The following is a 51,820-nucleotide window of genomic DNA, read 5'->3' as shown; positions in this document are numbered from 1 at the left end:
TCGAAGGCAGTTCGTTTCCCAACTGGAATGGCACGCAACAGAAGCGCTTCGTCGCGGTTGCGGGAGATCAACTGACGCTGACTGTTCGTCCTCCTGCGGGAGACGTAGTCGACGTGATCTGGAAAAGAGCGAAGTGATCCGACAAGTGGGCAATCGGGCCGTAGACATGCGGCGACGCCCCCGGTCCACCCGTCCCGCGGCTAGTGCAGAACTTTAAGCCGCAGGCGCCGGATCTTCCTTCACGCCCCGTGCCACGATCCGGAGAGCCCCGTCCGGAAGTGGCCAAGAATGTCCGCTCGAAGTTCGGAGGGGACCCCGCCGTCCTTCAGATCGGCACCACCGACTTTCCTGAACGAATGGAAAGTCTTTTTCTCTTCAGCAGCGTTGGCGACAGCCACATTTTGAACTTTGATCCAGTCGCCATAAAAGACGTCGCCCAACGGCGTGCGATCACTTGCGGCGCGGAGCTCCGGGAACAGCAGTTTATGTCCGAGCGATTTGATTTCCGCCCTGTAGCGAAGAAGCCCGAGACGGACCACTTCGCCGATCAGGGGTATTCTTCGCGTGGACTGCGGATTCTTGAGCGTCCGGTGTTCGTTTGGACGAACGAAAATGAGGGGATCCCACTCTCCTCCAACACATCATCGACATCGAGGCCGCAGAGTTCCTCGCGACGTGCCAACGTGTATCTCGCAAGATAAGGCACGATAGATAGAGCGTCGTGATAGATCACCTCGCCCGGGACCATCCGCTTCTTGAGGCTTTCGCATCCCGTCCACGGCGGCTGTCGAAAGATCGAGGTCAGGTCTTCTGGAGAGAAAGGATTCCGTTCGTCGCGGGCGCGACCCTTCTTCTTCGACAGCAGCTTCGAAACGCCGGAGAACTCTGGAATCTTGTGCCCGCAAGCCTCGATGTAGACTAACACCTCCTGAAGCTGCGTAAGATGTCGATTGACCGTACCCGACTCGCGCCCGACCTCGTGTGCAGGCAATTTCTTGGCGCGTTCCAGCCATTCGGAAAGCGGCGTGGCGCGGTCACGCTGGCCCTTGCCGTAGCTTCGCGGAAGAGCGAGCAGAAGCGAGCGATACTCGGCAATGCGGCCCTGGGCGAGGGCTCGAACATGGTCCTCGCCGATCATTTCGACGAACGTCGCGACAAGTGAACGGACCTGCCGCTGGGTTTTTTCGTTCCCCGCGTGTGCGCGACATCGGATGTGCTGCGCCTTGGCATGGGGAGAAGAAGCCGAAGAGGGTCCAGACCGCGCTGGAGAAGCGCTCATCAAACGCTGCTCGAATTGGTCCTCGCCGTCGGAATACATCCGCGAGGTCCGCTCGAGATCGCTAGGCAATCCGAATTCAGGCTCGACCCGCTCGAGACAATCGGGTCAGATATGAAATTTCCTGGACCAAGGCTGACGGGCTTGGGCGCAGGACAAATTGGCGGCAAGCTCGGTTCGGTTTTCGCATCAAACCTCACGCAGATGGCGACCAGTTCATGATCCTCCGACACTGATGCACTTTGGCACGTTCGCGGTCGGTCTGCCGTATCTTTTCCGGCGTGCCGTTGATGTCCACGGTGGATGGTGTATGGTTCCGTCCCAGGACGCGGATGCAACTCTGGCCGGTGCGAACCCATAAAGCATCGCGACCGCGGGTGGTCGATCGCCAACCGACCATGCAAAAGTGAATTTCTGAAGTTTTGCTTCGGCGTCGGTGACAAGCACTGAAGATCCGATTTGCGTTGTGGATTGGGTCAGGCGACATGCCTTGGGTCGATGAGATTTCCGAGCCGAAGGAGCTCAGGCGCTGTATCCGCGATCTCGTCGCGCTTTCGACGCTGCCGACAATCTGGAAAGACTACAATTCGCGGCAGATTGCCGACAGCGCGGCGGCCGCCTTGCTTTCGATGCTCAATGCCGACGTCATTTACGTGACTGTGCCCGGGCTGCGCGACGAACCGGTGGCCGACGTGATGCGCACGAGCCAAGCGGTATCCATCGGATCGTCTGGTCACATTGAACGCATCCTCCGCGGTGCGTCGCGCGGAAGGCGCGACCAGATATCCGCGATCGACAACCCACTCGGGAAGGGAACGTTACGAATCGTGGCGGCGCCGATGGGCTTTGGCGGCGACGCCGGGATCGTCGCAGGTTCCGTCAATCCGCAATTTCCAAGCGAGACGGACCGGCTCCTTCTCGGAATTGCGGCGAACCACGCAACGCTCGCTATCCAACGCTGGCACGCTGAGGCGGAGCAACGACGTCTGGCGAGCGTGATTGAGCGGTCGTCCGAGTTCGTTGGTTTCGCCCATCTGGACGGCACGCCGCAATATCTCAACAAGGCGGCCTTCGAACTCCTCGGGCTTTCAGGCATTGAGGACGTGCAGGGGCTTAGCATCTTCGATTTCATGGCTCCCGATGAGCGGACTCGGGCGCACCGCGAGGCGCTTCCAATGGTGATGGGAACCGGACGCTGGCTTGGCGAGCTGAACCTTCGCCACTTCAAAACTGGAGAAATCGTTCCCTTCCTGGTCGATTGGTTCCGCATCGACGACCCGCGCACGGGCCGTCCTGCGAACATGGCGACCGTCAGCCGCGATCTGAGGCCTCAGAAAAAGCTCGAGGGTGATCTTCGACGCCTCAACGAGTCGTTAGGGCAGCGAGTGACGGAACGGACATCGGAATTGGCGGAAGCGCTCGAGCAACTGACGCTCGAAGCTGAAGAGCGCACGCGCGCGGATGTCCGCGCGCAGAAGCTACAAGCGGAGCTCCATCATGCATCGCGGCTCAGCGCAGCGGGTCAGATGGCGGGTGCGTTGGCACATGAATTGAACCAGCCGCTGACAGCGTTCACCAATTTGCTCAACGCTGGACGCCGGATGATGGCAAACGGCGCGCCGTACAGGGTCGACACTATACGCGATGTCCTTAGCGAAGCCGGCGAGCAGGCGCTCCGCGCCGGCGAGATTATTCGGCGGCTGCGAGAGTTCGTTACGCGCGGCGAGACGGAAATGCGAATCGAAAGCCTGCCTGATCTGATCCGTGAAGCCAGTGAGCTTGCCTCGGCGGGAACCGGACCGAGCCGTGTGAAGGTCCGGCTGAGCTTCGATCCACGCGCCGATGCGGTGTTTGTAAACCGAATTCAACTGCAGCAGGTCATGCTCAATCTGATACGCAATGCGCACGACGCCATGGCGCAGAGCGAGTGGCCCGAGTTGGAGGTGGTCACGGCGCGCCTTGATGACAAGTCGATAGAGATCGCTGTAGCAGATCGTGGCCCGGGCCTACCGGACAATATTGTCGAACACCTCTTCGAGCCATTCCACACCACAAAAATCGATGGCATGGGACTGGGGCTCTCGATCTGCCGCTCGATCGTCGAGGCCCATCGCGGAAAGCTGGGCTATGAGCCCAATAGCGGCGGCGGAGTAATCTTTCGTGTGACGCTGCCCGTCTCGCTGGAACGATGAGTGCATCGATGGCCGCCGAACGGTTGATTTACGTTATTGACGACGACCCGGCGATCCGCCGATCGTTGGAGCGGCTGCTGGATGCGGTCGGTTTCCAGGTGGTGTCATATGCAACACCAAAATCGTTCCTCGACGTCGCGGGCAGCTTGGTCAGGGGCTGCGTCCTGCTAGATCTCCGCATGCCGCAGATGGATGGCTTCGAGGTTCATGCCCGCCTTCGGCTGATAAACCCGGACTTGCCGGTCATCGTGGTGACGGCTCAAGGCGACGTGCAGACCGCGGTCCGAGCAATGAAGGCGGGAGCTGTGGACTTCATTGAAAAGCCCTACAGCGACGATGCCTTGTTAGCGGCGATTGAGTCCGCGCTGAAGACTAGCGCGGCGACAGGCCGAGCCGATGATATTGCTGCGGCGGCGGCGTTGATCAATACGCTCAGTCCGCGCGAGCGCCAGGTGCTTGAGGCGCTCGTGGCCGGGCAGCCAAACAAGGTCATTGCCTTCGGTCTTGGTATCAGTGTGCGCACGGTCGAGGTTCACCGCTCACGTATGATGGACCGATTGGGCGTACATCAGTTCGCCGAGGCTGTCCGGCTTTGGGTCCTCGCGAAGTTTGCTGAGCCGACGTGAGCGGATATGCGAAACTAATGATGGCCATCAAGTCCGCGCGACAATCTGCCTCGCCGGTCACCAAACTCGGACGATGCATAGCTGCGCATTTAGGCCGGCGCCCTTAGACCGGGCGAAGAAAGCCACTCCGCGATATGGGAGGCTGTCTCGTTCTGCCTAGCTTTGCGAAGCAGTGCCTCGCGCTCGGCGCACAGTGGAAGCGCATTCGCGGCCTCGCGCAGATCGTGCGCCTCTTGGGTGAGGCGTTGTTCCAGTGGCTGGGAGTGCTGCACACGTCGGCGCCGTTTACGCATGAAGCTGCTCCATTGCTACGAGTGGCACGGTGGAACACGCTACCGATCAAAGCCGATTTTAACGGAGGTCACGCGCGCGGCCACCATGACGACCGTCAACTTTCGCTCCGGAAACCAGCGGGAGGGATTGGTGAGTGTCGTGCGCTTGATGCTGAAGCATTGTCGCGTCGTGGTGACGATGCGTGGCGACAAGAAGCGACGCAGTGTAGCGGACATTGTCGGCCAGACCAGTCATGCCCGGAAGAGGCGCTTGCGGTGGCTGGAGGCGGATCCGACAACTGAGACGGACCCGGCGAGGGGAACCGGGCCCTGACATTCACCGCAACAGCGCCTCCCTCTCTGGCCGCTCGGCAAATGCTGGTTATAAAAACAGCATTCTGGGAACAGTGTTCCTAGGCTGCCACACCGAAGTGGGGCCTTAGCGCTTCTCTATGACAACGTTTCCTTTCACAACATAAATTGTGCGTTCGCCGTCCGACACCTCCCAGGCCATCCGGTCCCCCTGTACTGCTCGCGCTCAGGGCCGTTCTTTTGACCGGCTCAAAATTTCGGTTGCTGGGTGTGACCAACCAAATACTATTGCCTGGCGCAAATGGGCCCCCCAAGGCTTTGCGTCCAATGCCGCCGGCCCTTCCACCAATCCCTTAAGACCCCAGGGCCGGCGGCTAGGACGATGACCTGGTCGCGGACATTCGACGAGCCGATCCCGCTGCCAGATGGCCGCAACCTTGTGACACTGCGCGACGACCGACGAATAGATCGCTGCGCTGCCGAAACGCGATCACGATCGGCCGGAATGGCAGGCTGCCTAGAAGCCCTGCTTCTGGTCGTCGACTAAAGCGGCCCGACCATGTTCGCGCGTATCGGAATCATGCGCGAGCTGAACCACGGAAACCCTCTCCAGAAATCGAGGCCGGTGGACGAGCCGTCCACAGCATCAAAAGCTGACGGTAGGTCAGCTCAGTAAGGTCAGGGCCAACTCCGGCAGTCGCTCTATTCGATAACTTTGTGGGCGCGCGTCGTGAGGAAGGTCCGGATCGAACTGCTGGGCCGGTTACGCGCATCGGCTAGAAAGTGATGTGGCGAGCTGCCTTGACCGACGTCGGCTTGGAACCCGAAATGCTTCATCACGGCCAGTTGATCGCGTGATTGACGCGGATGATCAAACGCGATGGAGTTCCCCGAAATTGCGCCAAGAGCTGCCGGCCTGGGCCTTCGTCCAGGTTGCCTCGTCCAAAAAGGCGGCCTGCGAGTGGTTCTTATGGCGCGCCGTATTATGCGCGTCGCCACTCACAACGGCCTTCGCCCCTACAAAGATCGCAGAAGAAGGAGTCCAGCATTCAATTTGGCGCCCTCGATAGCCAGCGCGACTCAAATCCGCATGATCTTTTCGTTCCCGGGCATGCGCCTCGACATCGTCGCGGTCCCGACGCGAGTTACAACAACCACTTTCCACGAACGTCTGGCTAGACAGCCTTTGTGAGCGCCCCATCGATGATGAGGTTCGTGCCCGAGATGCGGCTCGCGACCGGGCTCGCGAGGAAGACGACGCCGGCAGCAACTTCCTGCGCCGTACCCATGCGTCCTGTCGGGTTGAGCGACATCGCCGTCTTATAGAGATCAGGCATGCCGCGCTCGATATTCTGCCAGATGCCGCCTTCGAAATAGGTGTTGCCCGGCGACACGGCGTTGACGCGGATGCCCTTGGCGATCAGCTGATTGCTGAGACCCTTGGCATAGTGGATCAGGGCCGCCTTGAAGGCGCCGTACGAGCCGGCGGCGAAATCGACCTCGAAACCCGATACGCTCGAGACGATGATGATCGAAGCCGATTTCGACTTTTCCAGATAAGGCACCGCGGCCGCGACCGAATTAACGGTATGCATCATGTCGGTGCGGAATGACTTCTCCCAGGTCTCTGGCGTGTCGCCGACCGCCAGCGCGCTGACGTTGCAGACCATGGTATCAATGCCGCCGAGCTCGGCCGCGGCTCCGTCAATCCAGCCCTTCAACGCGACCGGATCGGCGACATCGATCGCCTTGCCCCACGATTTGACGCCTCCCGCCGAGAGGCTCTTCACGACGTTGCCAACCTCGTCGGCATTGCGCGCGCAGATCGCGACGTTGGCACCCTCGGCCGCAAACAGCTCGGCGATCGCAAGCCCGATGCCCTTGCTGCCGCCGGTGACGAGCGCGCTCTTCCCCTTCAATCCCAGATCCATTTTTACCTCCGTTGCTGGTGCAGCGGCCTGCTCGCATACCGGCAGGCCGCCTCGGTTCGCTTACATTGTCTTCCAGTCTCCGGCGCCTTCGAACGCGGCGGCGGCGCGATAAATCGTCGGCTCGTCAAAATACTTGCCGATCAGCATCAGCCCGATCGGCAGACCGTTGCTCATGCCGCAGGGAAGGCTCATCGCCGGATGTCCGCTGGCGTTGAACGGCGCAGTATTGGGAACCATCTCGAACGCGCGCTGGATGTAGAGCTCGCGCGGCGCGTCCGCCGGGGGTATTGGCGTTGCCGTCATCGGCAGGGTCGGCATCAGCAACAGGTCGTATTTGGCCAAAGCCTCGTCATAGGCTGCGCGCAGCTTGCGGTTCAAATTCTGAGCCTTCGCATAGAAGTGCCCGCGATAGTGCTTGGTGAAATATTGACCGAGCAGCATCGTGATCTTGAGGCTATCGGACAATTCGTCCGCGCGATGCTTCCAGGCGGAGTGGGCGTCGAGCAGCGTGGTGTTGTAGAGACCACGCCAGTTCGTTCCCATGCCGTTGCCCTTCATCATGAACTCGGTGGCGCCTTCGGCGGCGATCGGCAGCCAGATCGCCGGCGCGGCGAGGTGCATCGGAACCGAGACGTCCTCGACAGTGGCGCCGAGCTTGCGGAACAGGTCGGCAGCAGCCTTGACCTTCGCGTCGACGTCCGGCTCCGAGCTCGGATGCCCAAACCCCTCCCTCACGATGCCGATGCGCAATCCCCTGACGCCGCCGTCGATCTCGTCGCTGTACTTTCCGACCTTGAGCGCGCCCTGCCTCGGATCGAGTCCGTCGGGCCCTGCCAACACCTCCAGCAGCAGCGCATTGTCGCGCACATTGGCTGTCATCGGGCCGGTGTGGTCGATCGTGAGCTCGATCGGCATCACGCCGGTATAGGGCACGAGGCCATAGGTCGCCTTCATGCCGTAGATGCCGCTGAAAGCGGCCGGAATACGGATCGAGCCGCCCTGATCGCCACCGATCGCCATATCGGCCTCACCGGTCGCCACCACCACGGCGCTGCCTGAGGACGAGCCGCCAGCGGAGTATCCCATCCTGTGCGGATTGTGGACGGGCCCCGCCGCGCAGGTATGGCTGCCGCCGGAGAAGCAGAAATATTCGCAATGCACCTTGCCGACGATGGTGCCGCCGGCGTCGAGCATGCGGGTGACGATGGTGGCATCCGTATCGGGGATATAACCCTCCAGTGTCGATGCGCCGTTCATCATCGGAACGCCGGCGAGGGAGATGTTGTCCTTGAGCGCGATCTTCTTGCCGGCAAGCTTGCCGTTCGGGGCGCCCTTGATCTCGGTCTTGACGTACCAGGCGTTGAACTTGTTTTCCTCGCCCTCGGGACGATAGCCGGGTGTGCGCGGATACTTCACTGCCGGCACATAGTCCGGCATGGCATCGACCGCATCGTAGGCGGCGTAGTTCGCCTGCATCAGCGCGTCGTAGGATTTGAGCTCTGCATCGCCCATGTGCATGCCGAGGTCTTCGGCCACGCTGCGCAGCTGATCGAGTGTGGGTCTCCTGACGGCCATGGCTTGGGTCTCCCTCTGATCATGCCCGCGTGCGGCGGGCCTACGTTGCGATACCGACGAATTCTCCGACGAGGCTTGCGTCGCCGAGCTCGCCCGGCGCCACTTCCCGAGTAATCGCGCCCTTCTGGATAATCAGAATCCGCTGCGACAGCGAAGCAATGAAGTCCAAATTCTGCTCGACCAGGATCATGGTGAGCCCGCTCCTGGCCCGCAGCCGCTGCAGGGTGTCGACGATCTCGTCAATGATCGAGGGCTGGATACCTTCCGTCGGCTCATCGAGCAGGATCAATCGCGGGTCGCCGCAAAGACAGCGCGCGATCGCCAGCAATTGCTGCTCGCCGCCCGACAGCGCGCCGCCGGGGCGATCGAGCAACGCCTTCAGGCGGGGAAACTCCTCCAGCACGGTTGCGATGATATCGCCTTCCACGCCGTCCTGCGTGCTGCAACCCATGCGCAGGTTCTCATAGACGGTGAGCCCTGGGAATATCTCGCGGCCCTGTGGCACGTAGCCGAGGCCGAGCCGCGCGCGCCGGTAGGGCTCGATCGCCGTGACATCGTCATGGCCGAACATCACACGGCCGCTGGTCGCCGGCAAAAACCCCATCAGCGCCTTCAGCAGCGTGGTCTTGCCCATGCCGTTGTGGCCGAGAATGCCGATGAACTCGCCCTTATTGACGGAGAAGCTCACCCCGTTGAGGATCGGAATCCGGCCATATCCCGTTCGCAATCCCTGCACATCGAGCATCATGCGGCCGCCTGTTTGCCCAGATAGATGTCGCGCACCTGCGGATTGCGCATGATGTTGTCCACGGTGTCCTCGACCAGCACGCTCCCCTGGTTGAAGACGGTGACCTGCTTGGCGATCATGCGGATGAACTGCATGTCGTGCTCGACGACGATCAGCGCCTTGGTACGGTTGATCTCGCGCACCAGCTCGGCCGTCTTGTTGACCTCCTCGTGGGTCATGCCCGCGGCGGGCTCATCGAGCAAAATCAATTCGGGATCGGTCGCCAGCACGAGCCCCAGCTCGACCCATTGCCGCTGTCCGTGGGCAAGCTGCCCCACAAGACGATCGGCGGCTTCCGTCAGGCCGACCCGCTCCAGCATCTCGTCGACGACGCGCCTCGTCTTGTCGCCGGAATGAAGGCGGTTCGCCGCGAGCCAGATATTTTCGCGCACCGAAAGCCCGTCGAAGACGCTCGGCACCTGGGTCTTGATGCCGATGCCGAGCCGGGCGATGTCGTGGGCGTGCGCGTGCGAAATGTCCCGGCCGCGGAACAGCACCTGGCCATGGGTCGGCTCCAATTGCCCGGTCAGCATCTTGAAGAAGGTGCTCTTGCCTGCACCGTTGGGACCGATCAGGCAACGCAGCTCGCCTTCGGCCAGCGAGAAATTGACATGGCGCACGGCGCGAACGCCGCCGAAATGCATGCTGAGATCCTGGGTCTGAAGCAGCGGTGCGGCCATCAGCCCTCCTCAGCCCGTTTGGGCTGGAGCCGCTTGGCTCCCTTGCCACGCGAGACGAGCAGCGACTGGCCGATATCGCCAAGCGTCGGCACCAGCCCCTTGGGCACCAGAAGCACGAAAGCAATAAGGATGATGCCGAAGATCAACGGCGCATTGGCGAAGATCTTGGCCCACAGGTCCGAGCCGCCGCTCGGTTGGTTGGCGCCGAGCGCGGTGGTGAGCCATTGAATGCCGATGCAGCCGACGATCGGCCCGATCAGCGTGCCGCGCCCGCCGACGATGACCCAGATGATGATTTGCGCGGATTGGGCGAGACCGAAAATCGTAGGGCTGACGAAGTTGCCCCAATTGGCGAACAGGCAACCGGCAAAGCCGGCCAGCGCACCGCCGATGGTGAACGTCGCAAGCTTGTAGGCGCGCGGATCATAGCCGAGCAGCTCGGCGCGCCGTTCGTTTTCCCGAATGCCGACGATGATGCGGCCGAACCGGCTCGCCAGCAGCAGGCGCAATCCGAAATAGGTCGCGAGAAGCGCTGATGTCGCCAGATAGAACATGCCTTCGAGATCGATCGGCGCGGCCTTGTTGCCCGGCAAATTCAACGGCGGGATACCGGGAATGCCGTTGAAGCCGCCGAGCCGTGCCGAGCCGATATGGAATTCCGGTCCGGCCGTCGAATTGATGGAATTGAACAGGATCAGCGTCACCGTCAGCGTGATGACGCCGAGATACACATCGCTGATGCGACCGTAGAACATGAAATAGCCGAGCAGCGCCGCAAAGGCCGCCGGCACGATGACAGCGAGCAGAAGCGGGACCGTGCTTTCGCCGATGTTGAACATCGCGATTGCGTAGGTATACGCGCCGAGCCCGAAGAACGCCGACTGGCCGAAACACAATATGCCGCCATAGCCCCAGATCAGAGCGAGGCTCAGCGCCAGGATCGCCATGATCATATAGACCGTGAGCTCGAGCACGACGTCGAGCTCGAAGAGGCGCGGCACCAGCACCAGGAACGCCACGCCGACCGCGCCGACGAGGCCGAGGCCGACAAGATTGAGCAGGCGGGCGTTCACAGGCCTCTCCGGAAGAAGCGGCCGGTGATGCCTTGCGGTAGCAGGCGGATCAGGATGATGGCGGCCGCGAGCAGCGCCACTTCACCGAACACCGGCGTGGTGACGAAGGTCGCGATCTGGTTGATGGTCCCGAACAGCGCCGAGGCCGACACCGTCCCGCTGAGGATCGCGGCGCCGCCCCCGATCACCGTGATGAAGGACTTGGCGACATAGGCGACCCCGATGGTGGGAAACACGCCGGAGACCGGCGCCAGCACCGCACCGGCGAGGCCCGACAACGCTGCGCCGACGCCGAACGTGACGGCGTAGACGCGCGGCGGATTGACGCCAAGCGCCGCGGCCATGTTGGCATTCTGCATTGTGCCGCGGGCGATCAGCCCAAGCCGCGTCCAGCGCATCACCGCGAAGATCACGGCTAATACGACCGCCGCGACCGCGATCACGAACAGCGTGTAGACGCTGGTGCGATAGGCGCCGATCTGGAAGCTGCCGAGCGGCGCCGAAATGCCGACCGTGGTATTGCCGAAGATCGCCGTGGTCAGCCCAACCAGGAACAGGCTGAGACCCCAGGTCGCCAGCATCGTGTCGATCATGCGGCCATAGAGAAAGCGGATGATGGTCCGCTCGACGATGACGCCGATGAGGCCGACCACGATGGGTGCCACCACCAGCATCGCGATCCAGATGCTGATTCCGTGGCTGGTCGCGACGATGGCCGCATAGCCCCCGAGCATCAGGAACTCACCATGCGCGAGGTTGATGACGCGCATCATGCCGAAGATGATCGCCAGCCCGACGCTGATCAGCGCCAGGCTGGCAATCGCATACAGGACCTGGATGGCCAGGAGAGCGACGAGATCCACGTTCACCTTTCCCAAGCAAGAATTGAGGGTCGGCCCGCTCTCAAATCTTGATCACATATTGCTGGTTGTCGGTCGGGTTTTTGATGAGATCGCAGACAGCGGCGGTATCGGCCGGCTTCTGCTGGGCGAAATCCTCCAGCACCTTGAGCTTCTTGTCGGCGACCTCGGCGATGTGGACGTCGAGCACGCAATGATGCGTCGGCGGATCGATCGTGACCTTGCCGGACGGCGCGTCGATGCTGATGCCGGTTTCGAGGGCTTCGATAACCTTCATCCGGTCGACACTCCCGGCTTTCTTCACCGCTTCCGCCCACAGCCGGAACCCCTGATAGGTTCCCATCGCGAGCTCGGTGATGTTGGGATAGTCGGCGCCGAAGCGCTTGAGGAAGCTCGCGACGAACTTCTCGTTGACCGGATTCTTCAGGTCCTGGAAGTAATTGTAGCAGATCAGCATGCCGTTACACTCATCGGGCGACAGCACGATGTGCTCATTGCCGACCGCAAACGTGGTCGACGCCATTGGAATGCTCTTGCGCATGCCGGCAGCCGCCCATTGGCGATAGAAAGAGATATGCGCGCCGCCGACCAGCGCCGACCAAACGAAATCCGGCTTGGCCGCCTGAATCTTGGAGATGGTCGGGCCGAAATTGGTGACGTCGAGCGGGAAGAAGTCGATCGCGGGGACCTCGCCACCGTTCTCGGTGACGTATTTCTTCACCCATTGCGAGGTGATCTGGCCGTAATTGTAGTCGGCCGCGATCACGTAAACTTTCTTGCCCCATTTCTTCATGGCATAGGGCACCAGCTTTTCCACCGTCTGTGCGGGGGTCACGCCGGTATCGAATTGATTGCGATCGCAGACGCCGCCTTCATACTGGGTGTTGTAGAAATAGAGCGTCTTGAATTTGTCGAGCACGGGACGGATTACCTCGCGCGAAGCCGAGGTGATGCCGCCATGGACCACCGCGACCTTGTCCTTCAGGGCCGCCTGCTGCGCGAACTGGGTGTAGAGCTGCATGTTCGACTGGGTGTCGTAGTTGATCAGCTTGAGCTGCCGGCCCAAGAGACCACCCGCCGCATTGGCCTCCTCGATGGCAAGGGTCATCGCGTCGACCATCGGCTTGCCGTAGATGTCGAGGCCGCCGGAGAGATCGTGAATGCTGGCGACGTTGATTGGCTCTTCCGCCCAGGCGCTGGAGGAAAACATCCCGGCGGCAGCGGTAGCCGCCGTACCCTGCATGAACGTTCTGCGATTGACCCTCATAGCCCTACTCCTCCTCGCGGTTGCCGATGTTTCATGAAGTCAGGTATTTCTTCAGAATTGACGCGCCCATCGTGTATTTCGGGTCGACCATGTTGCCGAGCCGCATCCGCCCGGCCTGGCTGAGCAGCATGTAGGCATCGATCTCGTCGAATCCGTAATCCGCACTCATCCAGCGAACCAGCTCGCGATACGCGATCCGCGCCGCATCCTCGAGCGGCCGGGCGCTGCCGATCGTCATGACAAATTCCCTGGTCTCGAGCCGCGGCCACGCAAAGCTCCAGTCCTTGATGACGTCGATCTGCATCGTCACGGTCGCGCGCTGCTCGATCGCGACGCCCGACAATTCGCCGTCACCCTGGGCGGCATGGCAGTCGCCGACATAGAGAAAGCCGTCATTGACATGTACGGGAAAGTACAGGATCGCGCCCGGCGCTACGTCGGGCAGGTCCATATTGCCGCCGTGATAATCCGGCTGCAGCGACGAGATCGCCTCGATCTCGGGCGAGACACCGATCGTGCCGATGAATGGCTGGTACGGCAGCGTGATCTTGTCGCTCCAGCGCACGCCGTCCTTGTCGACATGCATGACCCTCACCCGCTCCGGCAATGGCGGATTGAGCAATGCGGTCGACGCGGTTCCGACAAGGCCGCCAAATTCCGGAATGATGCAGGTCTTTCCGGCCGGTTGCGCGCCGCGGGTCTCGACGGCAAGAATATGCACCGCCAGACAATGGCCCTTCCCGATGCCGTTGACGGCAATCGGACCGCATTGCGGGTTGAGGAAGGGAAACTTCAGCTTTGCGGTCGGACTGTCCTTCTCGCTGGTAATGACGCCGCCAAAGGCATCTTCAGTCTCGACGACGACGACGTCGCCCGGATCGATGGTGAGAGCCGGCTTTGCGTAAGGACCGTAGACGTAATGGAAGGAACCCTGCTTTTCGATCGTGAGCTCATGGCGTCGTCCCGCGTGGCCCTTGGCGAGGCCGCGCTTTGCCATGATCGAGCTCTTCAGCCAGCTATCGTCGGTCATTGCGAAATCCTCTGAGGCAATCGGCGCTGCAAGCACGCCGACGCCGGATGCACCTTGGTCAGTTTGATTTCCAGTCTCCGGCAGCCTCGATCGCCCGCGCCAGCCGCATCAGCGTGGTTTCCTCGAAGTGGCGCCCGACCAGCATCAGGCCGACCGGCAAACCATTGACGCGGCCGCATGGCACGGTGAAGGCAGGATGCCCGGAAACGTCGAACGAGCAGGTGTTGGCCTGCATATTGAGCGCGACGTCGATCACGGTGTTGAGCGGCGCATCGGGCGGCGGGATCGGCGTCGCCGTGAATGGAATCGTCGGCATCACCAGCGCGTCGAATTTCTGCAGCGCATCATCGTAGGCCCGACGCAGCAAGAGCCGGAGATTTTGCGCCTTTGAATGATAGCGCCCGTGATAGTGGCGGTGCATGTACTCGCCGAGCATCAGCACCAGCTTCACCGTAGGCGACACGTCGTTGATCCGTGTCCCCATGCCGCGCGCAAGCGCCTCCTGCATCGAGACCGGATAATAGCCCTGGACGTTGTTGCCGACACCGTAGCCTTTCAGCATCATCTCGGCGGCGCCCTCCAGGATGACGCCGCTCCAGACGTGCGGTCCATCGAGATGCCAGGGCACGGAGACGTCCTCGCTTGCGATGCCGGCTTTGCCCAGCGCCGCAATGGTTTGCCGCACCTTCTCGTTGACCGCCGGATCGCTCTCGGGATGACCAAACCCCTCGCGCAGGACGCCGACGCGCAATCCCCTCGCCGGTTGGCCGAGCGCCGCCATATAGTCGCCGGTGCGCGCTGCAATTGTCCTCGTGTCCCAGCCGTCGTGACCGGCGATGACCGTCAGCAGGCGTGCGACGTCTTCGACCGAAGCGCACATCGGTCCGCAATGATCGACCGAATAGCTGATCGGCATCGAGCCGGTGGTCGGCACTAGGCCCCAGGTCGGCTTCAAGCCGTAAACGCCGCACCAGCTCGACGGCGTCCTGATCGAGCCGCCCTGGTCGCCGCCGAGCGCCATCGGCACTTCACCCGATGCGACCAGCGCAGCGCTGCCGCCGGAGGAGCCGCCGGCGCTGTGGGCCGGATTGTGCGGATTGCGGATCACGCCGCCGGCGCAGGTATGGCTTGCGCCTGAAAAGCAGAGATCCTCACACGCGGCTTTGCCGGCGATGGTGCCACCGGCGTCGAGAATGCGCGTCACGACGGTAGCGTCGAGCTCGGGGACATAACCTTCGAGCAGCGCCGAGCCGTTCATCATCGGCACGCCGGCGACGCAGATATTGTCCTTGATCGCGATCTTCTTGCCGCTCAACAGCCCCTCTGCGCCGGTGCGGATATTCGTCTTCCAGTACCAGGCGCCGTAAGGATTTTCGGACGCCGCAGGCCGGTAGCCCGGCGAGCGCGGCGCGACCGGCGCCAGCGCCGGCGGCACCAGCTCGTCCAGACGGCCGTAGGACGTCAATGGTCCCTTGAAGGCCTGCTGAAATGCAGCGATCTCCTCATTGGTGAGGACCAGACCAAAGTCCGCACCGAGATCCTCGATCTGCTCCAGCGTCGGAAGGCGAACCGCCATGCTCCACCCTTCATGTCAGGGAGACAAAACGAAAAAAGCCACCCGCGGCCCGAGAAGGCCCCGAATGGCAACAATGCCGATGCTATCAGTGGTCGCGTAGGTTACGGTGCAGATCGAAACTTGGAAGTCGTCGCTCAGACGTCATCGGCTGTGCGAGAACTCTTTCGCCATGCACGCGTTCACGTGGCCATTATTGTGTCTTAGCGCCGCCAGCCTTGTCAATGCGAGGTCCGCACCTTTTTTATGCGGGTCGCATCAATGACATGCAGTGCCGATTGACGATGCAAGCAAGCAAGGCCTAGCTTTCAGCGACGAGACTATCGCCGAACAGCGCGCCCGGGTTTCTTCATGAGCAAGCCGTCCATCCCTCTCGGCCTCGTATTTTCGCAGTCGGGACCCTACGCCATGATGGCCGGCGAAATGCGCAAGAGCGCATTAATGGCGGTCGACGAAATCAACGAGAGCGACGCGTTCGATTTCTCGTTCGCACCTCATCTCCGCGATCCCGGCGGCGTCGTCGCCGAGTATCACACCGCGTGCGCCGATCTCATTCGCGAGGAGCATGTCGGCCACATCGTCGGCTGTTACACGTCGGCCTCGCGCAAGCAGGTCATTCCGATCGTCGAACGGACCGAGCGACTGCTCTGGCATCCGGCGCGCTACGAAGGTTTCGAAAGCAGCGACAACGTCATCTATGTCGGCGCCGCACCAAACCAGCATGTCGTGCCGCTGGTGCGTCATATGCTCGACCACATCTCCGCCGACGTATTCTGTATCGGGTCCAATTATATCTGGACCTGGGAAATGAACCGCGTCATCCGCGAAATCGTGACCAGCGCCGGCGGCCGTGTTCTTGCCGAACGCTTGCTCGAACTCGGCGAGACCGCGGTGGACCACATCGTCACCGAGATCATCGATCGGCGGCCGCCGGTCGTGTTTAATACGCTGGTCGGTGAATCCAGCTACGCGTTCATGCGTGCCCTCCATGCGGCGGCGACGCGCGCCGGTCTCTCGATCCCGATGCTGAGCTGCAGCCTGTGCGAGCCCGAACTCAAGCTGATCGGATCTGCGGCCTCGGTTGGATGCATCACCTCGTCCGCCTATTTCGAGAGCATCGAGGGCGCCGACAATCGCAGCTTTGTGGCGCGATGGAAGGCGCGTCATGGCAGAGACAGCAGCCTCTCGGTGGACGGGCAGTCTACTTATGTCTGCGTGATGCTGCTTGCCCGCGCCATCCGCCGCGCGGGTTCGGCGGAGGTCGGCGCCGTGCGGCGCGCTGCGGCAAATCATCGCTACGATTCTCCGCAAGGTCCGGTTTGGGTGGATCCCGACAACAATCACTGCTTCCTTACGCCGCGGCTCGCGCGCTCGATGCCTGGGTGTCAGTTCAGCATCTTCTGGGAAGCGGATGCCCCAGAACGTCCCGACCCCTATCTTTCGAACCTCGACCTGACGGCGATTGGCACGAGGGCGGAAAAGAGCAATGATACGATGGCGAAGCGCTCGAACCATTTGCGTATCGTGAAATGACCAGACCATCCCCTTTTTCCGTCCGTGGCCGTCGCGCTCTCATGGTGATGAGGGATGAGCGCGAAATCCCGATTGTACGCCGCCAGCTCAGTCGCCTCGGCATGACGATCTCCGAGCATGATCCGGCCGAGCCGCCGCGTGACCAGTCTTCCGACGTCATCCTGTTGGATGCAGACAGCATTCCCATCAAGTCCGACCATGCCATCTTGTGGAAAGGCAGCATCCCGATTATTGCGCTGATCGGAACTGAAACGCCCAGTCGATTGAAGTGGCTACTGGACCTGCAACCCGCGTCATTTCTCGTCAAGCCGCTCCGTTCTGCCGGGCTCTATACCGCACTTGTGGTCGCGTTCGATTCAGCGCAACAAAGATTGGAGCAAGCCGCGCACATTGAAAAGCTGGAGGATCGCATCCGGTCCCGGCGGGTCGTGTTCGCCGCCGTACTGCAGATCATGCGCGGTCACGACCTGTCAGAAAAGGACGCGTTCGCGCTCATTCGGCAAACGTCAATGCGGCATCGCACGACCATCGAGGTCTTGAGCGCGGAGATCGTGGCAGCCGGCGGAATGCCGAACCGGACGACGCGAACGGCATAGCAATTGGAGTCGCGCGGGGCCCTCGATCTAGATTCTGAACCGATCAGCTCTCAGCTATTACCTCATCGGTCCGCCAACTGACCATTTCGCATGAAGCTTATGAGAGGAGCCACCGCAGCGGCGAAGGTCTGCTCTGCTCCAAATCGCCGACCGCAGCTGCAATGTCGGAATCTCTGACAATGAGATGGCCTCATCGAGCCACTAGCGGCACGTAGTCTTCGAGCTCAGGATCTGGAAACTGTACCGCGCGGCCGAGTTCAGCCGAACGATACAGGCCCATGAGCATTTCCATGACTCCAACTCCGTCATCGAAGGTCTCGGCAGGGCTTCTACCAAGCCTGAACGCTTCGACCATATGACGGTTTTCGTCTGTGTAACCATAGGCACCAGCCTCGTCCTCCACCACCGGCATCAGGCCCTGTTCGGCATTCTGTTTCTCGACGAGATCCTCGCCTTCCGACCCGGTGAGCGTCCGCGACAGGAAGACCTTGAGCCCGGTCGAAAGCGACGAAAACTCCATCGAGTATTCGGGACCGAGCAACTCGAGCTGAATACGCAGCCCGGCGCCAACATAGGCCCATGATGTCGTTGCCTCGATCATCAGTTGATGTCCGTCGGCGTCCTCCATCGTGACGATGCCGCGCGCGAAATCTTCGACGGGGCGCTTTGCAAAATCGATACCCATTCGCGCCTTGAGATCGGCGGCATAGCGGGGCCGTGTCCATTTGAGATTGGCCGTCGTGGCGCTGGCACTGACCAGCCGCAGGGACTCGCGCTTCGCGCCCGGCGCGGTCAGCATGAAGCGTGCGACCTCGACCGAATGGCACATCATGTCGGAAAGCACTCCGCCACCCTGCTTGTCGCCTTGCCAGAACCACGGCTCGTGCGGTCCGGAATGCTCCTCTGCCGCACGAGCAAGATAAGGTCGACCGCTGCCGGGTACGGCGCGCCGCCAGATGATGTCTTTGCCGCGCATCACCGCAGTCGAGAAGATCTGGTTTTCCAGATAGCCGTGGAGCAGGCCTGCATCTTCGGCCAGCCTGAGCATTTCGCGTGCCTCAGCAAGTGTACGTGCCAACGGCTTTTCGCAGGCGACGGCGCGCAGAGGGGCTCCGGCCTTGGTCACACGATGAATCTCGCGCATGATGTCGAGGCGCGTGTCGTTCGGTGTCAACAGCCAGAGCGCATCCACCTCGCCGGACATGGCCATCGCCTCGATGCTATCGAACACCTGCGTCTGTCCAAGTCTAAGACTTCGCGCCTTGTCCGCAATACGCGCACGACGCTCCGCGGAACGGCTGTACACACCGCCAACGCTAACGTTGCGTACGCCGAGCATCGACTGCAAATGGAATGCAGCGATAAAGCCACTACCGATGAGCCCGACACGCAGTATCGGAAGTTCGTTGAGCTTCTGCATATCAGGCCTCCTTCAATGATGGCTGGGCTTGGATCAGTTCGGCGCTTTGCGTTGCCGCCCCGGAATCGCAGCCAGCAATTGCTGCGTATAGGGATGCTCCGGCCGATTAAGCAGGTCTGCTGTCGGCCTGATCTCGACGATTTCGCCAAGCCGCATCACGGCGATCCGGTCGCAGACCTGGGCTGCAACGTTGAGATCGTGGGTAATGAACAGCACCGCCAGCCGCAGCTTCTCCTTCAGCGTCTCGAGCAAAGCCAGCACCTGCGCCTGAACCGAGACGTCGAGCGCCGACACGGGCTCGTCTGCGACCAGGACCTCGGGGTCGAGCGCCAGTGCGCGCGCAATGCCGACCCGCTGGCGCTGCCCACCGGAAAATTCATGCGGAAAGCGTCGCGCAGCGGCCGGATCGAGACCAACGAGCGCCAAAAGCTCGTCGGCGCGGGCGAAAGCCTGTGCCGCAGGGACCCCGTGTGCGATGGGGCCATCAGCAATAATCCGTCCGACGCGACGGCGTGGATTGAGCGAGGCGAACGGATCCTGGAAGACCATTTGGATGTGCTTGCGGGCGGTCCGCAGGCTCGCTCCGCGCGCCTCGGAAAAATCGAGTTCGCCGATGCGGACCACACCTGCATCGGCGTCGGTGAGGCGCATGACCAATCGCCCAATCGTGCTCTTGCCCGAGCCAGATTCTCCGACCAGGCCGAGCGTCTCGCCACGCCGAATCTCGAAGCTCACGTCCTTGACAGCTGCGACCTCGGTCTGCGCTCCAAACCATCCGTTCCCGCGATAAGTCTTTGCGAGCCCGATCGTGGCACAAGCGATCGGTTCATCCTCGACGTGCGGGCGCTCTGGCGGAACTCCACCGGGCACGGCGGCGAGCAATCGGCGCGTATAATGATGTTGCGGTCGCCCGAGAACATCATCGACCGGCCCCCGTTCAACCAGCCGCCCCTTCTCCATGACCGCGACGCGGTCTGCGATGTCGGCGACGACGCCGAAATCGTGGGTGATGAAAAGCACCGCCATGCCACGTCGCTGCTGGATGTCGCGGATGAGCCGAAGGATTTGCGCTTGCGTGGTGACGTCAAGCGCCGTGGTCGGCTCGTCTGCCACCAGAACCGACGGCTCGAGCGCCAGTGCCATTGCGATCATGGCCCGCTGACGTTGTCCGCCCGACAATTGATGCGGATAACTGCGAATGATCCGCTCCAGATCACGCAAACCCACTTCATCTAGGAGCGCGCGCATGCGCACCTGCCGTTCAGGCGGCGTGAGCTGCTCATGCGCCTCGAACGCTTCCAGGATTTGATCGCCGATCCTGATAACGGGATTGAGCGCCGTCATCGGCTCCTGGAAGACCATTGCGATGCGCCGCCCGCGCAATGTCCGCCATTCTGTGGGCGGCAACCCCAACAGGTCGCGCCCTTCGAACCGAATAGTACCTGCGACGGGGCGAATGACTTGCGGCAGCAGTCCCATCGCCGCATAGGCGCAGACCGATTTGCCGGAGCCGGATTCGCCGACAACACAGAGAATCTCCCGCGCACGCAAGTCAAGCGAGACGTCTTCGACCGCGAAGGCTCGATCGGCGCCGGCGGGTAGCGCCAACGTCAGGTGCTCAATCGACAGGATCGGTTCGACGATGTGGTTCATTCTGCCCGATCCAACATCGCGCTTCTCCCTCGTCCCGATCACGCCGCCAGCGCGATGCCATCCTTGCGATGATCCGACGCGCCGAACATGACACCCCGAGACGTATCGACGTGCACGGCCTGGTAGCCTCCTAACGGTTCGTCGGCCCAGACGACGCGATGGCCGCGACCGATCAAATCGTCAGCTACGGCGCCGGGAATCGTAGGTTCGAGCGTCACTGCGCCATCGAATGCAAAGCTGCGCGGCGCATCCGAGGACTGTTGAATGTCCATCCCGCGGTCGAGCATGCCACTCAGGATCTGCAAATGCCCCGTCGCCTGATATTGTCCGCCCATCACACCAAAAGCCATGACCGGCCTGTCATGCTTGGCGAGCAAACCCGGAATGATCGTGTGGAATGGACGCTTTCCTGGCGCAATGACGTTGGGATGCCCGTCAATGAGCGAGAACCCCGAACCCCGATTCTGCAGCAACACGCCCGAGCGAGGAGCGTAGATGCCGCTTCCGAAGGCGAAGAACAGCGAATTGATGAGAGACACCATGTTGCCGTCGCGATCCGCGACCGCAACGTAGGCGGTATCACGATGAACAGGCATGTCGAAGTCTGTCGGTGCGCTCGCACGCTCGCGGCTGATGCGAGAGCGCAAAGTCGCGACTGATCTCTCGGAGAGCAGTGCATCGATATCGAATGGGCGGAACGAGGGATCCGCGAGGAGCGCGTCGCGCTGCCGGTAAGCGGCCTTGGTCGCCTCGGCAAGCAGATGGATGCGGTCCGCCTCGCCGAGCGTGGTGTCGGTCATGTCGTAGCCGGCCAGGATTCGCGCGATCAACAGCGCTGCCACGCCCTGCCCGTTCGGCGGGCATTGCCAGATTTGATGATCACGGTAGTCGGCGCTGATCGGCGTCACGTAGTCCGACCGCGCGGTCGCTAGATCGTCGGCCTCCATCAGGCCGCCGAGCGCCTTCAAGATCGAGACGATTTCATCGGCGACGGCACCTTCGTAAAACGCGGCTCGGCCCTCACGTGCGATCCGACGCAGCGTGGCGCCGAGCGCCGGATGGCTGAGCTTGCCGCCGACGACGGGCGCAGTGCCGCCGGGAAGATATACGGGAGCCCCAGTCTGATGCCGTTCGATGCGATTGGCATAGCGTGCCCAGTCGAGGGCAGCGCGCGGCGTGACTACGAAGCCGCTCTCAGCCGCTTTGATCGCTGGTGCAAAAACCTCGTCCAGACCCTTCGATCCATGATCGGCAGAGAGCCGGCACCAGGCATCGACCGCCCCCGGAATCGTAACAGCATGTGGCGAGTCATCCGGGATCGACATCAATCCCAGCTGCCGGAACCAGCCTGGCTCTGCCTTCGCCGGCGCTCGACCCGAGCCATTGATGGCGACCGGTTTGCCCGAGGCAGGAGCATAAATCGCAAAGCAGTCGCCACCGATGCCGGTCATGTGCGGATCAATAACGCCTTGAAGAGCGATTGCGGCAATCGCGGCATCGACGGCGTTGCCGCCGCTGCGCAGGATGTCGACCGCAGCTAACGTGACGGCGGGATGGGAGGCAGCGACCATGCCCCGATCGCCGACCGCCAAGGAGCGGCCTGGCACCATGAAATCGCGCTGTCCCCAGCTCATGCCCTTCTCCGATCGTTGATGTGAGGCCGCTGGACTTTCATGCCGCAACATCTGTCGCCATGGCGGGAAGGGCCAGCGGACCCGCGTCCCTACCGATGCCGAACAGAGAGCGATGCACGAGGTCTATCGCGCTGCCGACCGCGCCGATCAGCGTGGCGCGATTGCCGAGCGCGCTGAGCTCGATGCGAACCGGCTGTCGCATACATCGCCCGAGATACTCTTCGATCCGCAGCTTCAGCTCGGGCCGTACACCGATGCTGCCACCCATGATGATGATCTCTGAATCGAGGATGCAGTGCACGGCCAGAATCGCACTCGCGAGAATCCGGCTGACTTCGTCGATTGCAACACGTGCCGCCTCATCGCTATCGAGCCTATCGAAGACATCACGCACCGTACCGCCCGGAACGCCACCAAGTCCGAGATAGCGCTCGACAATGCCAACGCTGCCGACTGCGGTTTCCAGGGTACCCAAGCGAAGACCGCGCGTATCGTAGGGATCGCCTCCGAGCGGCAAGTAGGCGATTTCGCCGGCTGCGCCACGCGCGCCGCGCACAAGATAACCGTCCGAAAAGATGCCCATGCCGATACCGGTGCCGACAGCGATAAAGGCGAAGCTACGGGCCTTGCGGCTGTTGCCGCGCCAATGCTCGCCGATCGCAGCAAGATTGACGTCGTTCTCGATCGCGACGTCGATCCCGAGTCGCTCGCGCAGTGCGGCCCGCACATCCAGGCTGTCCAATCCGGGAATATTCGGCGCGATGACGATGCTGCCCGACGCCGGATCGATGATACCAGGACTTCCCATCACTCCGCCGCGCAAACGTTGTGCCGGTACAGACGCTTGCTGAAGCAAGGACTCCTGCATGCGTCCGATCTGCGCAACCACGGCAGCACCACCGTCGCCGGACGTCGGTTCGATGCTCTCGGCAACGATCTCTCCCTGCAGGTCGGCAAGCGCGACGTGCAGTTTCGTGCCACCCAAATCGACCCCGAGCACGAAAGCGGCGTCCGGTCGCAACGCGTAGGTGACTGCACTCCTGCCCACGCTGCCCTGGACTTGTCCGTCCTCGCGGACCCAGCCGTCACGTTCGAGGTCGCGCATGACTTCGGAAATCGTCTGCTTGGACAGACCCGTGCTGCGAGCGAGCTCCGCGCGCGAGACCGCTCGATCTCGCAACAGCCGCTCGACGACGAGGCGCACGGATTGCTGCCGCGCAATGGGCAACGAGGGGGCGTCGGACATACAGGCCGAATCCAATTTGTCAGGACAGCGAACTAATGCTGACTCATGGCCGCCGTCAAGAGCCACAACTCGGGATGTTTCTCCTAGATATAGGTATTATATTACGTATATTTTCTACGCCACAAGTCGATTTGTTCTAGACATTTACAAACTCGACCGAGCGTGCTTGTCTTGCCCTTCGGCAGTGGAGCCTCGGCAGAGAAGCCCTGGGATGAAAGGAATTCGCATGAAGCGGATCGGCACAGCGTTGGCGGCCATTCTGATGATCGGATCCGGCCTCGTGTCGGCCGGTGCAGCGACATTGCGGGTCGGTATTCAGGACGATCCCGATGCGCTCGATCCCGCACTCAGCGGCACCTATTCCGGCCGATTCGTGTTTGCCGCGCTGTGCGACAAGCTCGTCGATATTTCCCCCGACCTCAAGATCGTGCCTCAGCTGGCAGAGGCCTGGGATTGGGCTGCGGATGGCAAGTCGGTCACCTTCACTCTGCGCAAGAACGTCACGTTCCACGACGGCACCGCGTTTGATGCTGCGGCGGTCAAGTTCAACATCGAACGCATGAAGACGATGCCGGATTCGAAGCGCAAGGCCGAACTCGCGCCGATCGTCAGCGTCGAAGCCCTCGCAGCGGACAAGGTCAAGTTCAACCTCTCTGAACCGTTCGTGCCGTTGCTTGCCAATCTCAGCGATCGTGCCGGCATGATGGTATCGCCGAAGGCCGCTACGGAGAGAGCGGGCGAATTTGCAGCTGCACCGGTTTGTGCCGGCCCGTATCAATTTGTCGAGCGCAAGTCGCGCGACCTCATTCGCCTCAAGAAATATCCTGGCTACTGGAACGCCGGGGCCGTCGGCTACGACGAGGTCGTCTATTACTACGTACCCGACTCGACCGTACGCTTGTCGCGGGTACGAGCGGGCGATCTCGAGCTCGCGGAACGCGTAGCGCCAACCGATCTCAAGACCGTGCGCGACGATCCCAACCTCACACTCCATGCCGGCCAGGGACTCGCAGTCTCACATCTGATGTTCAATGTCGGCGCAGGCGCGAAGGCCGACACGCCACTCGGCAAGAACCCGACGCTTCGACAGGCCTTTGAGCTCGCGATCGATCGCAATGTGATCAATCGCGTTGCCTTCAACGGCGAGTTCCTGGCGGACAATCAGATGATTCCGCCGTCGTCTCCGTTCTACGATTCTGCTCACAAGGCGCCGGCTCGCGACGTTGCCAAAGCCAAGGCCTTGATCGCAGCAGCCGGAATGACCCGCGTTCCGGTCGAGATCTCATACGAGAATGCGGCTGGCGACTCACGTGTCGCACAGATCATGCAGTCGATGGCGGCCGAGGCCGGCTTCGACGTGAAACTATTGCCTATGGAAACGACCACCGCGATCGAGCGCTACCTGAACGGCAATTTCGAAGCCTACATCGGCAACTGGAGCGGCCGTCCCGACCCGGACCCGACGCTGGTCGCCTTCTTCAGCTGCAGCGGCTCGCAGAACGTCAACAAATACTGCAACAAGGATCTCGATGCGATCCTGACCCAAGCGAGGGGCGAGGCCGATGACGCCAAGCGCAAGGCGCTCTACGCGAAAGCGACCGATATTTACTTAACGGCACTCTCGTCGATCCCGCTCTATCATCCCAACTGGTTCTTTGCTGCCCGCAAATCGGTCGGCGGCATCGTCATGGTGCCTGATGGGCTCCTACGCCTTGTGGGCGTCAAGCCAACGAACTGACGCACGACACTTTCTCCAGATGACGACTCGTCTGTTCCAATGAAGACCCTGCTTCTGCGCCGTCTTGCCGTCCTGCTGCCGACCCTGTTGCTGGTGTCGATGATGGTGTTCGGTCTGCAGAAGCTACTGCCTGGGGATCCGGCGCTGGCGCTCGCCGGGGAGGAGCGCAATCCCGAGGTCATCGAATTTCTTCGGCAGAAATATCGCTTCAATGAGCCGATTCCGGTGCAATACGGCATCTGGCTAAAGGCCTTGGTGCATGGCGATTTCGGCACCTCGGTTCGCACGCGACTGCCGATCGGCACCATGCTCGTAGAAAAGCTGCCGGTGACGATCGAACTTGCGGTCTTGTCGATGCTGGTCGCGCTGCTCGTCGGGTTGCCGATCGGAATCATCGCGGCACTGGGGCGTGGGACACCACTCGACTATGGTGCCAGTCTTTTTGGCCTCGCCGGACTTTCCATTCCGCATTTCTGGCTAGGGATCATGTTGATCCTTCTCTTCTCGGTAAACCTCGGTTGGCTACCAGCCGGAGGCTTCGTGCCACCAACCGAAAGTGTCGGCCGGAATCTGATTTCGATGCTTATGCCTGCTTTGGTCCTGGGGACCGGCACAGCTGCGATCATGATGCGCCATGTTCGCGGCGCGATGATCGAGGCTATGAAGCAGGACTATGTCCGTACCGCCCGCGCGAAGGGCGTCCGCGAACATACCATCGTGCTGCGCCATGCTCTGCCGAATGCGCTGATCCCGGTGGTCACGCTGGGCACGTTGCAATTTGGCGAGCTACTGGCGGGCGCGGTCTTGACTGAGCAGGTCTTTTCGATTCCCGGCTTCGGCAAGATGGTTGTCGATGGCGTGTTCAGCCGCGATTATGCCGTGGTTCAGGCGGTCGTGCTTTGCACGGCGGCGGTATTTCTGCTGATGAGCCTCGTTGCCGACGTCGCCTATGTGCTCCTCAATCCGAGGCTGAGGTCATGAGCACGATTGAGGCCGCACCGGTCCCTGCCCAGATGCGAGCAGCCGGGCGCTCTGAAATTCGTCGCTTGCTACGCGAGCCGTCAGCTCTGATCGGTGGCGCGATCATCTTGTTCTTCGTCATCTTAGCAGTATTCGCAGCATGGATTGCGCCCTACGATCCGAATGCACCGGACTGGATAGCGATCCGCGCCGCTCCCAACGCCGCGCATTGGTTCGGCACGGATGATCTCGGCCGCGACGTGCTGTCCCGCGTCATCTTCGGAACACAGGCATCGCTTGCAGCCGGCCTGGTTTCTGTGACCGTTGCGGTGCTGATCGGGCTGCCGTTCGGTCTGGTAGCCGGCTATTTCGGCGGCGTTACCGACATGGTGATCTCGCGCGTTGCGGATGCGCTTCTCGCCTGCCCATTTCTCGTCCTGGCAATTGCACTGGCAGCATTCCTGGGTCCCAGCCTCCAGAATGCAATGATCGCAATCGGCATTTCCGCGATTCCGGTATTCGTACGAGTTGCGCGTGCCGAGACGCTGGTTGTCTGTACCGAGGACTACATTGCGGCAGCGCGCGCTCAAGGGCTCGGTCATGTTGCTATCCTGACCGGCCAAGTCCTACCGAACGTGCTTGCACCGACCATCGTCCAAGCGACTCTCACCATGGCGATTGCAGTTCTCGCCGAGGCGAGCCTCGCCTTTCTTGGTCTTGGTCAATTGCCTCCGGCTCCCTCCTGGGGCGCTATGCTCGATGTGGCTCGGCAATTTCTCGGCGAGGCGCCGTGGATGGCGCTATTCCCAGGTCTCGCAATCATCGCTCTCGTCATCGGCTTCAACCTAATCGGCGACGGCCTCAATAGTGCGCTGAATCCCAGGCACTAGACCCGAATGGATATGCAGGCGAGTTCCAGAACCACTCCTCTCAGGATGAAGCCGCCGTCATTTGTGAAATGAGCGATCCTGAACGCCTTGTTGTGGCGATAGCCGACCTATCCTACTCCGCGGTCAGCCTGTTGGGGCACCACCCGGGTAGAAGGGCGGGATCAACCGCGAACGGTTGCTTCATCTCCGGCGCGGCGATTTATCGGCGTCGATACTCTTGAGTATATCGCCCGCTCTATCCCGGAACGGGCGCTTCTGCGTCCAGCAAGCGCGCCGCTTTGAGGTCGCCCCAGAGTGCGGTTGGCACTGAGGCGGTCAGCGCAGCTACATTACGCTCGACCTCCTGTGCATCATGCGCCCCAAGCACCACGCTAGCAACAGCCGGATGACCAAGGGCGAAGTGCAGTGCGGCCGTCGGCAACGGTACTCCATGAGCTGTGCAGATACGCTGGATTTCGACGACCTTCGAAAGGATGTGCGGCGGCGCATCCTGATAATTGTACTTGGCGCCCTTGGTGGCGCCCGTCGCCAGAATCCCCGAATTGAACACACCACCAAGGAGCACCGCGATGCCCTGCTTCAGTGCCAGTGGCATGAACTCCTCGAGTGCCGGCTGCTCCAGCAGGGAATAGCGTCCGGCGAGTAGCATCACCTCGAAGGAGCCGGCCCGCGCAAAACGCACGCACATGTCCGCCTCATTGACGCCGATCCCGATGCCCGCGACCACGCCTTCGGAACGAAGCTTGTCGAGCGCTACATAGGCTCCGGACATCGCCTCCCGAAAGCGGTCTTCGATCGCGTTTTGGCCGTGGGTCCACACATCGACATCATGGATCAGCAACAGGTCGATACGGTCGGTGCCAAGCCGCAACAGCGATTGCTCGACCGAGCGCATGGTGCCGTCGTAGGAATAGTCGACAACGGCCCGGTGCGGCTGTCCACCGACGAACCCGGACCGGGTCTCGGGCTGGTGAAAAGGATCCATCCAGCGACCGGTCTTTGTGCAAAGCACCACATCCTTGCGTGGCACGCGCCGGATCGCCGTTCCGCAGCGATGTTCCGACAGGCCATTGCCATAGTGGGGCGATGTATCAAGCAAATTGATGCCGAGCTCGAAGGCGCGGCTTACGGCAGCAATCGCAGTCTGGTCGTCGAGCTCAAGAAAGAGATCGCCCAGTGGCGCGGTTCCGAAGCCGAGACTGGTAACTTCAAGCCCGGTCCGGCCAAGTTTGCGACGCGGCAACGCTGATTGCGAAACCATGGTGGATTCCTCTCCCCTTCTCCGCGCCTCGCTCGCGCGCTGGTCTCATTGGCAACGACGCGCAGGGTATGAATCTGCCGTCACATGTCAACGCGAAGAATGGGCGGCCCTCGCAAGGGATTGTGCAACGGCGAAGCTGGCCATGGCTGGCCTTTCGTGGTCGCATCCAAGCGAGTAACGAAAAAAATGACACTCAGGGGAAAGTGTGAACGCTGTGCGAGGCTGACCGACCCCCGCTTGCTAAAGGTGACTTCGCCGTCATGATGACTGTAGAAAACGTCGCTATCGCCTGCAGCTGCTCGCTCAGCAGCTCCAAAGCGCGATCGGGTATCGCACTGCGATGGCGGCTGGCGAACGTGCCACTTGCTTGACACGTTCTGGAGCGCCAGTCTCTAATCTGCCTCAAGGTCCTGCGGTTGGACAGGCAATACTTTGCTACCCAACAAGAACAGGATCGACGGCCCACTCGGCGACTGTCGGGTCATGGGTGCGGAAGCCAAGATAATTTCCTGGGAGGGAACAATGGACAGACGCCAGACGCTCAAGCTGATCGGTGGCACGGCCGCGTTGGCCAGTGCCGGTTTTCCGGGCTTTGCCTTTGGGCAAGCCCAGAAGGAAATGGTCACGGTCGTGAAGATCGCGGGAATTCCGTGGTTCAACGCACTTGAAAAGGGAATCCAGAAGGGTGCGAAGGATTTCAGCATCAATGCCACTATGGTTGGACCGGCGAACGTCGATCCGGCGCAGCAAGTAAAACTCCTGGAAGATCTGATTGCCAAAAAGGTCAACGTGATCGGCTTGGTGCCGCTTGATGTAAAAGTCTGCGAGCCCGTACTGAAGCGCGCCCAGGCAGCCGGAATCAAGGTCATCACGCATGAGGGTCCGGAACAGGAAGGCCGCGACTGGAATGTGGAATTGATCGACTCCGTTCGCTTCGGCGAGGTGCAGATGGAACGTCTCGCCAAGGACATGGGCGGCGAAGGCGACTATGTCGTCTATGTTGGGACTCTCACGACACCGCTCCACAACAAATGGGCCGACGCCGCGATTGCCTACCAGCAGAAGAATTTTCCGAAAATGAAGCTTGTCGCCGACCGCTTCCCGGGCGCCGATGAGATCGACACCAGCCAACGTACGACCCTCGATGTGATCAAGGCCTATCCGAATCTGCGTGGTATTCTCGGCTTCGGTTCGAACGGACCAATTGGGGCCGGCAATGCCGTGCGTCAGCAACGCCTTGGCAAGAAAATCGCCGTGGTCGGCACCGTTCTGCCGAGCCAAGCGAAGTCTCTTATCGCTGATGATACGATCCGCGAGGGCTTTCTGTGGAATCCGACCGATGCAGGTTACGCCATGGTCGCGGTGGCCAAACTCGTGCTCGATGGCAAGCCGATCACGGATGGCGTCGATGTACCCGGCCTTGGCAAGGCCGCGGTCGATGTTGCCGCAAAGCAGATCAAAGTCGACAAGATCATGCGCATCAACAAGGAAACGATCGATGGGCTGATCGCCGGGGGGCTCTAGGCCGAGACCGGTTTAGCCACCTCAAGGCACTGCATTCCCGGCTGTTCCGGTCGGGAATGCAGTATCACCAGAGCGATCGCGAGATCCATTGCAGGCGAAACTTTGACGACTTTCCTGGAGATGTCTGGCATATCGAAGCGCTTCGGTGGCGTGCACGCGCTCCGCGACGTCGATCTCACTCTGGAAGTCGGCGAGGTGCATTGCCTGGTCGGTGAAAACGGCTCCGGCAAGTCCACCCTGATCAAGATCATCTCGGGCGTAGAAGCAGCGGAGCCCGGCGGCCGGATCACAATTTCCGGCAAGGAATATCCCAGACTGAACCCGGTCTACTCCACGCAATGCGGCATTCAGGTCATCTACCAGGACCTATCGCTATTCCCCAACCTCACCGTCGCTGAGAATATCGCGATGGCGCACCATCTTGGCGGCCTTCATTCGGTGAACTGGGCTTCAATGCGCGCCACCGCGAAGGCCACCATGGCAAGGGTGGGCGTCGAGTTTGACCCAGACGCGAAAGTCTCAGAACTCAGCATTGCCGGACGCCAGCTCGTGGCGATCTGCCGGGCCTTGGCAGCGGATGCCAAACTCCTGATCATGGATGAGCCGACGGCATCGTTGACCCGCCACGAGGTGAACGCCCTGATCGCGCTCGTGAGCGAGCTGAAGCGCGCTGGCATCTGCGTCGTCTTCGTCAGCCACCGCCTCGACGAGGTACTTGAAATCGCAGAGCGCGTAACGGTTCTGCGGGATGGCGCCAAAGTTGGTACTTTTGCTGCAGACACAATTGACGGGCGCAAACTTAGCCACCTGATGACCGGCAAGTCCTTTGAGTATCAGGTACAGGCGCCTGAGCTTGCCGCTGGTCCGGTCGTGCTGGAAGTAAAGGACCTGGGCCGCCAGGGTGAGTATGAGGACGTAAGCTTGCAGTTGCGCGCAGGGGAAGTGGTCGGTCTCACCGGTCTGCTCGGCTCGGGTCGAACCGAACTCGCGTTATCGCTGTTCGGCATGAAGCCGCCCGATCGCGGCACCATTTTGCTTGACGGGCAACCGATCGAGCTCCGAACGAACGCAGAGGCGATCCATCGAGGGATCGCCTATGTATCCGAAGACAGGCTTACGCTTGGTCTCATCCTAAATCAGTCCGTCACCGCAAACATCACGCTCACGGTGCTGGAACATCTGGTTGGCGCATTGGGGCTGATTGCCGCACGCGCGCGACAGAGCCATGTAGCACGCTGGGTTGCTGAACTCGGGATCAAGGTCTCCAACCCGGCCAACGCGGTGAAGACCCTTTCCGGGGGCAATCAGCAGCGGGTCGTGCTCGCCAAATGGATGGCGACCGGCCCGCGGGTACTTATTCTCGATAGTCCCACGGTAGGCGTCGACATCAGCGCCAAAGACGGAATTTATGAAATCATCCGACGGTTGGCCCGCGACGGGGTCGCGGTGCTGATGATATCAGACGAAATTCCCGAGGTCCTTTATCACAGTCATCGCGTGCTGGTGATGCGCGAAGGGCGCTTGACAACCGACGTGGCTGCTGCAGCCACTTCCGAAGATGCACTGCGGCAGGCCGTCAATGCCTGAAGTGCGCGTTGCATCATTCGACAGGTTTCGTCGCAGCCATGAGTTCTGGCTGTTGATGGTTATCCTCGGACTCTGCGCCAGCCTGGGCTTCGCGAATGCGCAATTCCTGACCATGCAGAATCTGTTTGATCTGCTGACCTCCTACGCCTTCGTCGGCATTTTGGCGCTCGGACTACTGGTCGTGCTGATCGCTGGGGGAATCGACATCTCATTCACCGCGACGGCGTCGGTCGCACAATATGTTACACTCTCGCTTGCCAATGCTTACGGAGCGAACTGGATCAGCGTCTTCGCCATCGCGATTGGGATTGGCGGTGCGCTGGGCGCCCTCAACGCGATCTTCATCCAGAAGCTTCGGATACCATCGATCATTGTTTCGGTCGCAACGCTGAACATTTTCTATGGGCTTCTGATCTTCTTCACCGGCGGCAAATACATCTATTCGTTACCCGACTGGTTTGCGACCGGAATATTCTGGTTCGAATTCGAATGGGGCAAGGATAGCTCATACGGTGTCAACCTGCAGATCCTCGCACTCGCGCTGGCATTTCTCGTCACTTGGCTCCTGCTTAACCGAACCAATATCGGCCGGCAAATCTATGCCATGGGAGGCAATGCAGATGCCGCGCAGCGACTTGGCTTCCACGTTTTCGGCCTCAACATACTGGTCTATTGCTACATGGGCGTCATGGCGGGAATCGCTTCGCTGATCCAGGCACAACTCGCCCAGTCCGTTGCCCCGACAGTGCTGGTCGGCAAGGAACTGGACGTGGTCGCGGCCGTCGTGCTCGGCGGCGCCAGCTTGATGGGCGGCGTCGGCACGGTTTTCGGCACGTTTTTGGGCCTGACGCTGCTCGCGGTGCTCCAAAATGGAATTGTTCTGCTGGGTGTCTCGTCCTACTGGTCGCCGTTCTTCGTCGGTTTAGTAATTCTCATTTCGGTGTCGGCGACTGCCTGGTCGCAGCGAGAGCGGCGAACCCGGAGCGCGCGCCAATGAGCAACGCGCCCGGGCTCTCACTTCGCCGGCGAATGGTCGGCTTCGCCGGTAGCGGCACGGTCGCCACCCTCACCCTGCTGTTGTTCGCGCTCTGGGTGGTGTTCGCGATCACGATCGGCGACCGTTTCTTCTCGGTCAACACGCTACAATCTATGGCCTTCCAGATGCCAGAGCTCGGCATCCTTTCACTTGCGATGATGCTGGCGCTGCTATCCGGCGGACTCAATCTTTCCATCATCGCGACCGCCAATCTGTCCGGACTGACCATCGCTTTCCTGCTGACGCATTACATCCCGGGGAGTCAGGGCCTTGCCTGGGTCGGCATTCAGGTGCTGGCAATCGCGGCAGGATTTGCCGTCGCCGCGTTGGTCGGCCTTGTCAACGGATTTGTCATCGCCTACCTCGGCGTTTCGCCGATCCTGGCAACCCTCGGCACCATGACACTCTGCAAGGGGCTTGCGATCGGCCTGACACGCGGCAACGTCATCTCCGGATTTCCTGAGCCCATTGTTTTCATCGGCAATGGAACGGTTTTCGGGGTACCTTTTGCGCTGATCGTGCTAGCGCTCTGCGCCTTGCCCGTCGCGCTCATGCTAAATGCAACGCCCTTCGGAGCGAGGGTTTACATGATCGGCTCTAACGAGAAGGCAACCCGCTACTCCGGCGTCGATACCCGCGCCGTCCTGCTCAAGCTCTATGTTCTCTCGAGTCTGCTCGCCGGTGTGGCAGCGGTAGTCATGCTGGCCCGCTTCAATTCGGCCAACGCGGCCTACGGCGAAAGCTACTTGCTGGTCACCATTCTCGCGGCCGTCCTCGGCGGCATCGATCCGTTTGGCGGCTTCGGCAAAGTCGGCGGGCTATTGCTTGCGCTGATCATCCTTCAGGTGATCTCCTCGGCATTCAACCTTCTGAACCTCAGCCAATTCCTCACGCTGGCGATCTGGGGTGGAATCTTGATTGCCGTCGCGGCGGTTCCTCATTTCGCCGGCAAAGCGCCACGGTAGCCAGCGATGATACGCTCGCCACTTATCGCGGTTCTCGATATTGGCAAGACCAATCTCAAATTGCTGGTGGCGAGCGAGGATGGCTGGCCGCTCGAGACGCATTCGATCCCGAATGTGCCGAACACGGCAGGACCATACCTTGCATATGACCTTGCTGGCCTGGAAGAGTGGTTCCTCGACACCTTGGCCGTGGTGACGCAACGCCATACCATCGGCGCGGTGATCACGACCGCGCATGGGTGTGGCGCTGTTCTTGTCGATGGTGAAGAGCCGGTTCTGCCGATGATGGACTATGATGCCATCCCTCCGCCGGCAATCGATGAAGCCTATGCCCAGATCGCGCCCGGCTACGATGAGGCATTCTGTGGAATTGCGGGCGCGATGCGGCTCGGAAAGCAGCTGCTGTGGCAGGAACACGCATATCCCGTCGAGTTCGCCCGCGCAAAAACCTATCTGACGACCGCTCAGTTTTTTGCCTTGCGGCTTGGCGGACGTGCGGCCAGCGAAATTTCGCAACTCGCGGCTCAGAGCCACATCTGGGACCTCATCCATCATCGGCCCTCTTCTCTCATGTGTCACCGCGGCTGGAGCCATCTACTGCCCGACCGCGTACCAGCCGGTGCAGTGCTAGGGACGGTTTCGGAGTCCGTAGCCCGGCGTACCGGCCTGGCGCGTTCGACCGAAATCCTCTGCGGCGTACACGATTCAAACGCCAACCTGTTTCGCTACAAGGCCGCCGGCATGGCCGATGCCTCGATCCTATCGACCGGCACCTGGATGATTGGCTTTCAGCGCGGCCTCCCCCTGGACAAACTCAATTGTGCGCGCGCGATGGTTCTCAATATCGATGTCGATGGTGAGAATGCACCTTCGACATTGATCGCGACCGGCCGCGAATACGACCTGATCCGCGGGCGGAATTGTGCGACTGATGCAGCCGTCCTCGCCGCATTGCCCACCCTGCTATCGAGGCGGACCCTGGCGCTCCCCTCGTTCGTCGACGATGATGGACTATTTCCGGGCGCCGCTCGCCGCGGTCGGGTGATCGGGCCGCCCCCCGAAACGCCTGCCGAAATGCAGGCATTGGCCGTGCTCTATGCAGCGTTCAGCGCAAACCGCTGCCTTGATGCGCTTGAGAGCTCAAAACGCATCATCATCGATGGTGGCTTCGCCGCAAACTTGCCCTTCGCGCGCTGTCTTGCGAGCCTGCGACCCTCGCAGAGCGTCTGGGTCAGTCAATCTCCGGACGGAACGGCGCTTGGCGCTGCGCTGCTGTGGCGGCGATTCTCGCGTACGCTTCCGGTTTCAAGTGTGGCACTTGAAGCCGTCACATCACTCGGCAACGATGGGTTCGAACTGCGCGACCTTTCCGCTGCCTACCAGTCCTGGATCGCTTTCTCGGAGCCCGCCTTATGACAGACCACAATCATGCCGATCTTCGCCAAGGCATTGTCGATACCTGCAGGCAGATGAATCGAAACGGCCTCAATCAGGGCACATCCGGCAATCTTTCGCACCGGATTCCAAACGGCATGCTGATCACGCCTACGAGTCTGCCCTATGATCGAATGCAGCCAGAGGACATTGTTGCGATGGATTTTGCCGCGAACTACCGAGGCAACCATCGGCCTTCATCCGAATGGCGCTTTCACCGCGATATTCTGCGAGCACGCGAGGACGTCAACGTCGTGCTCCATACGCATTCTACCTTCAGCACAACTCTCGCCGTTCACGAGCGTAGTATTCCCTGTTTTCACTATATGGTCGCAGTTGCGGGCGGCAACGATGTCCGTTGTGCGCCCTATGCTTGTTTCGGCACGCAGGCACTATCAAACTACGTCCTCAAGGCACTCGAAGATCGCAACGCTTGTCTGCTTGGCCATCACGGCTTGATCGTGACGGCCCAGACTTTTGAAAAGGCCCTTTGGCTCGCCGTGGAGGTGGAGACGCTAGCGAAGATGTATGTCCATGCGTTGGCGATCGGTGAGCCGCCGCGCCTCAGCGACGCTGACATGGCGCAGGTACACGAGCAGATGAAACGCATGGGATACGGCCAGGCGCCTGACCTTGACGATGTCGGCGATGTTCCACGTGCCTTACCTGGGTCACAGGGGGCAGCACATTGACCGTGGATTTGATGGACAGCCGTGACCGAGTTCACTTAGAAGCAGCCCACGCAGAACGAAAGACGTGGCTGGATGTGCGGGTTAGACCAACTGTCGCAGTTCCTGGACAGAAGACGTGAACGAAAATCGCCTTCGTAGAAATCTCGACCTATCCAACCCAATGGACAAACGACTATCATTACCAGCGTTTCGATTTAGTAGTAGCCCGCGCACAGATCGCCATTCGCGACCAAAAGCTCATCAGCCTTGCGTCCATCCGTGGCCGCCTTGCTGCTTTCCAAGTTATACATTCAAGTAAAACTCGATCGCGCGGTCAGCTGCTCTTGTAGCATTCACAACGAGTTGCAGGCGGCGCTTTACAGGAGTTTACGCCTATCTCGGCGCTCAAATCTACCCATGGCGGCTCGACCTGGACTGGCGCTGGCACCAGGCAGCCCTCGACTTCGGTTGCATGCTGAGCATCAATCCGGACGCCCACTCGATCTCCGAACTCGACCACATGCACTGGGGCGTCCAGATAGCCCGCAAGGGCGGCGTCCCTGCCGACCGGGTGCTGAATGCGATGACGCTCCCGGAGATCACGCGCTACCTTCGCCAGAAGCGGCGCCCGCTCGCCCGCGCCGCCTGATGTCGCAGGGGCACGATCTGGCGCTCGAGGGCAGGGTCGTGGCGGTCGCCGCCGATCGCGGCCATCACTTCAGCAAACCAACTCGGGAGCGCATAATCCTGGTGGAAGGCCACGGCGTCGAAGGCGACGCTCACGCCGGCCCGTTCGTCCGGCACCGCTATTTGGCACGCCGCCGGCCCCGTCTGCCCAATCTCCGGCAGGTCCATCTTATCCCATCCGAACTCTTCCCGTCTCTCCTCGAAGCTGGCTTCGAGGTTGGCGCTGGCGACCTCGGCGAGAACGTCACCACCGCCGGATTGGGGCTCGAACGAATGCCGCTCGGGACCCTAATCGAGCTCGGGCCGTCCGCGGTCGTCGAGCTGACGGGCCTCCGGACGCCCTGCGTCCTGATCGACCGCTTTCGAGCCGGTCTCAAGCGGCAGGTGCTCTCGTCGGCGGAAACGGGCCCTCCGTTCAAGTCCGGGGTGCTGGGCGTGGTCCGGGCCGGCGGGACGGTCGTGGCCGGCGACAGCGCGCGGGTTCGCCTTCCATCCTTCTCGTTTCGGCCTTTGCCGGCGCTATAGGGAGCCCCTGCCATGGCCCGAAAATCGACCCTGCCTCTTCGCCTGCGGCCCATGCTGGCCACGCTGACGGATGCACCGTTCGACGATTCCAACTGGGTCTTCGAGGACAAATTCGATGGTTTCCGCATGGTTGCGGAGATCCGGGGTGGTCGGGTCGCGCTCTACAGCCGCAACGGTAAAATCATCAGCCACTCGTATGTCGAGGTCGCGAAAGCGCTGGAGGGCGTGAAGGCGGACGCTGTGATCGATGGCGAGCTCGTAGCGATCGGCAAAGACGGCGCATCCCATTTCCAGTTGCTTCAGAACGCCCTGCGCCATGAGGCCAAGCTCTTGTACTGCGCGTTCGATCTCATGTTCGCGGACGACGAGGATCTGCGCGCACTGCCGCTCTTGCAGCGCAAGAAGCGGCTCAAGACCATCCTGCCGCGCCACAAGCTGATCGCGTTCAGCAACCACCGCAAAGGCAAGGGAACGAAGTTCTTCGCGGAAGCCGAGCGAAGGCATCTCGAAGGCATCATGGCCAAGCGCGCCGACAGCCCGTACGCGTCCGGACGCCGGACCGCTGACTGGCTGAAGGTGAAGACCGCCCAGCGGCAGGAGGTCGTGATCGCCGGCTTCACGGCGCCTAGGCGAACCCGGCCCTTTTTCGGCGCGCTCGTCCTGGCAGTGCGCGAAGATGATGGATGGCGGTACATCGGCCACGTCGGCACCGGCTTCAGTCACCAGGTTCTCGAAGAGCTCCACGGAAAGCTCATGAGCCTTAAGACGGCGAGGTCGCCCTTTCCTGCCAAGGTAAAGGATGAGCGGGTCACGACTTGGGTACGCCCTTCGCTGGTTGCAGAAGTGAAATTTGCGGAGTGGACCAGCAAGGGCGAGCTGCGTCAGCCGGTCTATCTAGGCCTGCGGTCCGACAAAAAGGCCAAGGAAGTCGTTCGCGAAAAGAGTTGGTCGCGGAAATAACTCCGAGCCGACGACCCGGAATTCAGACGGTTTCGCGCTCGGATGCCGAAGGCCACGGCGGTAGCGACGGCAACCGCCGCCGCCCGGCGGCCGTGATTCTGACCAAGGCTCTGGCCCTGAAATGGGTCTTGGAAGACATCCGCGTCAACGCGGTTGTGCCCGGCTATATCGAAACGGCGATCAACGCCGCCGGCCGGACTGATCTCGCGCATTATCAGCGCATCGCTGACCGCACCGCCTTCAAACGCTGGGGACAGCCGGAGGATATCGCGGGCGCGGTTGCGTTCCTCTGCATGCCGGCGTCGCGATATGCGACCGGCACTGTCGTTACCGTCGACGGCGGATTTCTCGCGGGCTAGCCTGGAGCCTTGGGGGAGCACGACCTCGTCTCCCTACGGTAGCGCTCAGGCAAAACGGAGTATTGGTCGGCTTCGTCTTGGAACTCACCAAGCAAGTCGCCGAGACCTCGACCGAAGAGATCCCGACTATACCCGCCGCAATTATTTGGGTCTCGAATTCCCAGGAAACTTTCTCGGCGAAGTCGCTTCTTCAGCAACTATCGAGGTCAATCGAGTGATCGGCTGGGATCGAGCCGCTGTATTGTGGCTGCGAAGGTCTTAAGTTGATACCATCAGCGATCGCTCGATCCCTACATGGATCGAGGTGGAAATCGCCTAGTCTTTCGTTCTGGAGAGCGCCGGTACGCGCGAGCTGCTGATCTTTTGATGCCCACCAGAACAGCGATATCTCCTACGGTACGGAGACCTGCGACGAGCGTCGCATCAGTGGTTTGTTTCCGGCAAACTGATCGGCAGCTCGAAAGCAAACCTGGCACCGCCCAGCGTCGATTGATTGTCGGCCCAGATCCGTCCGCCAAGTGACTCAATGATCGACTGGGCGATAGGCAGATCAAGGCCCATGCCGGACTCCTTGGTCGTGAAAAAGCTGTCGAACAGATGTGGCAAGTGCTCCGGGTCGATACCCGGTCCGCTATCTTCAATAATGCAGCTTACCACTTTGGCGTCGACTAACTCGATACGAATGCCAATCCTCTTCTGAATTATTCCGCTGCTCGTAAGCTCCTGCAAAGCGTTCGTCAAAAGATTCACCAGCACTTGCTGCAGCTGAGTGCGATCGCCGGCAACCATTGGAAGACCGTTGTCCAGGTCCAACGATACGTTCACATCCTGCACATCGAACTCGTGCTGCAGGAAGGCCATGGACTCTTTGACGATGTCGGCGAGCTCGAACTCCGATTGCCTGACCGTACCGCGAGTTGCCATAGCGCGGATCCGGTCGACGATTTCAGCCGCCCTTTCGCGCGTCGGTGACGACACGCCTGACGAACACTTGCGCCTTCTCCACATTCGGGTCGAAGCGGTCTCCTCTTTGGCTTTGGCCGACTGTCAGCCAATACCGTCAGCGATGGCCCGCAACCCATTGATAGTCCGGTTTGCCATTTGTCGATGTCCAGTCTAGCTGATCCGGAAGTTCGGTGACGCGGCGGGCGATCTCGGCGATCTTGCGCGCACCGCGGTCGGCGCATCGCAAAGTCTAACTTTGTCGCAAAAGCGCATCGCTGATCTTCTCGGCCGCCATGATCACGGGGATGTTGGTATTCGCGGTCGGCAGCCGCGGCATGATCGAGGCGTCCGCCACGAAGATATTGTCGCTGCCGATCACTCTGCCCTCGGGATCGACCACGACCATGGGGTCAGCCGGATCGCCCATGCGGCAGGTGCCTACGGGGTGCCAGACTCCGAACACGCTCTGCCGCACGAAGGCCTCCAGGGCGCGCTCGTCCGCAAGCGTCGTCTGGAAGGCAGTGCCGTTGAGCAGCACGAGCCGGATCAGGAGCTGCCTGAGGCCCGCGGGCACGTCGAGCATCGGGCCGAGGATCGAGGCGACGATGCGGTTGGCCGTGCTGTACCGGCTCAAACGCTTGATCCGCGGGGAATAGGAGGCCGGGAAGAAATCACCCCCCTCCGGGTTGAGCGAGGGATGGACGACGAGCTTCGCGAGCAGCCGAACGGACGCGATCATGCGCTCGACATCGCGCGGGTCGGACAGCAGGTTGAGATCGGCCACCGGATAGGTTTTGGGATCAGGCGCCGCCAAGGTGAGCGAGCCGCTCGAATACGGCCGGTTGCACCAGAGGAAATAGAGACCGAGCCGCGTGCCCAGCGCGTGCCAGCCGCCACGGGCCGAGGCCGTGATGTACATGTCCGAGGCGTCACAGCCCGGATTGTCCGACGAGTAGCGCATCGCCGCAAAATTAGGACGCCGCCGGGCCAGCGGGAGCCGAAGGCCGCGTGGCAGATATTGACAGAAGGTCAGCGCGGGATGATCGCGCAGATTGTTGCCGACGCCGGGGAGATCGATGACCGTGGGAATGCCGAGCGCCTGAAGCGCCGCACCCGGACCGATACCCGCCCGCATCAGGATCGCCGGCGATTGCAACGCGCCCGCGCTGAGGACCACGCGGCCGGCGCCGACCGTGAGCTTCTGCCCGCTAAGCGAGACCACCACACCCGTCGCGCGGCGGCGGTTGAGCTGAAGCTGCTCGACCACACTGTCAGCCCAAATGGTGAGGTTCGGCCGCGAGCGCGTCGCTGCATCGAGATAGCCAGCGGCCGTGGAGACGCGCCGATCGTTGCTGTTGGAGAACGCCGGCGGAAAGATGCCGTTCTCGAACTCCGCGTTCTGATCCTTACGGAACGGCAGCCCGGTTGCCGATAACGCCTCGCCCACGGCGCGGCCGAACTCGGGCATCTCCTCGCGGGCGATGCGGCGGATCGGGATCGGGCCGTGCTTGCCGTGCAGCGGCCCGTCGAAATCGAGATCGGTCTCGAGCTTGAGGAAATACGGCAGCACGTCCGCCCACCCCCAGCCCCGCGCGCCGAGATCGCGCCATTCGTCATAGTCGCGCGGCAGGCCGCGATTGGCCGATTGCACATTGATGCTTGAGCCGCCGCCCATCACCCGCGCCTGCTCGTAGGCGCGGACGACCGGCCTGCCCCCGGCATTGCGGCCGGCTGCCGCCGACAGACCCGGCCAGATGTACTTGTCGCCGAAGAACAGCGTCATCGGATAGCTGTCGAGGATTTCCGGCGGCGTCGCGTCCGGCGGGGTGTCCATGCCAGCTTCGATCAGAAGCACGCGGCGGCTCCCATCCGCAGAAAGCCGATTGGCGAGCACGCAGCCTGCCGACCCGCCGCCGACTATCACATCGTCGAAATGCAGCTCATCCATTCCCGTCTCATTGCGCAATTCGATGGACCGGCGCGGCCGCAGTTGCAGCCGCGCCGGTAGAGCTCAGCGGAAGTTGCCCTTGGTCTCTGGGATCACGATCGCGCCGATCAGGTAGATCACGAACACGCCGACCGCGAAGTAGGCCAGCGACATCGGGATTTCCGCCGGGCTGCCGCTCACCAGCGAGACGAAGGTCGGCATCATGCCGCCCAGCGCGAAGCCGATGTTCCAGGACAGACCGGTGCCGCTCGCGCGCAGCGCGGTCGGAAAACGCTCGTTCAGGAAGATCAGCACCGGCGCGTAGCCGGCATTGCCGATGAAGGCGATGGCGAGGGCATAGAGCGTGATCTGCGTTGTGTCCTTGGTCGCCGCGAGGTTGAGATAGCACAGCGGCAAGAGCACGGCTGCGAGGACGCCGATCATCAGGAACGTCTTCTTGCGCCCGATGCGGTCGCTCAGCGCGCCGACCAGCACGGCCGAAAAGAACGCCGAGACGCTCGCGCCCATCAGGATCAGCGAGGAGGTCTGGTTCGGGACCGCGTTGATGACCTTCAGGAAGCTCGGCAGATAGCCCGATGTCAGGTAATAGCCCGCGCCACCACCGAAGGTGATCAGCAAATTGATCAGCAGCACGCCGCGATATTCGCCGGAGAACACGTCCTTGACCGGCGCCTTCGAGACTTTTGCCTGCTTGTTGCTCTGCTGGCGCTTGAGTTCCTTGAAGTACGGGGACTCCTCGAGGTTCCGGAAGATGAACCAGCCGAGCAGCGAGCTCAGCAGACCCGAGAAGAACATGAAGCGCCAGCCCCACACCGCGAACGCATCGCCGGGGAAGACCGAAGACGTGATCAGGAAGATGAACGATGCCAGCAGCGCGCCGATGCCGGCGCCGCCGCCGCCGACCAGACCGGACATCGCACCGCGCCATTGCGGCGGCACCGATTCCGTGCCGATCGTGTGGGTGGAGGCCACGACACCGCCGACGAACACGCCCTGCACCAGACGCAGCGCCAGGAAGATGACAGGCGCGATCACACCGACCTGAGCAATGGTCGGCAACAGGCCGAACGCCGCCGTGCTGATGCCCACCCCGATGATGGCGACCAGCATTGCCTGCTTGCGGCCGTGCACGTCGGCGAAGTGACCGAACACCGCCGAGCCGATCGGCCGCATCAGAAGCGTCACGGCGAACGAGCCGTACACCGCGGCCAGCGACAGCGCCGCATTGCTGGCCGGGAAGAACAGCGCGCCGACGACCGGCGCCACGTAGAGCAGAATGAACAGATCGAACAGATCGAGTGCCCATCCGAGCACCGATGCGATGATCGCGTTGACCATCTGTTTGTTGTCCGCTGATGCCTCTGCACCCGCGACCGGCATATCCATCTCAGCCATTTTGTTATTCCTCCCCCGTTTGAATGGCGCCGCGGTTCGCGTCATTGCGAACCGCGGCCGTTTCAAGTGCGTGCGTCAGCGGCCGGCGAATTTCGGCGGGCGCTTGGCGTTGAAGGCCTCGACGCCTTCCCTAAAGTCGTCCGACTGCCGCAGGCGGCTGTAGCAATGGCCTTCGAGCTCGATGGCAATCGCGAGCGTGGAATCCTCGGTGTCGTTGAGCAGCTTCTTGGCGGTTCGCTGCGCCAGCGGCGAGAAGGTGCGGAGCTCGTCGACGAGCTTGTCGGTCGCCTTCTCCAGTTCGGCATCGGGCACGCATTCGGTGGCGATGCCCCAGTCATAGGCCTGCTTGGCCGAGATGCGCTTGGAGCGCATCACGATGTCCTTGGTGCGGGTGATGCCGACCATCTTCTGCAGGCGGGCCGATCCGCCGGAACCCGGGATCTGGCCGAGCTTCTGCTCCGGCAGCGCGTATTGCGTGGTCTCCGAGGCAATGCGGAAGTCGCAGGCGAGCGACAGCTCGAAGCCGACGCCGAAGCAATAGCCGCGGTTGGCGACGATCACCGGCTTGGCACAGCGCGCGGGCGCCGCGATGTTCCAGGCAAGCTTGGAGACGTGCTCGGGGCTCGCCTCCATGAAGCCGCCGATATTGCCGCCGCTGGAGAAGTGCTCGCCCTCGCCGCGCACCACGATGACGCGAACGCGCGGATCCTCGTCCAGCGTCTCGAAGGTCAGACGCAGCTGGTCGCGCTGCGGCATCGCCACGACGTTGTAGGGCGGACGTCCCAGGATGATGTCGGCGCGCTCATGCGCCTCGTCGATCTCGACCTTGAACCCGTCGACTTTTGCAAGCCGAGGATCGGCGAACGTATAGGATGACGGCATTTTGGCTTCCTTCTGTTGATCGTTGATGGGTGATGATCAGGCCGCGTCCGACGGCGGCAGGCGCTCGGCCTCGTATTCTCCGGCGACGAGCAGTCGCCGCAGCAGCTTGCCGACCGGCGATTTCGGGATCGCGTCGACGAAGACGTAGCGGCGCGGCCGCTTGAAATTGGCAAGGCCCGAGGTGCGGCAGAACTGCTCCAGCTCGACGTCGGAGACGGCGCGATTGCGCTTGACGAAGGCGGCGACGATCTTGCCCCATTTCTCGTCGGCAACGCCGACCACCGCAACCTCGTCCACGGCGGGATGCAGCGACAGGCAGCTTTCGATCTCGACCGGCGAGACGTTCTCACCGCCGGTGATGATCATGTCGTCGACGCGGCCGGTGACGAACAGATCGCCGTCGGGATCAACGAAGCCGGTGTCGCCCGTAAAATACCAGCCTTCGCGCAGCGACTTGGCGTCGGCCTCGGGACGGCGCCAATAGCCCTCAAAGGCCTCGTCGCCTCTCAGCGTCGCGATGATCTCGCCCTCCTCGCCGACCGCGGCAAGCTCTGCGATCGACTTCGCGCCGATGCGCACCACCTTGACGTGCTGGTTCAGACCGGCCTTGCCGGCCGAGCCGGGCTTTGCCGTCGCGTTCTGGTCGATCGTAAAGGTGTAGATCTCGGAGCTGCCGTAATGGTTGACGAACAGGTCGGGCTCGAACGCCTCGTTCAGCTTCTTCAGCAGGCCATCGGTCATCGACGCGCCGGCAAAGCCGAGCTTGCGCACGCTGGAAACGTCGGTCCTGGCAAAGGCCTCGTGATGAACGAGGTCGTGATAGAGGGTCGGCACCAGGTAGAGGTTGGTGATCGCCTCCTTCACGATCAGCGCCAGCGCCTGGCGGCTGTCATAGCGCGGCAGACAGACGAAGCTGCCGCCGATCAGCGACATCGCCAGCAGCGAGCGGACCCCCATGGTGTGATAGAGCGGCATCACGCCGAGCGTGCGCTCGCCGCGGCCGTAGAGATTCTGCGCGACATGGGCGATCGCCGCGGCCCGCTCGGCACGATGCCGGCGCGGCACGCCTTTCGGACGTGAGGTCGTCCCCGACGTGTAGAGCATGATCGACCAAGCATCGGCGCCGACGCGCGGCTCGGCATCCGGCGCGCCATCCTTGATCAGATCGTCAAAGCTCGTTGCATCGCCGATCCCGGGATCGACCGATACCCGCAGCCGCCTGCCTGATAGCGCCGAGCCCTGCACCGCTTCGGCGGAAATATCCTGATAGAACACCGCGCAGGCTTCGGCGTTCTCGATGCAATAATCGAGCTCGTCCGCCTTGGCGCGCCAGTTGATCGGCGTGATGACGAGGCCGGCAAACTGGCAGGCCCAATGCAGCGTCGCTGCCTCCCAGCGGTTCTGCAGCAGCGTGACGACGTGGTCGCCGGGCTTGAGACCGAGGCGATCGAACGAGGCCACCAGCGCGGAGATCTTGTCGTACCATTGCCGGTAGGTCAGGCGAAGGTCGCCGTCGACCAGGGCAATCGCGTTCGGATCGCGCGCGGCGCTGGCCGTGAAGCTGCTGGCGAGATCAAGCATCTGACGTCTCTTTTGTGGATGAAGCGAGCTGGGCGGCGGCTTCCAGCGCCGCCTGGATGATCGGGGTGTAACCGGTGCAGCGGCAGATATGGCCGCTGAGGAGGTCACGGATGTCAGCTTCGGTCGGCGCCGGATGCGTCGCGAGATAATGGTCGAGCGACATCAAGATGCCGGCGGTGCAGAAGCCGCATTGGAGCGCGTGGTTGCGGCGGAACGCCTGCTGCAGCACGCCGAGCCGGTCAGCTGAGGGCGCGAGCCCTTCGACCGTTTTGAGCTCGCAGCCGTCGACCTGCGCGGCGAGCGTCAGGCACGACCGCGTCAGCATGCCGTCGACGACGATGGTGCAGGCGCCACAGACGCCGTGCTCGCAGCCGACATGGGTCCCGGTCGCGCCCAACTGATGCCGTAGAAAATCAGACAGCAGCATGCGCGGCTCGGCTTCTCCCTCGACGGGCCTGCCGTTGAGCGTGAAGCGCACGGAGTGGCGCTGATCGGCCTTGAGACGGGTCATCGCAGCACCTCGCCGATCAGATCGCGGCCGATCAGGCGGACCAGGTCGCGGCGGTAGCGCGCGGTGGCGTGGACGTCGTCACGCGCACCGAGCTCGTAGGCGAAGGCATTGAGGGCGTCGTCGAGCGCGCTGCCGTCGAGAACAGGCCAATCGCGCGCGGTCGGGACGTCGGCGACGCCCCCGACGGCGAGACGCACGCCGGTCGGCGTCCTCATCGCGGCGCAGGCGACGATGGCGAAATCGCCGTGACGGCGCGCGACCTCGCGAAAGGCGACGCGTGATCCCTTGACGAGAGGCAACGAGATGCCTTCGATCAACTCGTCATCGGCGCGCGCGGTCAGCATCATGCCGGCGAAGAAGTCCTTGGCGCTAACGCGGCGGCGGCGCTTGGCGCTGCGCAAAAGCACTTCGCCGCCGAGCGCAACCAGCGTCAGCGGCATCTCGGCGCTGGGATCGGCATGGGCGAGCGAGCCGCAAATGGTCCCGCGGCTCCGCGTCTGCATGTGCCCGACCCAGGGCAACGCCAGCGCGACCAGCGGCAGCGTTTCGGCAAGCTGAGGCCAGGCCAAGAGATCGGCCTGGCGCACGCCGGCGCCGATGACGATTGCATCACCCTTGCGTTCGATCTGGCGGAGCTCCTTCAGCCGCATGATGTCGATCAGCAGTTTGGGCTTGGCGAGGCGCATGTTGAGCATCGCCATCAGCGATTGCCCGCCCGCGAGCACGCGGGCATCGCCGCCTTGCTGCGCGAGGCCGTCGAGGACGTCGCCTGTGGTTTCAGCGCGGAGATAGTCGAATGCGGGCGGCTTCATCGGCGCCCCCCGAACAAGCTGGCCAGCTTCGCCAGCACGGCAAACAGCGAGAAGCCGCCGCTCTCTGCACTGCCGCCGCCGGCCTTGCGGGCGAGCGCGGTGAAAAACTGGCCGATGATGACGCGCGTCGCGCCGTCGAGCAGGCGGCCGCCGATGCTGGCGACCTTGCCGCCGACCGCGGCGTCATAGCTGTAGGTCAGCTTCGTGCCGCCGTTGCCGTCAGGTGCGAGCGTGATCCGTCCCTCGGCGTTACCAAACCCGAGCGCGCCGGTGGCGCCCCCGCGCAGCCTCACCGCGCGCGGCGGATCGAGATCGAACAGCTCGACGTCGGCGCGATAGCGCCCGCTGACGGGACCGACGCCGAGCGTGACGTCGGCGCGAAAATGCGTGTCGGTGATCTTGTCGACGCGCTGGCAGCCGGGAATGACCGATTGCAGTGTGGCGGGATCGAGCAGCATGGCCCAGACCTGCTCGGGCGCACCCTTCACCGAAGCCTGCCCCTCGCCGCGCAGCCGCCGATCGCCTCCGCGCGCGGGCGCGGCAGTCGCGCCGCCCGCAGGTGGCGGCGGCTCAGCGCCGCGCACCAATCCTGCCAGCCGCGCCGGCACCAGCGGCAGCGTGACGTCGGCGACGCCGAGCGCATCCGCGACCGCATTGGCAAGGCACACCGGCGTCGACATGCAATTGCCTTCGCCAACGCCTTTCGCCCCGAGCGGCGTGAACGGCGACGGCGTCTCCATGTGGAAGATCTCGGGCTCCGGTACCTCTGTGGTGGTCGGCAGCAGGTAGTCGGCAAGCGTTCCCGTCAGAAAACTACCATCCTCGGCATAGGCATATTCCTCAAGAAGTGCGGCCCCGAGCGCCTGGGTAAAGCCGCCGCGGATCTGGCCGTTGACCATGCCGGGATGCAAAATGGTGCCGCAATCGTGCATGGTGACGTAGCGGTCGATCCGCGTCTCCAGCGTGGTCGGATCGATCTCCACGCCGCAGAAGTCGAAGATGAAGCCGTGGCAGAGCGAGGAGTTGATGCGGTCATCCTCGTCGGGCGGCGTCAGCTCCGGCGGCGTCCAGAACACGGTCTCGCGGATGGTCTGGCCGGCATCGTCGGGCAGCGAGCCCGGCGACCAATGGCTGAGCGCAGCGACGCGCGAGAACGCGATCCGGTTCTCCGGATTGTGCCTGGAGGCGACGAAGCCCCTTGCGAACACGATGTCGGTCGCTTCGACGTTGAGCTGACTGGCGGCGATGCGCGCAAGGCGGCCGGCGACGCGCTCGGCAGCGATCTTGGCGGTGCCCGCGACCGCCGCGGCAAAACGGCTGGCGTAGTTACCCGATGCGATCGACCAGGCATCCTTGGCGGTGTCGATCTCGGTGTTGACGCGGATATCCTTCAGATGAAGGCCAAAGACGTCCGCAACAACCTGCGCCAGTACGGTGCGATGCCCCTGCCCCTGCGGCACCGAGGCGACGTGAACCGTGACGCTGCCGACCGGATCGAGCCCGACGGTCGCGGTCGCCTGCGCTCCGTTCTTGGGACCTGCCTTGCGGCGCTCGGCGGCGGTCAGCACGGTAGTGATGTAGCCCATGTTGGAGACGCTGGGCTCGACCACCGCGGTGAAGCCGATGCCGTAGAGACGCCCCTGTGCGCGCGCCTCATCGCGCTTCGCCCTGAGTGCAGCGAGCCTGCCCTGCTCGACTGCGAGCGCAACGGCTTCCTGGTAATTGCCGGAATCGAGCAACGCACCCGTCGCGGTCCGATAGGGAAACGCGCCGGCATCGATCAGATTGCGCTTGATGACATCGAGCGGATCGAGGCCGAGGCCGATCGCGATGCGCTGCACCAGTCGTTCCAGCGCGAAATAGACCTGCGGTCCGCCAAAGCCGCGGTTGAGACCGGTCGGCGTTTTGTTGGTGACGACGACGCGGTTGCGGATTTTGACGTTGTGGATGTCATAGGCGCCGGTCAGATTGCCGTGCATGCGGTAGAGCGTCGCTGGCTCGGGCGCGCGCAGATGCGCGCCGCAATCCTCGACCTGATCCCAGTCGAGCGCGAGGATCTTGCCATCGGCGGCTACCGCCGCCGCCAAGGTCGTCGCACGGTTGGTCGCCGACACCGATGCGGTGAGATGCTCGAGCCGGTCCTCGATCCATTTGACAGGCCGCCCGGTGATGCGCGCAGCGGCGGCGATCAGCACGATGTAGGGAAACACCCCCTGCTTGACGCCAAAGCTGCCACCGGAATCCGGCGGCGTGCGCAGCCGCAAGCGATTGCCCGGCACCTTCAGCGCACGCGCAATCACGGTGTGGATGCTGAACGGTCCCTGGAAATTGGCGAGAACTTCATAGGCATCTTCGCCGGCATCGTGCGAGGCGATGACGCCGTAGGTCTCGATCGGCGTACAGGAATTGCGGGGGTAGCGGATATCGATGGAGAACCGATGCGGCGCGTCCGCAAAGGCTGTGTCGGGGTCGCCATAGCGGAACGCACGGTCGCTGGCGAGATTGCCGGGAAAGCCGTCATGCAGCACCGGCGCGCCCGTCGAGATCGCGCCCAGCGGATCGACGACGGCCCCACGCGGACGATAGTCGACATTGATCAGCTCAGCCGCGTCTTCCGCGCACGCGCGATCTGTCGCCACGACCACAGCGACAGGCTCGCCGACATAGCGCACGCGATCCATCGCAATCGGCCAGCACTCGACCGGCGCCTTCACGCCGACGACGAGACTGGTGGTGACGGCCTTGACGTCGCTGCCGGTCAGAACCGCGGCAACGCCCGGCCAGCGCTTTGCCGCTTCAACGTCGATGGAGAGAATGTCGGCATGGGCGTGCGGCGAGCGCAGGATGGTCGCATGCAGCGAGCCGGGCTGGACGCCGAGATCGTCGATGAAGCGGCCGCGGCCGGACAGCAGCGCAGCGTCCTCGACGCGCTCGATCGAACGCCCGACCCACGGTTCGTCGCCACTCCCCGGATTTGCGGATGTGACCGCCTGCAACATGTCCCGGCATACCTCCCGACGCGCTCTTTGACGCGACGGTGACAGTTGTCAGGACAGGGCGTGCGGGAGCCATACCGCGCACTCTCACGACTTACCAAATCGTCTCATTCGAGAGAGTGCAGCGCAGCATCGATCCGCGAGCATCGCCCCGCGAGACGCGAGACGTTGCGGAATTCGCGCGGGCTGACGCCGGCATGATCGCGGAAAAAACGCGTGAAATGCGCCGGCTCTGGAAAACCAAAACGCTCGCTGAGCTCGCCGAGCGGCGTCTCCTCGCGCATCACCGCCTCCAGCGCGCGCTCCATGCGCACGACGTTGAGATAGATCTTCGGCGAGACGCCGAGCGAAGCGTCGAACAGGCGGAAGAACTGCGCGCGCGAGAGGCCCGCGCCCTTCACGAACTGATCGACATTGGAAAAGGAATCGTGGACGCGCATCGCGTCCATGGCGCGGCGGATGCGCCAGTCGCAGCCCACCGCGCTCATGCCGCGGATCGAGGTCGGAAAGCTGCGCCAGGGCGTGAAACGCTCGATCACCGCGATCATCAGATCAGACAGGGTCTGCTCATGGGTGCGCACCGCATCCGGATTCGCCATCATTTCAGCGGCCAGATGCAGCGTGAGTTGGCGGATGCGCGGCGATACCTCGCCCGAAGGACGCTCGAAAAAACCCGGCGCGCCGCTGGCGGCCCAACCGGGGCGAAACTCCTTCAGCCATTCCGGCTCGATATAGAGGGCCATGATCAGCGTGCGCGGACGATTGACGTCGTGCACGTAAGCATGCGACTTCCAGCCGTCGACGAGCACGGCCGCGGCATCGGTAAGCGGCGTGACTTGGTCGCCGACCAGGAACTGCGTGTCGGCGCCCTCAACCTTGAGCAGGACGTGACAGTGATGATGAGCGTGACGGACCAGCGAACGGTCCATGTCGAGCAGCGCGACCCTGCCGAAAGCGCCGTGAGCGATGCGCAGGGCCGTCGACATCAGTTCCTTCCTCCCGACAGCATTGCGCTGCAACACGGTTGGCTCATTCGCGCGGCACTATAAGCGGCACCCGCTTCATATTCCAACCGCGCAAACCGACGCAAGTTTCTCGCACGCGTTGATCGGATCACGTTCGTGCCTCCGCAAGAAGCCGCACGATGGCGGCGCTGGGGTCGGCCTGCAACGCGGTGACGAGATCGACATCCTCCTCGCCCTTGACGCGGATGCGCTTGAAGGCGAGCTCGGGCGCGCTGACCGGTGCGGTCGCATCTAGGCCCATCTTGGCGCTGATGCCGTTGTCGGTGGTCGGATCAAGCTTAGAGCCGAGCGCGCCTGAGACGACCATGAGATCGCGATCAGCCTGGAAGCGCGTCGCCACCGCCCATTCGATCTCGTCCGACGAGGAGATGTCGACGTCCTTGTCCACGACGACCACCTGCTTGATGTCGTAATGCGCGCCGAAGGAGCACATCATTATGTTCTTGGGCTCGCCGTCATTGGCCTTGTCGATCTTGATCGCGAGATGATAGCGGCAGGTACCGCCGCGCGTCAGTCGAACGTCGAGCACGTTGGGGAAGCTGCGTCGCAGATGCTGGAGCAGCGTCGCCTCGCGCGGCACGCCGCCGAGGACCAGGTGCTCGAAGCCGCCGCCGACGATGGTGTGGAAGATCGGCTTCTTGCGATGCGTGATTGCGTCGACCTCGATCACCTCGCGATTGGCGCGCGGGCCGTAATATTGGGGGAATTCGCCGAACGGCCCCTCCGGCTCGCGCACGTCTTGCAGAATGCGCCCCTCGATCACGATCTCCGCATGGGCGGGAACCCGGACCGAATTGGTCCGGCACTTCACAACGTCGACGGGCGCGCCTAACAGCGCACCGGCAATTGCCATCTCGTCCTCGTCCAGTGCCGCGATCGCCTGCGAGGCCAGCATCAAGGCCGGATGCGCGCCGATAACGATCGCAATCTCCAGCGCCTGGCCCAGCTGCTCGGCGAGGCGATAATAGGAGAAAGTGTGCCGCGGCAGCAGCAGTACACCGATGCGGTTCTTGCCGGAGATCTGGCAACGATGGATCGAGACGTTCTGGACGCCGGTCTTCGGGTTGCGAGCGATCAGCAGGCCGGCTGTGATATAGGGGCCGCTGTCGCGCTCATTGTGCTTGGGGACCGGAAGCTGGCGCAGCAGGTCGACGTCGTCATGGACGACCTCCTGCACTGGACCGCTCGCGACCTCGTGCGTCGGCAACGGATGGCTGGCAGCCGCCAGGAACCGCGGCAGCAACTGGTCCTCGGTCACACCGATGGAATCGGCGACCCAGTCGCGGCCGGCAAAGAGGTTCGCGACCACGGGGATCGCGTGCCCGTCAGGGCGCGGAAACAGCACCGCGCTGTCGCGCTCCAGCCGCTTGGCGATGGCGGCGAGCTCGTCCACCAGCGCAACGCCCTCGCGCGCGATCGCGAGCTTGCCGCGCTCGGCAAGATAAGCGAGCCAGGCGCGCAGATCGGCGGGCGCGTTCCTCGCAACATTGTCCATTGCCATACGGGTCTTTCCTCAAGGTCTCAAATCAGGGCGCGATCTTGCGCAGCGTCGGCGAGCGGCGCTTTAGGGCCTCGTCCTCGCCCCAGCGGCG

The 51,820-nt window shown here is 62.3% G+C and carries 44 protein-coding genes and 1 pseudogene (1 of these 45 only partly in view); 18 read left to right on the top strand and 27 right to left on the bottom strand.

From position 1 onward, the window contains the following. Positions 1 to 137 (top strand): lipocalin-like domain-containing protein (locus L6639_RS43580; RefSeq protein ID WP_377819123.1); only part of this gene is annotated, 137 nt, incomplete at its 5' end. A 102-nt stretch (positions 138 to 239) separates the two neighbouring features. On the opposite strand, the gene L6639_RS36960 is transcribed toward L6639_RS43580, so the two are convergent. Beyond that, positions 240 to 539, bottom strand: a complete 300-nt coding sequence (locus tag L6639_RS36960; protein WP_237866421.1) for a site-specific integrase — start codon at positions 537 to 539, stop codon at positions 240 to 242. Between the two features lie 8 nt (positions 540 to 547). Further along, positions 548 to 1,318, bottom strand: coding sequence for a site-specific integrase (locus L6639_RS36955; RefSeq protein WP_237866420.1), 771 nt, complete (start codon positions 1,316 to 1,318; stop codon positions 548 to 550). A gap of 443 nt (positions 1,319 to 1,761) precedes the next feature. Here L6639_RS36955 and L6639_RS36950 point away from each other — a divergent pair, with 443 nt between their 5' ends. Together L6639_RS36950 and L6639_RS36945 are read left to right on the top strand one after the other, a co-directional pair. Continuing rightward, positions 1,762 to 3,468 (top strand): PAS domain-containing sensor histidine kinase, encoded by a 1,707-nt coding sequence (locus L6639_RS36950; protein ID WP_237866419.1) that lies wholly within the window; start codon positions 1,762 to 1,764, stop codon positions 3,466 to 3,468. A gap of 8 nt (positions 3,469 to 3,476) precedes the next feature. Continuing rightward, a complete protein-coding gene (locus L6639_RS36945) occupies positions 3,477 to 4,094 on the top strand; it encodes a response regulator transcription factor (protein WP_237866418.1) in 618 nt (205 codons plus the stop codon). A gap of 1,759 nt (positions 4,095 to 5,853) precedes the next feature. On the opposite strand, the gene L6639_RS36935 is transcribed toward L6639_RS36945, so the two are convergent. From L6639_RS36935 to L6639_RS36895, 9 genes are read right to left on the bottom strand one after another with little or no spacing between them, the layout of a single operon-like run. Beyond that, positions 5,854 to 6,609, bottom strand: a complete 756-nt coding sequence (locus tag L6639_RS36935) for an SDR family NAD(P)-dependent oxidoreductase (protein ID WP_237866416.1) — start codon at positions 6,607 to 6,609, stop codon at positions 5,854 to 5,856. Positions 6,610 to 6,669: 60 nt separating this feature from the next. Further along, entirely contained in the window at positions 6,670 to 8,184 is a 1,515-nt protein-coding gene (locus tag L6639_RS36930) for an amidase (protein WP_237866415.1), read from the bottom strand. Positions 8,185 to 8,224: 40 nt separating this feature from the next. Beyond that, a complete protein-coding gene (locus L6639_RS36925; protein ID WP_237866414.1) occupies positions 8,225 to 8,932 on the bottom strand; it encodes an ABC transporter ATP-binding protein in 708 nt (235 codons plus the stop codon). Further along, positions 8,929 to 9,651, bottom strand: a complete 723-nt coding sequence (locus L6639_RS36920; RefSeq protein WP_237866413.1) for an ATP-binding cassette domain-containing protein — start codon at positions 9,649 to 9,651, stop codon at positions 8,929 to 8,931. Before L6639_RS36920 ends, L6639_RS36925 begins: the two co-directional genes overlap by 4 nt. Continuing rightward, positions 9,651 to 10,724 (bottom strand): ABC transporter permease subunit, encoded by a 1,074-nt coding sequence (locus tag L6639_RS36915; protein ID WP_237866412.1) that lies wholly within the window; start codon positions 10,722 to 10,724, stop codon positions 9,651 to 9,653. Before L6639_RS36915 ends, L6639_RS36920 begins: the two co-directional genes overlap by 1 nt. Next, complete coding sequence (locus L6639_RS36910; RefSeq protein WP_237866411.1) at positions 10,721 to 11,587, bottom strand: branched-chain amino acid ABC transporter permease; 867 nt, start codon at positions 11,585 to 11,587, stop codon at positions 10,721 to 10,723. The genes L6639_RS36915 and L6639_RS36910 overlap by 4 nt, the downstream gene beginning before the upstream one ends. A gap of 40 nt (positions 11,588 to 11,627) precedes the next feature. Continuing rightward, positions 11,628 to 12,851 carry an urea ABC transporter substrate-binding protein gene (locus tag L6639_RS36905; protein WP_237866410.1) on the bottom strand — a complete coding sequence of 408 codons (1,224 nt, stop codon included), beginning with the start codon at positions 12,849 to 12,851 and terminating at the stop codon, positions 11,628 to 11,630. A gap of 31 nt (positions 12,852 to 12,882) precedes the next feature. Further along, positions 12,883 to 13,881, bottom strand: coding sequence for an acetamidase/formamidase family protein (locus L6639_RS36900; protein ID WP_237866409.1), 999 nt, complete (start codon positions 13,879 to 13,881; stop codon positions 12,883 to 12,885). A 58-nt stretch (positions 13,882 to 13,939) separates the two neighbouring features. Continuing rightward, entirely contained in the window at positions 13,940 to 15,457 is a 1,518-nt protein-coding gene (locus L6639_RS36895) for an amidase (RefSeq protein WP_237866408.1), read from the bottom strand. A 348-nt stretch (positions 15,458 to 15,805) separates the two neighbouring features. Between L6639_RS36895 and L6639_RS36890 the strand changes: the two genes are divergently transcribed. Both L6639_RS36890 and L6639_RS36885 read left to right on the top strand, forming a co-directional pair. Further along, positions 15,806 to 16,987, top strand: coding sequence for a transporter substrate-binding domain-containing protein (locus L6639_RS36890; RefSeq protein WP_237866407.1), 1,182 nt, complete (start codon positions 15,806 to 15,808; stop codon positions 16,985 to 16,987). 41 nt (positions 16,988 to 17,028) lie between these two features. Beyond that, complete coding sequence (locus tag L6639_RS36885) at positions 17,029 to 17,583, top strand: ANTAR domain-containing response regulator (RefSeq protein ID WP_237866406.1); 555 nt, start codon at positions 17,029 to 17,031, stop codon at positions 17,581 to 17,583. A gap of 190 nt (positions 17,584 to 17,773) precedes the next feature. Here the strand turns inward: L6639_RS36885 and L6639_RS36880 are convergent, their stop codons facing one another. Genes L6639_RS36880 through L6639_RS36865 form a run of 4 tightly spaced genes read right to left on the bottom strand, consistent with a single transcriptional unit; the run spans position 17,774 to position 23,494 of the window. Then, on the bottom strand, positions 17,774 to 19,003 hold the full coding sequence (locus tag L6639_RS36880; RefSeq protein ID WP_237866405.1) for a Gfo/Idh/MocA family protein: 1,230 nt from the start codon (positions 19,001 to 19,003) through the stop codon (positions 17,774 to 17,776). Between the two features lie 33 nt (positions 19,004 to 19,036). Further along, entirely contained in the window at positions 19,037 to 20,656 is a 1,620-nt protein-coding gene (locus L6639_RS36875) for an ABC transporter ATP-binding protein (protein ID WP_237866404.1), read from the bottom strand. 38 nt (positions 20,657 to 20,694) lie between these two features. Next, positions 20,695 to 22,290 carry a gamma-glutamyltransferase gene (gene ggt / locus L6639_RS36870; protein WP_237866403.1) on the bottom strand — a complete coding sequence of 532 codons (1,596 nt, stop codon included), beginning with the start codon at positions 22,288 to 22,290 and terminating at the stop codon, positions 20,695 to 20,697. Positions 22,291 to 22,327: 37 nt separating this feature from the next. Further along, positions 22,328 to 23,494, bottom strand: coding sequence for an ROK family protein (locus L6639_RS36865; protein WP_237866402.1), 1,167 nt, complete (start codon positions 23,492 to 23,494; stop codon positions 22,328 to 22,330). Positions 23,495 to 23,510: 16 nt separating this feature from the next. Between L6639_RS36865 and L6639_RS36860 the strand changes: the two genes are divergently transcribed. From L6639_RS36860 to L6639_RS36850, 3 genes are read left to right on the top strand one after another with little or no spacing between them, the layout of a single operon-like run. Next, positions 23,511 to 25,274, top strand: coding sequence for an ABC transporter substrate-binding protein (locus L6639_RS36860; protein WP_237866401.1), 1,764 nt, complete (start codon positions 23,511 to 23,513; stop codon positions 25,272 to 25,274). A 39-nt stretch (positions 25,275 to 25,313) separates the two neighbouring features. Beyond that, positions 25,314 to 26,255, top strand: a complete 942-nt coding sequence (locus L6639_RS36855; protein WP_237866400.1) for an ABC transporter permease — start codon at positions 25,314 to 25,316, stop codon at positions 26,253 to 26,255. Then, a complete protein-coding gene (locus tag L6639_RS36850) occupies positions 26,252 to 27,124 on the top strand; it encodes an ABC transporter permease (RefSeq protein ID WP_377802940.1) in 873 nt (290 codons plus the stop codon). The genes L6639_RS36855 and L6639_RS36850 overlap by 4 nt, the downstream gene beginning before the upstream one ends. A gap of 235 nt (positions 27,125 to 27,359) precedes the next feature. On the opposite strand, the gene L6639_RS36845 is transcribed toward L6639_RS36850, so the two are convergent. Next, positions 27,360 to 28,385, bottom strand: coding sequence for an aldo/keto reductase (locus tag L6639_RS36845; protein WP_237866399.1), 1,026 nt, complete (start codon positions 28,383 to 28,385; stop codon positions 27,360 to 27,362). Positions 28,386 to 28,907: 522 nt separating this feature from the next. Here L6639_RS36845 and L6639_RS36840 point away from each other — a divergent pair. The 10 genes and pseudogenes from L6639_RS36840 to L6639_RS43135 all read left to right on the top strand — a co-directional run bounded on the left by L6639_RS36840 (position 28,908) and on the right by L6639_RS43135 (position 38,133). Further along, on the top strand, positions 28,908 to 29,909 hold the full coding sequence (locus tag L6639_RS36840; protein WP_237866398.1) for an autoinducer 2 ABC transporter substrate-binding protein: 1,002 nt from the start codon (positions 28,908 to 28,910) through the stop codon (positions 29,907 to 29,909). A gap of 102 nt (positions 29,910 to 30,011) precedes the next feature. Next, positions 30,012 to 31,496, top strand: a complete 1,485-nt coding sequence (locus L6639_RS36835) for a sugar ABC transporter ATP-binding protein (RefSeq protein WP_237866397.1) — start codon at positions 30,012 to 30,014, stop codon at positions 31,494 to 31,496. Next, the gene (locus L6639_RS36830; RefSeq protein ID WP_237866396.1) at positions 31,489 to 32,493 is read left to right on the top strand and encodes an ABC transporter permease; all 1,005 of its coding nucleotides are present in this window, start codon (positions 31,489 to 31,491) and stop codon (positions 32,491 to 32,493) included. The genes L6639_RS36835 and L6639_RS36830 overlap by 8 nt, the downstream gene beginning before the upstream one ends. After that, the gene (locus L6639_RS36825) at positions 32,490 to 33,497 is read left to right on the top strand and encodes an ABC transporter permease (RefSeq protein ID WP_237866395.1); all 1,008 of its coding nucleotides are present in this window, start codon (positions 32,490 to 32,492) and stop codon (positions 33,495 to 33,497) included. Before L6639_RS36830 ends, L6639_RS36825 begins: the two co-directional genes overlap by 4 nt. 6 nt (positions 33,498 to 33,503) lie before the next feature. Next, positions 33,504 to 34,913: an FGGY-family carbohydrate kinase gene (locus L6639_RS36820; protein WP_237866394.1), complete on the top strand. Its 1,410-nt coding sequence runs from the start codon at positions 33,504 to 33,506 to the stop codon at positions 34,911 to 34,913. After that, on the top strand, positions 34,910 to 35,623 hold the full coding sequence (locus L6639_RS36815) for a class II aldolase/adducin family protein (protein ID WP_237866393.1): 714 nt from the start codon (positions 34,910 to 34,912) through the stop codon (positions 35,621 to 35,623). The genes L6639_RS36820 and L6639_RS36815 overlap by 4 nt, the downstream gene beginning before the upstream one ends. 391 nt (positions 35,624 to 36,014) lie before the next feature. Then, positions 36,015 to 36,251, top strand: a pseudogene (locus L6639_RS36810) (DNA polymerase/3'-5' exonuclease PolX); the annotation flags it as partial. After that, positions 36,251 to 36,814 (top strand): MOSC domain-containing protein, encoded by a 564-nt coding sequence (locus L6639_RS36805; protein WP_237866392.1) that lies wholly within the window; start codon positions 36,251 to 36,253, stop codon positions 36,812 to 36,814. The pseudogene L6639_RS36810 and the gene L6639_RS36805, both read left to right, overlap by 1 nt. A 12-nt stretch (positions 36,815 to 36,826) precedes the next feature. Beyond that, positions 36,827 to 37,774 (top strand): non-homologous end-joining DNA ligase, encoded by a 948-nt coding sequence (ligD, locus tag L6639_RS36800; protein WP_237866391.1) that lies wholly within the window; start codon positions 36,827 to 36,829, stop codon positions 37,772 to 37,774. Beyond that, entirely contained in the window at positions 37,672 to 38,133 is a 462-nt protein-coding gene (locus L6639_RS43135) for an SDR family NAD(P)-dependent oxidoreductase (RefSeq protein WP_338076575.1), read from the top strand. Before ligD ends, L6639_RS43135 begins: the two co-directional genes overlap by 103 nt. A 423-nt stretch (positions 38,134 to 38,556) precedes the next feature. Here L6639_RS43135 and L6639_RS36790 read toward each other — a convergent pair whose 3' ends face one another. The 11 genes from L6639_RS36790 to L6639_RS36740 form a co-directional block, all read right to left on the bottom strand. Further along, on the bottom strand, positions 38,557 to 39,111 hold the full coding sequence (locus L6639_RS36790) for a sensor histidine kinase (RefSeq protein ID WP_237866389.1): 555 nt from the start codon (positions 39,109 to 39,111) through the stop codon (positions 38,557 to 38,559). 217 nt (positions 39,112 to 39,328) lie between these two features. After that, positions 39,329 to 41,026 carry a GMC family oxidoreductase gene (locus tag L6639_RS36785; RefSeq protein ID WP_237866388.1) on the bottom strand — a complete coding sequence of 566 codons (1,698 nt, stop codon included), beginning with the start codon at positions 41,024 to 41,026 and terminating at the stop codon, positions 39,329 to 39,331. A gap of 63 nt (positions 41,027 to 41,089) precedes the next feature. After that, positions 41,090 to 42,421: an MFS transporter gene (locus L6639_RS36780; RefSeq protein ID WP_237866387.1), complete on the bottom strand. Its 1,332-nt coding sequence runs from the start codon at positions 42,419 to 42,421 to the stop codon at positions 41,090 to 41,092. A gap of 75 nt (positions 42,422 to 42,496) precedes the next feature. Continuing rightward, positions 42,497 to 43,303 (bottom strand): enoyl-CoA hydratase/isomerase family protein, encoded by an 807-nt coding sequence (locus L6639_RS36775; RefSeq protein ID WP_237866386.1) that lies wholly within the window; start codon positions 43,301 to 43,303, stop codon positions 42,497 to 42,499. A 36-nt stretch (positions 43,304 to 43,339) separates the two neighbouring features. Continuing rightward, positions 43,340 to 44,884, bottom strand: coding sequence for an AMP-binding protein (locus tag L6639_RS36770; RefSeq protein WP_237866385.1), 1,545 nt, complete (start codon positions 44,882 to 44,884; stop codon positions 43,340 to 43,342). Continuing rightward, positions 44,877 to 45,395 carry a (2Fe-2S)-binding protein gene (locus L6639_RS36765; protein ID WP_237866384.1) on the bottom strand — a complete coding sequence of 173 codons (519 nt, stop codon included), beginning with the start codon at positions 45,393 to 45,395 and terminating at the stop codon, positions 44,877 to 44,879. The genes L6639_RS36770 and L6639_RS36765 overlap by 8 nt, the downstream gene beginning before the upstream one ends. Then, positions 45,392 to 46,207, bottom strand: coding sequence for an FAD binding domain-containing protein (locus L6639_RS36760; protein WP_237866383.1), 816 nt, complete (start codon positions 46,205 to 46,207; stop codon positions 45,392 to 45,394). The genes L6639_RS36765 and L6639_RS36760 overlap by 4 nt, the downstream gene beginning before the upstream one ends. Beyond that, positions 46,204 to 49,206 (bottom strand): xanthine dehydrogenase family protein molybdopterin-binding subunit, encoded by a 3,003-nt coding sequence (locus tag L6639_RS36755; RefSeq protein WP_237866382.1) that lies wholly within the window; start codon positions 49,204 to 49,206, stop codon positions 46,204 to 46,206. The genes L6639_RS36760 and L6639_RS36755 overlap by 4 nt, the downstream gene beginning before the upstream one ends. A 104-nt stretch (positions 49,207 to 49,310) precedes the next feature. Continuing rightward, positions 49,311 to 50,189, bottom strand: a complete 879-nt coding sequence (locus L6639_RS36750; protein WP_237866381.1) for a helix-turn-helix transcriptional regulator — start codon at positions 50,187 to 50,189, stop codon at positions 49,311 to 49,313. A 127-nt stretch (positions 50,190 to 50,316) separates the two neighbouring features. Continuing rightward, positions 50,317 to 51,729, bottom strand: a complete 1,413-nt coding sequence (locus L6639_RS36745) for a UbiD family decarboxylase (protein WP_237866380.1) — start codon at positions 51,727 to 51,729, stop codon at positions 50,317 to 50,319. Positions 51,730 to 51,754: 25 nt separating this feature from the next. Next, positions 51,755 to 51,820 carry the final stretch of a UbiX family flavin prenyltransferase gene (locus L6639_RS36740; RefSeq protein ID WP_237866379.1) on the bottom strand. The gene runs 555 nt beyond the window's last position, so only the last 66 of its 621 coding nucleotides appear in the window; the start codon falls outside the window, past its right edge; its stop codon occupies positions 51,755 to 51,757.

It is taken from the genome of Bradyrhizobium zhengyangense, from assembly GCF_022012555.1.
Classification (GTDB): Bacteria; Pseudomonadota; Alphaproteobacteria; order Rhizobiales; family Xanthobacteraceae; genus Bradyrhizobium; species Bradyrhizobium zhengyangense.
This window is presented reverse-complemented; position numbering and strand designations above follow the sequence as displayed.

What these genes read in the sequence shown, in the direction of transcription:
- L6639_RS36955 (WP_237866420.1), bottom strand. Translation starts at nt 1,318, where the DNA reads ATGTATTCCGACGGCGAGGACCAATTCGAGCAGCGTTTGATGAGCGCT.
- L6639_RS36950 (WP_237866419.1), top strand. Translation starts at nt 1,762, where the DNA reads ATGCCTTGGGTCGATGAGATTTCCGAGCCGAAGGAGCTCAGGCGCTGT.
- L6639_RS36945 (WP_237866418.1), top strand. Translation starts at nt 3,477, where the DNA reads ATGGCCGCCGAACGGTTGATTTACGTTATTGACGACGACCCGGCGATC.
- L6639_RS36935 (WP_237866416.1), bottom strand. Translation starts at nt 6,609, where the DNA reads ATGGATCTGGGATTGAAGGGGAAGAGCGCGCTCGTCACCGGCGGCAGC.
- L6639_RS36930 (WP_237866415.1), bottom strand. Translation starts at nt 8,184, where the DNA reads ATGGCCGTCAGGAGACCCACACTCGATCAGCTGCGCAGCGTGGCCGAA.
- L6639_RS36925 (WP_237866414.1), bottom strand. Translation starts at nt 8,932, where the DNA reads ATGATGCTCGATGTGCAGGGATTGCGAACGGGATATGGCCGGATTCCG.
- L6639_RS36920 (WP_237866413.1), bottom strand. Translation starts at nt 9,651, where the DNA reads ATGGCCGCACCGCTGCTTCAGACCCAGGATCTCAGCATGCATTTCGGC.
- L6639_RS36905 (WP_237866410.1), bottom strand. Translation starts at nt 12,851, where the DNA reads ATGAGGGTCAATCGCAGAACGTTCATGCAGGGTACGGCGGCTACCGCT.
- L6639_RS36900 (WP_237866409.1), bottom strand. Translation starts at nt 13,881, where the DNA reads ATGACCGACGATAGCTGGCTGAAGAGCTCGATCATGGCAAAGCGCGGC.
- L6639_RS36895 (WP_237866408.1), bottom strand. Translation starts at nt 15,457, where the DNA reads ATGGCGGTTCGCCTTCCGACGCTGGAGCAGATCGAGGATCTCGGTGCG.
- L6639_RS36890 (WP_237866407.1), top strand. Translation starts at nt 15,806, where the DNA reads ATGAGCAAGCCGTCCATCCCTCTCGGCCTCGTATTTTCGCAGTCGGGA.
- L6639_RS36885 (WP_237866406.1), top strand. Translation starts at nt 17,029, where the DNA reads ATGGTGATGAGGGATGAGCGCGAAATCCCGATTGTACGCCGCCAGCTC.
- L6639_RS36880 (WP_237866405.1), bottom strand. Translation starts at nt 19,003, where the DNA reads ATGCAGAAGCTCAACGAACTTCCGATACTGCGTGTCGGGCTCATCGGT.
- L6639_RS36875 (WP_237866404.1), bottom strand. Translation starts at nt 20,656, where the DNA reads ATGAACCACATCGTCGAACCGATCCTGTCGATTGAGCACCTGACGTTG.
- ggt (WP_237866403.1), bottom strand. Translation starts at nt 22,290, where the DNA reads ATGAGCTGGGGACAGCGCGATTTCATGGTGCCAGGCCGCTCCTTGGCG.
- L6639_RS36860 (WP_237866401.1), top strand. Translation starts at nt 23,511, where the DNA reads ATGGGCAACGAGGGGGCGTCGGACATACAGGCCGAATCCAATTTGTCA.
- L6639_RS36855 (WP_237866400.1), top strand. Translation starts at nt 25,314, where the DNA reads ATGAAGACCCTGCTTCTGCGCCGTCTTGCCGTCCTGCTGCCGACCCTG.
- L6639_RS36850 (WP_377802940.1), top strand. Translation starts at nt 26,252, where the DNA reads ATGAGCACGATTGAGGCCGCACCGGTCCCTGCCCAGATGCGAGCAGCC.
- L6639_RS36845 (WP_237866399.1), bottom strand. Translation starts at nt 28,385, where the DNA reads ATGGTTTCGCAATCAGCGTTGCCGCGTCGCAAACTTGGCCGGACCGGG.
- L6639_RS36840 (WP_237866398.1), top strand. Translation starts at nt 28,908, where the DNA reads ATGGACAGACGCCAGACGCTCAAGCTGATCGGTGGCACGGCCGCGTTG.
- L6639_RS36830 (WP_237866396.1), top strand. Translation starts at nt 31,489, where the DNA reads ATGCCTGAAGTGCGCGTTGCATCATTCGACAGGTTTCGTCGCAGCCAT.
- L6639_RS36825 (WP_237866395.1), top strand. Translation starts at nt 32,490, where the DNA reads ATGAGCAACGCGCCCGGGCTCTCACTTCGCCGGCGAATGGTCGGCTTC.
- L6639_RS36820 (WP_237866394.1), top strand. Translation starts at nt 33,504, where the DNA reads ATGATACGCTCGCCACTTATCGCGGTTCTCGATATTGGCAAGACCAAT.
- L6639_RS36815 (WP_237866393.1), top strand. Translation starts at nt 34,910, where the DNA reads ATGACAGACCACAATCATGCCGATCTTCGCCAAGGCATTGTCGATACC.
- L6639_RS36805 (WP_237866392.1), top strand. Translation starts at nt 36,251, where the DNA reads ATGTCGCAGGGGCACGATCTGGCGCTCGAGGGCAGGGTCGTGGCGGTC.
- ligD (WP_237866391.1), top strand. Translation starts at nt 36,827, where the DNA reads ATGGCCCGAAAATCGACCCTGCCTCTTCGCCTGCGGCCCATGCTGGCC.
- L6639_RS36785 (WP_237866388.1), bottom strand. Translation starts at nt 41,026, where the DNA reads ATGGATGAGCTGCATTTCGACGATGTGATAGTCGGCGGCGGGTCGGCA.
- L6639_RS36780 (WP_237866387.1), bottom strand. Translation starts at nt 42,421, where the DNA reads ATGGCTGAGATGGATATGCCGGTCGCGGGTGCAGAGGCATCAGCGGAC.
- L6639_RS36775 (WP_237866386.1), bottom strand. Translation starts at nt 43,303, where the DNA reads ATGCCGTCATCCTATACGTTCGCCGATCCTCGGCTTGCAAAAGTCGAC.
- L6639_RS36770 (WP_237866385.1), bottom strand. Translation starts at nt 44,884, where the DNA reads ATGCTTGATCTCGCCAGCAGCTTCACGGCCAGCGCCGCGCGCGATCCG.
- L6639_RS36765 (WP_237866384.1), bottom strand. Translation starts at nt 45,395, where the DNA reads ATGACCCGTCTCAAGGCCGATCAGCGCCACTCCGTGCGCTTCACGCTC.
- L6639_RS36760 (WP_237866383.1), bottom strand. Translation starts at nt 46,207, where the DNA reads ATGAAGCCGCCCGCATTCGACTATCTCCGCGCTGAAACCACAGGCGAC.
- L6639_RS36755 (WP_237866382.1), bottom strand. Translation starts at nt 49,206, where the DNA reads ATGTTGCAGGCGGTCACATCCGCAAATCCGGGGAGTGGCGACGAACCG.
- L6639_RS36750 (WP_237866381.1), bottom strand. Translation starts at nt 50,189, where the DNA reads ATGTCGACGGCCCTGCGCATCGCTCACGGCGCTTTCGGCAGGGTCGCG.
- L6639_RS36745 (WP_237866380.1), bottom strand. Translation starts at nt 51,729, where the DNA reads ATGGCAATGGACAATGTTGCGAGGAACGCGCCCGCCGATCTGCGCGCC.